57 protein-coding genes and 1 pseudogene (2 of these 58 running past the window's edge) are annotated in these 56482 nt (G+C 65.6%); 35 read left to right on the top strand and 23 right to left on the bottom strand.

What is annotated here, in order from left to right; genetic code table 11:
• A protein-coding gene (locus tag ACQP0C_RS23595; RefSeq protein WP_433723156.1) for an FAD-binding and (Fe-S)-binding domain-containing protein crosses the window boundary here: on the bottom strand, nt 1–2555 show its 5' portion. The gene continues 298 nt to the left of window position 1, outside the view; 2555 of the gene's 2853 nt are visible here — the first part of the coding sequence; it begins with the start codon at nt 2553–2555; its stop codon lies off the left edge, out of view.
• Between the two features lie 123 nt (nt 2556–2678).
• On the opposite strand from ACQP0C_RS23595, the gene ACQP0C_RS23590 reads away from it, so the two are divergent.
• Nucleotides 2679–4475 (top strand): thiamine pyrophosphate-requiring protein, encoded by a 1797-nt coding sequence (locus ACQP0C_RS23590; protein ID WP_433723154.1) that lies wholly within the window; start codon nt 2679–2681, stop codon nt 4473–4475.
• Between the two features lie 220 nt (nt 4476–4695).
• Here the strand turns inward: ACQP0C_RS23590 and ACQP0C_RS23585 are convergent, their stop codons facing one another.
• Together ACQP0C_RS23585 and ACQP0C_RS23580 are read right to left on the bottom strand one after the other, a co-directional pair.
• Entirely contained in the window at nt 4696–5265 is a 570-nt protein-coding gene (locus tag ACQP0C_RS23585) for a hemerythrin domain-containing protein (protein ID WP_433734633.1), read from the bottom strand.
• Between the two features lie 681 nt (nt 5266–5946).
• Nucleotides 5947–6414, bottom strand: a complete 468-nt coding sequence (locus tag ACQP0C_RS23580) for a MarR family winged helix-turn-helix transcriptional regulator (RefSeq protein WP_433723152.1) — start codon at nt 6412–6414, stop codon at nt 5947–5949.
• A gap of 96 nt (nt 6415–6510) precedes the next feature.
• Between ACQP0C_RS23580 and ACQP0C_RS23575 the strand changes: the two genes are divergently transcribed.
• The 4 genes from ACQP0C_RS23575 (at nt 6511) to ACQP0C_RS23560 (ending at nt 9705) form a co-directional block, all read left to right on the top strand.
• On the top strand, nt 6511–6999 hold the full coding sequence (locus tag ACQP0C_RS23575; protein ID WP_433723150.1) for an SPW repeat protein: 489 nt from the start codon (nt 6511–6513) through the stop codon (nt 6997–6999).
• Between the two features lie 39 nt (nt 7000–7038).
• Nucleotides 7039–7389, top strand: a complete 351-nt coding sequence (locus ACQP0C_RS23570) for a hypothetical protein (protein ID WP_433723148.1) — start codon at nt 7039–7041, stop codon at nt 7387–7389.
• A complete protein-coding gene (locus ACQP0C_RS23565) occupies nt 7386–8483 on the top strand; it encodes an enolase C-terminal domain-like protein (protein ID WP_433723146.1) in 1098 nt (365 codons plus the stop codon). Before ACQP0C_RS23570 ends, ACQP0C_RS23565 begins: the two co-directional genes overlap by 4 nt.
• Before the next feature lie 319 nt (nt 8484–8802).
• On the top strand, nt 8803–9705 hold the full coding sequence (locus tag ACQP0C_RS23560; protein ID WP_433723144.1) for an alpha/beta fold hydrolase: 903 nt from the start codon (nt 8803–8805) through the stop codon (nt 9703–9705).
• 158 nt (nt 9706–9863) lie between these two features.
• Here the strand turns inward: ACQP0C_RS23560 and ACQP0C_RS23555 are convergent, their stop codons facing one another.
• Both ACQP0C_RS23555 and ACQP0C_RS23550 read right to left on the bottom strand, forming a co-directional pair.
• Complete coding sequence (locus ACQP0C_RS23555; protein ID WP_433723142.1) at nt 9864–10262, bottom strand: STAS domain-containing protein; 399 nt, start codon at nt 10260–10262, stop codon at nt 9864–9866.
• A gap of 310 nt (nt 10263–10572) precedes the next feature.
• Complete coding sequence (locus tag ACQP0C_RS23550; RefSeq protein WP_433723140.1) at nt 10573–10863, bottom strand: hypothetical protein; 291 nt, start codon at nt 10861–10863, stop codon at nt 10573–10575.
• A 776-nt stretch (nt 10864–11639) separates the two neighbouring features.
• On the opposite strand from ACQP0C_RS23550, the gene ACQP0C_RS23545 reads away from it, so the two are divergent.
• From ACQP0C_RS23545 to ACQP0C_RS23530, 4 genes are all read left to right on the top strand, one after another.
• Nucleotides 11640–11969, top strand: coding sequence for a plasmid stabilization protein (locus ACQP0C_RS23545; protein ID WP_433723138.1), 330 nt, complete (start codon nt 11640–11642; stop codon nt 11967–11969).
• A 6-nt stretch (nt 11970–11975) separates the two neighbouring features.
• On the top strand, nt 11976–12437 hold the full coding sequence (locus ACQP0C_RS23540) for a CinA family protein (RefSeq protein ID WP_433723136.1): 462 nt from the start codon (nt 11976–11978) through the stop codon (nt 12435–12437).
• Nucleotides 12438–12532: 95 nt separating this feature from the next.
• Complete coding sequence (locus ACQP0C_RS23535) at nt 12533–13372, top strand: SDR family oxidoreductase (protein WP_433723134.1); 840 nt, start codon at nt 12533–12535, stop codon at nt 13370–13372.
• A gap of 189 nt (nt 13373–13561) precedes the next feature.
• The gene (locus ACQP0C_RS23530) at nt 13562–13687 is read left to right on the top strand and encodes a hypothetical protein (protein WP_433723132.1); all 126 of its coding nucleotides are present in this window, start codon (nt 13562–13564) and stop codon (nt 13685–13687) included.
• 101 nt (nt 13688–13788) lie between these two features.
• Here ACQP0C_RS23530 and ACQP0C_RS23525 read toward each other — a convergent pair whose 3' ends face one another.
• Together ACQP0C_RS23525 and ACQP0C_RS23520 are read right to left on the bottom strand one after the other, a co-directional pair.
• Nucleotides 13789–14028 (bottom strand): hypothetical protein, encoded by a 240-nt coding sequence (locus ACQP0C_RS23525; RefSeq protein ID WP_433723130.1) that lies wholly within the window; start codon nt 14026–14028, stop codon nt 13789–13791.
• Nucleotides 14029–14481: 453 nt separating this feature from the next.
• Nucleotides 14482–14883, bottom strand: a complete 402-nt coding sequence (locus ACQP0C_RS23520) for a low affinity iron permease family protein (protein ID WP_433734632.1) — start codon at nt 14881–14883, stop codon at nt 14482–14484.
• Between the two features lie 194 nt (nt 14884–15077).
• On the opposite strand from ACQP0C_RS23520, the gene ACQP0C_RS23515 reads away from it, so the two are divergent.
• Nucleotides 15078–15404, top strand: coding sequence for a hypothetical protein (locus ACQP0C_RS23515; RefSeq protein WP_433723129.1), 327 nt, complete (start codon nt 15078–15080; stop codon nt 15402–15404).
• A 190-nt stretch (nt 15405–15594) separates the two neighbouring features.
• On the opposite strand, the pseudogene gvpJ reads toward ACQP0C_RS23515, so the two are convergent.
• From gvpJ to ACQP0C_RS23500, 3 genes and pseudogenes are all read right to left on the bottom strand, one after another.
• Nucleotides 15595–15726 (bottom strand): annotated as a pseudogene (gene gvpJ, locus ACQP0C_RS23510) (gas vesicle protein GvpJ); the annotation flags it as partial.
• Nucleotides 15727–15788: 62 nt separating this feature from the next.
• Nucleotides 15789–16826, bottom strand: a complete 1038-nt coding sequence (locus ACQP0C_RS23505) for an SRPBCC family protein (RefSeq protein ID WP_433723127.1) — start codon at nt 16824–16826, stop codon at nt 15789–15791.
• 5 nt (nt 16827–16831) lie between these two features.
• Nucleotides 16832–17467 carry a hypothetical protein gene (locus ACQP0C_RS23500; RefSeq protein ID WP_433723125.1) on the bottom strand — a complete coding sequence of 212 codons (636 nt, stop codon included), beginning with the start codon at nt 17465–17467 and terminating at the stop codon, nt 16832–16834.
• Nucleotides 17468–18099: 632 nt separating this feature from the next.
• Between ACQP0C_RS23500 and ACQP0C_RS23495 the strand changes: the two genes are divergently transcribed.
• The 3 genes from ACQP0C_RS23495 to ACQP0C_RS23485 all read left to right on the top strand — a co-directional run bounded on the left by ACQP0C_RS23495 (nt 18100) and on the right by ACQP0C_RS23485 (nt 20022).
• Nucleotides 18100–18273, top strand: a complete 174-nt coding sequence (locus ACQP0C_RS23495) for a CsbD family protein (RefSeq protein WP_433723123.1) — start codon at nt 18100–18102, stop codon at nt 18271–18273.
• A 139-nt stretch (nt 18274–18412) separates the two neighbouring features.
• Entirely contained in the window at nt 18413–18568 is a 156-nt protein-coding gene (locus tag ACQP0C_RS23490) for a DUF6131 family protein (RefSeq protein WP_433723121.1), read from the top strand.
• Between the two features lie 491 nt (nt 18569–19059).
• Nucleotides 19060–20022, top strand: coding sequence for a ferritin-like domain-containing protein (locus ACQP0C_RS23485; RefSeq protein WP_433723119.1), 963 nt, complete (start codon nt 19060–19062; stop codon nt 20020–20022).
• A gap of 139 nt (nt 20023–20161) precedes the next feature.
• On the opposite strand, the gene ACQP0C_RS23480 is transcribed toward ACQP0C_RS23485, so the two are convergent.
• The gene (locus tag ACQP0C_RS23480) at nt 20162–20398 is read right to left on the bottom strand and encodes a hypothetical protein (RefSeq protein WP_433723117.1); all 237 of its coding nucleotides are present in this window, start codon (nt 20396–20398) and stop codon (nt 20162–20164) included.
• Between ACQP0C_RS23480 and ACQP0C_RS23475 the strand changes: the two genes are divergently transcribed.
• The 6 genes from ACQP0C_RS23475 (at nt 20397) to ACQP0C_RS23450 (ending at nt 27544) form a co-directional block, all read left to right on the top strand.
• Nucleotides 20397–21002, top strand: coding sequence for a hypothetical protein (locus ACQP0C_RS23475; protein WP_433723115.1), 606 nt, complete (start codon nt 20397–20399; stop codon nt 21000–21002). The two genes, ACQP0C_RS23480 and ACQP0C_RS23475, sit on opposite strands and share 2 nt — an antisense overlap.
• A gap of 269 nt (nt 21003–21271) precedes the next feature.
• Nucleotides 21272–21646 (top strand): hypothetical protein, encoded by a 375-nt coding sequence (locus ACQP0C_RS23470; protein ID WP_433723113.1) that lies wholly within the window; start codon nt 21272–21274, stop codon nt 21644–21646.
• A gap of 993 nt (nt 21647–22639) precedes the next feature.
• On the top strand, nt 22640–22912 hold the full coding sequence (gene tatA, locus ACQP0C_RS23465) for a Sec-independent protein translocase subunit TatA (RefSeq protein WP_433723111.1): 273 nt from the start codon (nt 22640–22642) through the stop codon (nt 22910–22912).
• A gap of 103 nt (nt 22913–23015) precedes the next feature.
• Entirely contained in the window at nt 23016–23969 is a 954-nt protein-coding gene (gene tatC / locus ACQP0C_RS23460) for a twin-arginine translocase subunit TatC (RefSeq protein ID WP_433723109.1), read from the top strand.
• Between the two features lie 2 nt (nt 23970–23971).
• Nucleotides 23972–26671 carry a DEAD/DEAH box helicase gene (locus tag ACQP0C_RS23455; protein ID WP_433723107.1) on the top strand — a complete coding sequence of 900 codons (2700 nt, stop codon included), beginning with the start codon at nt 23972–23974 and terminating at the stop codon, nt 26669–26671.
• Between the two features lie 150 nt (nt 26672–26821).
• A complete protein-coding gene (locus ACQP0C_RS23450; RefSeq protein WP_433723105.1) occupies nt 26822–27544 on the top strand; it encodes a DUF4333 domain-containing protein in 723 nt (240 codons plus the stop codon).
• Nucleotides 27545–27735: 191 nt separating this feature from the next.
• Here ACQP0C_RS23450 and ACQP0C_RS23445 read toward each other — a convergent pair whose 3' ends face one another.
• Entirely contained in the window at nt 27736–28704 is a 969-nt protein-coding gene (locus tag ACQP0C_RS23445; protein ID WP_433723103.1) for a 5'-3' exonuclease, read from the bottom strand.
• Nucleotides 28705–28793: 89 nt separating this feature from the next.
• Here ACQP0C_RS23445 and ACQP0C_RS23440 point away from each other — a divergent pair, with 89 nt between their 5' ends.
• On the top strand, nt 28794–29921 hold the full coding sequence (locus ACQP0C_RS23440; RefSeq protein WP_433723101.1) for a M24 family metallopeptidase: 1128 nt from the start codon (nt 28794–28796) through the stop codon (nt 29919–29921).
• Nucleotides 29922–29940: 19 nt separating this feature from the next.
• Here the strand turns inward: ACQP0C_RS23440 and ACQP0C_RS23435 are convergent, their stop codons facing one another.
• Nucleotides 29941–30351, bottom strand: coding sequence for a PPOX class F420-dependent oxidoreductase (locus ACQP0C_RS23435; RefSeq protein WP_433723099.1), 411 nt, complete (start codon nt 30349–30351; stop codon nt 29941–29943).
• A gap of 128 nt (nt 30352–30479) precedes the next feature.
• Here ACQP0C_RS23435 and ACQP0C_RS23430 point away from each other — a divergent pair, with 128 nt between their 5' ends.
• The 4 genes from ACQP0C_RS23430 (at nt 30480) to ACQP0C_RS23415 (ending at nt 33924) form a co-directional block, all read left to right on the top strand.
• Nucleotides 30480–31235: an SDR family NAD(P)-dependent oxidoreductase gene (locus tag ACQP0C_RS23430; protein ID WP_433723097.1), complete on the top strand. Its 756-nt coding sequence runs from the start codon at nt 30480–30482 to the stop codon at nt 31233–31235.
• On the top strand, nt 31214–32488 hold the full coding sequence (gene cbiE / locus ACQP0C_RS23425) for a precorrin-6y C5,15-methyltransferase (decarboxylating) subunit CbiE (protein WP_433734631.1): 1275 nt from the start codon (nt 31214–31216) through the stop codon (nt 32486–32488). The genes ACQP0C_RS23430 and cbiE overlap by 22 nt, the downstream gene beginning before the upstream one ends.
• 99 nt (nt 32489–32587) lie before the next feature.
• Nucleotides 32588–33178, top strand: a complete 591-nt coding sequence (locus tag ACQP0C_RS23420) for a hypothetical protein (protein ID WP_433723095.1) — start codon at nt 32588–32590, stop codon at nt 33176–33178.
• Entirely contained in the window at nt 33175–33924 is a 750-nt protein-coding gene (locus tag ACQP0C_RS23415) for a cobalt-precorrin-6A reductase (RefSeq protein ID WP_433734630.1), read from the top strand. The genes ACQP0C_RS23420 and ACQP0C_RS23415 overlap by 4 nt, the downstream gene beginning before the upstream one ends.
• A 160-nt stretch (nt 33925–34084) precedes the next feature.
• On the opposite strand, the gene ACQP0C_RS23410 is transcribed toward ACQP0C_RS23415, so the two are convergent.
• Nucleotides 34085–34615: a PadR family transcriptional regulator gene (locus tag ACQP0C_RS23410; RefSeq protein WP_433723093.1), complete on the bottom strand. Its 531-nt coding sequence runs from the start codon at nt 34613–34615 to the stop codon at nt 34085–34087.
• A 102-nt stretch (nt 34616–34717) separates the two neighbouring features.
• Here ACQP0C_RS23410 and ACQP0C_RS23405 point away from each other — a divergent pair, with 102 nt between their 5' ends.
• Nucleotides 34718–35359, top strand: coding sequence for a GntR family transcriptional regulator (locus ACQP0C_RS23405; RefSeq protein ID WP_433723091.1), 642 nt, complete (start codon nt 34718–34720; stop codon nt 35357–35359).
• Nucleotides 35360–36583, top strand: a complete 1224-nt coding sequence (locus ACQP0C_RS23400; RefSeq protein WP_433723089.1) for an MFS transporter — start codon at nt 35360–35362, stop codon at nt 36581–36583.
• Between the two features lie 213 nt (nt 36584–36796).
• On the opposite strand, the gene ACQP0C_RS23395 is transcribed toward ACQP0C_RS23400, so the two are convergent.
• The 4 genes from ACQP0C_RS23395 to ACQP0C_RS23380 form a co-directional block, all read right to left on the bottom strand.
• Nucleotides 36797–37351, bottom strand: coding sequence for a dihydrofolate reductase family protein (locus ACQP0C_RS23395; protein ID WP_433723087.1), 555 nt, complete (start codon nt 37349–37351; stop codon nt 36797–36799).
• Nucleotides 37352–37464: 113 nt separating this feature from the next.
• Complete coding sequence (gene cobJ / locus ACQP0C_RS23390) at nt 37465–39390, bottom strand: precorrin-3B C(17)-methyltransferase (RefSeq protein WP_433723085.1); 1926 nt, start codon at nt 39388–39390, stop codon at nt 37465–37467.
• Nucleotides 39387–40022, bottom strand: coding sequence for a precorrin-8X methylmutase (locus ACQP0C_RS23385; RefSeq protein ID WP_433723083.1), 636 nt, complete (start codon nt 40020–40022; stop codon nt 39387–39389). Before ACQP0C_RS23385 ends, cobJ begins: the two co-directional genes overlap by 4 nt.
• A gap of 108 nt (nt 40023–40130) precedes the next feature.
• Nucleotides 40131–40568 carry an Lrp/AsnC family transcriptional regulator gene (locus ACQP0C_RS23380; RefSeq protein ID WP_420773727.1) on the bottom strand — a complete coding sequence of 146 codons (438 nt, stop codon included), beginning with the start codon at nt 40566–40568 and terminating at the stop codon, nt 40131–40133.
• A gap of 137 nt (nt 40569–40705) precedes the next feature.
• On the opposite strand from ACQP0C_RS23380, the gene ddaH reads away from it, so the two are divergent.
• Nucleotides 40706–41578 (top strand): dimethylargininase, encoded by an 873-nt coding sequence (gene ddaH / locus ACQP0C_RS23375; RefSeq protein ID WP_433723081.1) that lies wholly within the window; start codon nt 40706–40708, stop codon nt 41576–41578.
• A gap of 140 nt (nt 41579–41718) precedes the next feature.
• Here the strand turns inward: ddaH and ACQP0C_RS23370 are convergent, their stop codons facing one another.
• The gene (locus ACQP0C_RS23370; RefSeq protein WP_433723079.1) at nt 41719–42270 is read right to left on the bottom strand and encodes a hypothetical protein; all 552 of its coding nucleotides are present in this window, start codon (nt 42268–42270) and stop codon (nt 41719–41721) included.
• Nucleotides 42271–42622: 352 nt separating this feature from the next.
• On the bottom strand, nt 42623–43894 hold the full coding sequence (cobG, locus tag ACQP0C_RS23365; protein WP_433723077.1) for a precorrin-3B synthase: 1272 nt from the start codon (nt 43892–43894) through the stop codon (nt 42623–42625).
• Nucleotides 43895–44026: 132 nt separating this feature from the next.
• Here cobG and ACQP0C_RS23360 point away from each other — a divergent pair, with 132 nt between their 5' ends.
• The 3 genes from ACQP0C_RS23360 (at nt 44027) to ACQP0C_RS23350 (ending at nt 49083) form a co-directional block, all read left to right on the top strand.
• Nucleotides 44027–44467: a nuclear transport factor 2 family protein gene (locus tag ACQP0C_RS23360; protein WP_433723075.1), complete on the top strand. Its 441-nt coding sequence runs from the start codon at nt 44027–44029 to the stop codon at nt 44465–44467.
• A 219-nt stretch (nt 44468–44686) separates the two neighbouring features.
• Entirely contained in the window at nt 44687–48385 is a 3699-nt protein-coding gene (gene cobN / locus ACQP0C_RS23355; protein WP_433723073.1) for a cobaltochelatase subunit CobN, read from the top strand.
• Between the two features lie 173 nt (nt 48386–48558).
• A complete protein-coding gene (locus tag ACQP0C_RS23350; RefSeq protein ID WP_433723071.1) occupies nt 48559–49083 on the top strand; it encodes a hypothetical protein in 525 nt (174 codons plus the stop codon).
• A gap of 112 nt (nt 49084–49195) precedes the next feature.
• On the opposite strand, the gene ACQP0C_RS23345 is transcribed toward ACQP0C_RS23350, so the two are convergent.
• On the bottom strand, nt 49196–49537 hold the full coding sequence (locus tag ACQP0C_RS23345) for a hypothetical protein (protein WP_433723069.1): 342 nt from the start codon (nt 49535–49537) through the stop codon (nt 49196–49198).
• 166 nt (nt 49538–49703) lie between these two features.
• Here ACQP0C_RS23345 and ACQP0C_RS23340 point away from each other — a divergent pair, with 166 nt between their 5' ends.
• Nucleotides 49704–50549, top strand: a complete 846-nt coding sequence (locus tag ACQP0C_RS23340) for a dienelactone hydrolase family protein (protein ID WP_433723067.1) — start codon at nt 49704–49706, stop codon at nt 50547–50549.
• 117 nt (nt 50550–50666) lie between these two features.
• On the opposite strand, the gene ACQP0C_RS23335 is transcribed toward ACQP0C_RS23340, so the two are convergent.
• Together ACQP0C_RS23335 and ACQP0C_RS23330 are read right to left on the bottom strand one after the other, a co-directional pair.
• Nucleotides 50667–52241 carry a DUF2235 domain-containing protein gene (locus tag ACQP0C_RS23335; RefSeq protein ID WP_433723066.1) on the bottom strand — a complete coding sequence of 525 codons (1575 nt, stop codon included), beginning with the start codon at nt 52239–52241 and terminating at the stop codon, nt 50667–50669.
• 64 nt (nt 52242–52305) lie between these two features.
• On the bottom strand, nt 52306–52575 hold the full coding sequence (locus ACQP0C_RS23330) for a DUF1876 domain-containing protein (protein ID WP_433723064.1): 270 nt from the start codon (nt 52573–52575) through the stop codon (nt 52306–52308).
• 299 nt (nt 52576–52874) lie between these two features.
• Between ACQP0C_RS23330 and ACQP0C_RS23325 the strand changes: the two genes are divergently transcribed.
• From ACQP0C_RS23325 to ACQP0C_RS23310, 4 genes are all read left to right on the top strand, one after another.
• A complete protein-coding gene (locus ACQP0C_RS23325) occupies nt 52875–55088 on the top strand; it encodes a serine/threonine-protein kinase (protein ID WP_433723062.1) in 2214 nt (737 codons plus the stop codon).
• Between the two features lie 16 nt (nt 55089–55104).
• Complete coding sequence (locus tag ACQP0C_RS23320) at nt 55105–55233, top strand: hypothetical protein (protein WP_433723060.1); 129 nt, start codon at nt 55105–55107, stop codon at nt 55231–55233.
• 130 nt (nt 55234–55363) lie between these two features.
• Nucleotides 55364–56041, top strand: a complete 678-nt coding sequence (locus tag ACQP0C_RS23315) for an SGNH/GDSL hydrolase family protein (RefSeq protein ID WP_433723058.1) — start codon at nt 55364–55366, stop codon at nt 56039–56041.
• Between the two features lie 85 nt (nt 56042–56126).
• Nucleotides 56127–56482, top strand: partial view of an MFS transporter gene (locus ACQP0C_RS23310; RefSeq protein ID WP_433723056.1) — the 5' end (the start) only. It continues 1114 nt past the right edge of the window; only the first 356 of its 1470 coding nucleotides appear in the window; it begins with the start codon at nt 56127–56129; the stop codon falls past the right edge of the window.

The raw sequence follows: 56482 nt of genomic DNA, 5'->3' as shown, positions 1-56482 counted from the left end.
GCGTGCTGATGGCAGTGCGGTTGGACCATGGCGTGCCCGTCGATGCGCGGCGGTTCCCAGTCGTCGGCCTGTTCGGTGAGGAATTCGCCGAGGGTGCGGACCTGATTCGCCAGGCGGTGGGCGTCTTCGTCGCCAGGTAGCAGTTCGGGCAGGTCGGAGCGGAAGACGGCGGTACAACTGGGTTCGAGCACGACGATGGGGGTGCTCGCGCGCAATTGCGGTTCGAGCTGACGCAGGGTGCGGCGCAGCACTCGCTTCGCGGTGGCCAGTTGGCCGGTGGAGATCCAGGTCAGTCCGCAACAGACTGTGCGCCTCGGTATTTCGATCTCGAATCCGGCCGCTTCCAGTACGGTTACCGCGGCATCGGCTATTTCCGGTGCGAGGTTGTTGGTGAAGGTGTCGGGCCACAGCAGCACCCGGCCGCGATGTCCGCGCGCGTCCGGTATGCGGCGGGCGAACCTTTCGGTGAAGCGCTCGCGGGCGAATCGAGGCAGGTCGCGCCGCGGGTCGACGCCGCCGAGACGTTTGAGCAGCCGACCCGTGCCCCGGCCCTGGGCCAGTGCATTGGCCGGTGCGGACACAGCGGTGGCGAGCCGGGCCCACACCGGGATCCAGCCCATCGAATAGTGCGCCATCGGCCGGACCCGGTGTTCATAGTGGTGGGACAGGAATTCGGCCTTGTAGGTGGCCATATCGACATCGACCGGACAGTCGCTGCGACAGCCTTTGCAGGCCAGGCACAGATCTAGGGCATCGCGCACCTCGGTCGAGCGCCAGCCATCGGTGATCACCTCGCCCTGGAGCATTTCGAACAGGAGTCGGGCGCGGCCACGGGTGGAGTGCTCCTCCTCCCCGGTAGCCCGGTAGCTCGGGCACATCACACCGCCCTCGTGACCGCGGCACTTGCCGACGCCGACACAGCGGGCGGCGGCCACGCTGAACCGATGGTCGTCACCGGGGAAAGCGAAGTGGGTGACCGGTTCCCACGGCCGATAGTCCGCACCTTGGCGCAGATCCTGATCCAGCGGTCGCGGGTGGACGACCTTGCCGGGATTCATCCGATTGCGCGGATCGAAGAGATGTTTGACCGCGCCGAATGCCTCGACGACCCGCTCGCCGAACATGATCGGCAGCAGTTCGCCGCGCGACTGACCATCGCCGTGCTCACCGGACAGCGATCCGCCGTATCGCGTTACCAGCTGCGCGCTCTGCTCGGCGAAGCTGCGGTACATCGAAATGCCATCCGCGCTACGGAGATCGAACGGTATGCGGGTGTGTACGCAGCCGTGGCCGAAATGACCGTACAGCGCGGACGACTGATAGCCGAAATCGTCGAGCAGACTTTCGAAATCGCGCAGGTAGTCGCCGAGCCGGTCGGGCGGCACCGCGGCATCCTCCCAACCCTCATGGGTTTCTGGACTATCGGGTGGAAACGCGGTGGCGCCCAGACCCGCTTCCCTGGCCGTCCAGATCTCCGCCTCCCGGGCGGGATCATCGATCATCGTCGAGGTCGCACCGGTTTCCCTGGTGAGTTCCTCGACCATCACCTGCGCCCGACGGTCGGCGTCATCCTGATCGGTGCCCTCGAATTGCGCCATCAGCCAACCGTTTCCGTCCGGTAGCTGTGCGATGGCACCTCCCGCCAGATGTTCCAGATGCTCCAGCTGGACCAGCCGGTGGTCCACACCCTCCAGCGCTATCGGGTTGTGCCGCAACACAATAGGAACCGCATCGGCGGCATCGTAGATATCAGGGTAGCCGAGTACCGTCAGCGCCACCGCTCGGGGGCGTTGCACCAGCTCGATTTCGGCCCGCAGCACGGTCACCAGCGTGCTTTCGCTGCCGACGAGTAGTTTTGCGAGATCGAATCCGTGCTCGGGTAGCAGGGAATCGAGGTTGTAGCCCGATACCCGGCGCGGAATATCGGGATAGTGCGCGCGGATATCGGTCGCGTACTGATTGCGGATCCGCTGCAGGCCATCCATCAGATCCGTGAACCCATTCGGGGAATCCGCTCCGACCCAACCCCGCAACCCGCCGTAGGTCAGGATTTCCAGCCGTCGCACCGAATCGACCATCTTCCCGTACGCCTGCGCCGTTGAGCCGCAGGAGTTGTTGCCGATCATCCCGCCGATCGTGCAGCTGACGTGTGTCGCGGGTTTGGGGCCGACCATCAGGTCGTACCGCGCCAGTTGCGCATTCAGCGGATCCAGTGCGATACCCGGCTCCACGATCGCGGTGCGGGCCGCCGCATCGACCGAGATCAGCCGATCGCAGTACTTGGTCCAATCCAGCACCACGGCCGCATTGCAGCATTGACCGGCCAGGCTGGTGCCGCCGCCGCGCGAGAGCACCGGCATATCGTGCTCGCGGCACACGGCGATGGCGGCGGCCGCATCCTCGGGTGTGCGCGGCAGCACCACACCGAGCGGCACCGCGCGGTAGTTCGAGGCGTCGGTGGAGTATGCGGCCCGGGATCCGGGATCGAAACGCACTTCCCCGGCGACCTGCCGGGTGAGTTCGGCCGCGAGTCGTGTCAGCGGGAGATCAATCATTCGGCACCCCTCCTGTCTCGGCACAGTGCGGCTACCCACTCCGTTGCGCGCCACACCCCCTGATTGCCTGCCCAATCGCTGGGTATCACCGGTCTGACCAACCCGGATATCAAGGAGATCCTCATGAAACAACAGGTTGGTGACTACGTCCTACAGCGACTACGCGAGTGGGGCGTCAACCAAGTCTTCGGATACCCCGGCGACGGCATCAACGGTCTGGTGGCCGCCTTCGGTCGTGCCGATAACAAACCGCAATTCGTGCAGGCCAGGCACGAAGAAATGGCGGCCTTCCAAGCCACGGGATTCGCCAAATTCAGCGGGAAGGTCGGCGTCTGCACCGCTACCTCGGGACCTGGTGCGATCCATCTGCTCAACGGTCTCTACGACGCCAAACTCGACCATGTCCCGGTCGTCGCCATCGTCGGTCAGACCGCGCGCAGCGCGATGGGCGGCAGCTATCAGCAGGAAGTCGATCTGCAGAGCCTGTTCAAGGATGTCGCCAGTGACTATCTGGTCGAGGTCAATGTGTCGAGCCAGTTGCCCAATGCGCTGGACCGGGCGTTCCGCACCGCGATGACCCGGCGCGCCCCCACCGCCGTGATCATTCCCGCTGATCTGCAGGAAGAGCCCTACGAGCCACCCGAACACGAGTTCAAGCAGGTGCCGTCCAGCCCGCCGCATTCGGTGACCGCGACGGTGATCGCGCCCTACGGCGAGATCGAACGCGCCGCCGAGATCATCGACGCCGGATCGAAGGTCGCGATCCTCGTCGGACAGGGCGCGCGCTCGGCCGCGCGCGAGGTGGTGGAACTCGCCGAAATCACCGGCGCGGGCGTGGCGAAGGCGCTGCTCGGCAAGGATGTGCTGCCCGACGATCTGCCCTTCGTCACGGGGTCGATCGGGTTGCTCGGCAGCAGGCCGAGCTATGACATGATGCGCGACTGCGACACGTTGGTCATCGTCGGGTCGAACTTCCCGTACACCCAGTTCATGCCCGGGTTCGGCCAAGCGCGCGCCGTGCAGATCGATATCGACGGCACCATGATCGGAATGCGCTATCCGACCGAGGTGAATCTGGTCGGTGATGCGAAAGCCACACTGGCCGAGCTCATTCCGCTCCTGCGCCGCAAGCAGGATCGGTCGTGGCGGGAGCGGATCGAGCGCAATGTGGTCCGCTGGTGGGAGACGGTGGAGCGGCAAGCGATGTTGCAGGCCAAGCCGGTCAACCCGATGCGCGTGGTTTGGGAGCTGTCGAAACAGCTGCCGGATAATGCGATCGTCACCGCGGACTCCGGCTCATCGACCAACTGGTATGCCCGCTGCCTGCGATTCCGCATAGGTACGCGCGGCTCGCTGTCGGGCACCCTGGCGACCATGGGACCTGGTGTGCCCTATGCCATCGGCGCCAAATTCGCGCATCCGGAGCGACCGGCGATCGCGCTGGTCGGCGATGGTGCGATGCAGATGAACGGACTCGCCGAACTACTCACCATCGCGCGCTATTACCGGCAGTGGAGCGATCCCCGGCTGGTCGTCTGCGTCTTCCACAACAACGATCTCAACCAGGTCACCTGGGAGTTGCGCGCCATGGGCGGCGCACCGAAATTCGAAGAGTCGCAGATACTTCCGGAGACCTCCTACGCGGATCTCGCGCGCTGCATGGGTCTGCCGTCGGTCGCGATCGACGATCCGGACCACCTCGCCGACGCATGGCACCAGGCACTGAACGCGGATCGTCCGGTACTGCTCGATGTGCGCTGCGATCCCGAGGTACCACCGATTCCGCCGCATGCCACCTTCGAACAGATGAAAGACACCGCGGAGGCGATCATGCGCGGCGATCCGGACGGCTGGCATCTGATGCTGCAGGGCGCCAAGACCAAGGCGCAGGAATTCGTGCCGCATCGGGGGTCGCCATGACCACCGCACCGACCGATGCGCCCCGCCGTGGGAGATCACGAGGTACTCGCAGCCGGCCTGCCATGCGGGGGTGAAGCGCGACCAACTGACCGCGGACGCCGTGCACGGCTACCAACCCGTACTCGTGGCGCTCTCCCGCTTCGCGACCCGGCCCGACCCCGCCGAAGCCCTCGAGACCTGAGCGCGAACCGCGCCAGGCCCGGAAGCGCGGGGTCGGTGATCATTTCGTGCGGGGTTTGCTGATGGCGTCTTTGGCACGGTCCATCATGGCCGCGAATGGCCCGACCAGCAGATTCGCGCTTGCGGACTCGATGCCGGGGTGCGGATGCGTCGGTGCCATGGCTTCGGCGAATTTCACCGCACTGCGCAGGCGCGCCAGCTCTTCGGGCTCCAGCTCGGAGCGCAACCGGTTGAACTCCTCGTGCTCCTCATGCTCGGCGTGTGCGAGCACCCCGTTGCGCAGGGCCGCGAGCTTGGCGTCGAACTCGGGAGAATCGATGTCAACCGCTTCGATATCGGCGAGCTGGCGCTTGGCTTTGTTCTCTTCCTCGAGACGCGCCTCGATGATGTCGGCGCCGTCATGGACTTCTCGCCGGAAGCGCGGGTGGATGATTTCTTCCTCGGCGGTTTCGTGGACCGCCAGCAAGCGACGCAGTTCGTAGAACTTCTGCTCCCGCTGTTCCGGCGTTGGCGCCTGCTCGACCTCGGCGAACAGTTCGCGGATGCGCATGTGCTGCTCGATCAGGAATGTGACGACATCATCGGTGGTGTTGATCGACGTTGCTTCCACGATCGTCTCCTTGGCAAGTAGTACGGTCAGTGCGAATTGCACTGCTGCGGCCTTACCCCGGGAAGGGGACAGCAAACACATCGCGAGGTCGACCAACCGGTCTCCCGTGCCCACGGCCCTTTCCGGATTCGCGGCTCTCACCTGCGCGTATCTGACTAGAAGCTCGCAACCCTGACCAGGCTTGATCGACTGGTGAGGGGGAGCTATCTGGTGCCCACGCATTGGAGCGTCGCGGCGCAGGCCATCCGCGACGTCGGCACGTATCTGCACTTCCAACTGGCGCCTCAGCTTCCCGGACAGCCGTTCGACGCCGCTCAGAAACTCACCTATTTCGGTGTCATCTTCGTGCTGGCCCCGTTGCAGATCGCCTCCGGAGCGGCGATGTCATCGGCGGTGCTGGCCCGATTCCCAAGGTATGGAAGGCTGTTCGGCGGCAAGCAGGGTGCGCGCAGCGTCCACTTCTCGGACTGTGCGAGATGCTCGCCTTTGTCATCGTCAGCAGTCGGCACTCATCGACCTAGCGGCAAGACGGTGGCGCTGTTCGACTACTGGCACCAAGTAACGGACCCGTACGGCCGAGGCGTTCTACCGCGTGATAGATGCCGCATATGACAGGCATTCCCAGCAATATTCATCCGTCCGAATTCGATACCCGGACCGGTGTCGACAGCTCGCCCGAGACTATGACCCAACCGGACAGGCCTCATCCGAAGGTGGCATCGCGGTGGGGTCGACCAGCGCGTCGACGAGCGGGGCCAGTCGTCGAAGTTCTTCCAGATGGGTCTCGCTGAGCTGTGCGAGGACTTCCCGACCCGTCTCGGTCAGCGCGAGGCGGACAACGCGGCGGTCCTTGCCCTGCTCCCGATTGCGAGCGACGAGGCCGAGTTGCTCGGTGCGATCGATCAGTTGCACCACGCTGTGGTGTCGGGTGCACAGATACTCAGCGATTTCTCCGATGCTGGGACCAGCCGGATGGGAATGGCCTCGAATCGCCAGCAGCAGTTGATGCTGAGTGGCGGTGAGTCCCACATCGGCTGCCCGCCGCTCGCTCCATCGCAGGAACCGGCGGAGTCCGGCTCGGAAGGCCAGCAGCCTCGAATACTCCTCGTCGCTGAGGTGATCAGCCGCCGACATCGACTGATGTATCATGTCATGATATTATCACAGGATGAGACATGGGCCGGACGGTCAGGGCATGTGAGTCTTCTCCGTTCGACAGTCTTTATTCACGACTGTTTCTGAAGGGTGGTGCAGGACATGACCAGTGAGGCCATGAGCATGAGCCGGCATCCCGACATCATGGAGTTGCGGGCCAAGCATGAGAAATACGAGCTCGCCTCGGAAGCGCCGGCCGCCCAAGCGGTCGCCGGCCTGATGTTCCTGACCGGGCTCTATATCGCGATCTCGCCCTGGGTTGTCGGATTCAACGGGTTCGCGACCTTGACAGGGAACAACCTCATCGTCGGGATCGCCCTGGCGATGCTGGCCGTCGGATTCGCTTCGGTGTACGGCCGGACACACGGCATTGTCTGGACTGCTCCGCTGATCGGTGTATGGACGATCATCGCTCCCTGGGTCGTGAGCGGCAATGTCGACACCGCATCGACGATCTGGAGCAACGTGGTCGCCGGCGCGCTCGCAGTGCTTCTCGGTTTGGGCTCGATGTCCCTCGGGATGAGCCGAACCGGCCGACTGCCAGGCCGGATGCCTTCCGTCGGTGCGGGGCAAGGCTAGGACCGCCGGGGTGCGCCCGAGACTCCCACAGGTGAGGTGATGACAGCATTCGGCTCATGGGGTCAGGGCAGTCTGGGTGTCGCCCAAGTGGGGACGTTGCGCGTGCTGATCGAGCATCGGATTCTGCCCGATCTCGCCGTCGGCGCGGTTGATGCTGCCCACTCCGCAACCTGGTCCAGTCCCGTCAGCATTGAGCTGGCGAGGCTGTGGCTGTCGGTGGGACGCCATGACCGCTACCCGTTTAGCCCGGCGAATGCGCTGCGCGGCCTGGCACACTGGCACCCGCTGCCCCGGCTGCGCCACGCACTCGCCATGACGAGCTTCGCCATCGTGCGCTACGACCACGAATCGCTCGGCGCGACCGGCGCCATCACAGGTGGCCTAGCATGATCGCCGCAGATGTGCGGATCGAGGACCTGGTTACGGTTGCCGCCTACCAGTTCCCGACACCCGAGCCCGAGGCGGACGGCACTCTGACCTGGGACGCCACGACAGCGGTCGCGGTCGTGCTGACCGCGGGCGGCCAGCACGGGCTCGGCTGGACCTACAGCAGCCCCGCTGCCGCCGCCGTCATCACCCACGATCTAGCGCCCGTTCTGCGGGGACGCTCACCATTGGACATTCTCGCCTGCCGCACGGCCCTGCAGCGCGCTTGCCGCAATATCGGCACCACAGCGGTCGTCGCTCATGCGTTGAGCGCGATCGACATCGCGCTATGGGATCTCGAGGCCAGGCTGTTGCAAGTGCCGCTGTCGCAGCTCTTCGGTTCCGCGCGACCGGCCACCCCGGTGTACGGCTCGGGCGGCTTCACCAATCTCACCGACGGCGAACTCGCCGAGCAGATCGCGGATTGGCTCGCGGCGGGATGTTCGGTCGTGAAGATCAAGATCGGTCAGGACCGGGGCGGCGCGACCGACCGCGATCTCGCCCGTGTCGCGAAGGCCACCGAACTGCTCGGCGGGACCGCCCGCCTGATGGTCGACGCCAATGGTGGGTACACGGTCGGACAGGCCCGCCGTGTCGGCGCCGAGCTCGACCGGAGCGGTGTGATCTGGTTCGAGGAACCGGTCACCAGCGACGATCCAGCCGGGCTGCGGCGAGTGCGTGATGCGGTGCGCTGCGATGTGGCCGCTGGTGAATACATCTACAACCGTTACGACGCCGCGCAGCTCCTCGGCACCGTGGATTGCCTGCAACTCGATGTGACTCGATGCGGCGGCTACAGCGGATTCTTCGAATGCGCCGCCCTCGCCGCCGCCCACGGCTTGGATGTCTCGGCACACTGCGCACCGTCGCTGCACGCACCGATCACCGCGGCGGTGCCCAATCTGCGACACCTCGAATGGTTCGTCGACCACGCCCGCCTGGAACCAATCCTGGTCGAGGGCGCCCCTGTAGTCGCCGACGGTGTCCTGCCGCCCGAAAATAGGCCCGGACACGGCATGTCTCTCGCCGAAACGGCTGACCCCTACAAGATTTCATGACGACAACAGCGCGGTACCGCCTGCCGTCGGCAGTCTCGAGCCCATCGCATCGGTTATCCGCCTTGGCGACGTGGTAGCACGAAGGCTCCCGCCGTGCTCGCTCTGAGTTTGGCGACCTTGCCGGTCTTCGTCTGCGTGTGCCATTGATGTTGCACGCGACCACCCTCACATGCTGGAGACCCGGGAACATTTGTACAAGCCACCGGTCCCCACCGGCTGCGACAGTCAGAGGGTGATTTCACCTGAACTCGACAGTGATTCGTACCGGACCCGGCTTGTCCACCGGCGCTCGGGAAAACGCCGCGGGTACCCCATCGCTGTGGCCATCGTCGGCGCGATTGTCGTGCTGTTGCTGGGAAACTCGGTGGTGACCGCACACCAGAGCGTCGCGGCCACCGGCGAATCGACAATGACCGTTGATGGTCAGGACATCCATGTCGACCAGGCCGGTCCCGACGGCGCCCCCGCCCTGGTACTGATCCACGGGCTGGCCGCGTCCACCCACTGGTGGGACCAGCTGGTACCGCTGCTGACCGACTCCTACCACGTCATCCGGCTAGACCTGCTCGGGCACGGCAGCTCGGCCAAACCCGACGGCGACGGCTATTCGATCCCGCAGCAGGGCAACCGGGTTGCCGCAGTACTGCAACAGCTCGGTATCCGGCACGCCATCGTGATCGCCCACTCCACCGGAGGCTTTGTCGCCACCTCCCTCGCCGAACAACGCCCCGACCTGGTGACCGCGCTGGCGCTCATCGGCACCGGCCCCAGCCTCGCCGACGACACCTCCGACAGTCCCGTCAGCCGGCTGCTCACGACTCCGGTCGTCGGGGAAGCGCTGTGGCAGCTACGCACCGACGGCCTGCTGCGTCAGGCCTCGAGCAGCGCCTTCGCCACCGACGATTTCCCGGTCCCGCAACAGTTCGTCGACGACCTGCGCGGCATGACATACCACTCCATCACCGCGACCATGGCGGCCGCGATCGACTATCTGAACCAGCGCACCCTCCCGGACCGGTTGACCGCCCTCGGCAAACCCCTGCTGGTCATCTTCGGTGAACAAGACCGCCGGTGGCGCTACTCCACCTCCACCGCCGAATACCGCACCGTTGCCGGCGCGACGGTGGTAACCATGCCGGGGGTAGGCCACTCACCCCTGGTCGAGGACCCCACCCGAACCGCCGAAATCCTGTTGTCGTTCACCGGCATCCACCTCTCCTGAGCCGGACCCAGGGCTACCGGGGACCTCACCCATCTACCAACGCAGACAACAGCTTTCAGAAACAAGACAGGGGCGGCACCGCACAGCGGTGCCACCCTCATGCCGTATCTGCACATGCATATTCCTGACCTTGGCGTGTCCGCGCAAGGGACGTGTTCTCATCCGTGACCGTGGTGCTTCGCCACTTCACGCAGCGCGTCGTCGAGGTTGGCGAAGGTGTCGAAGCACTTGGACATGCCGCTGGCCGCGATCACATGGTCCACGCACTCGGTGCCGGTGACGAGGTACATCTCATGGGTGTGCTGCGACCAAGCCCGTGCGTCGTCGAGCACCTCCATGCCTGCCACACCGAGAAAACAGAGTTCGGACAGGTCGATGACGATTGTCGGTGCCGCAGTGTGCAGCGTCGCGAGCAGTTGCCGCTCGAACTCCCCCACGGTGCACAAGTCGACCTCACCAGTCACCCTGCATAGCGTGACACCAACACACGGCCGCGTTCGGACGACACGGACGTACGCAGACCGTGGTCGTCGACCTGTGTCGGTCAACGAAGACATGCCACTGCGTGCGAATTCTGGAATCGCGGATCCAACGAAGCCCGCATCTGTCGGGTTGCTGCTCGCCACCGGAGCCAGGTATTTGGAAGGCATGTGAATCCCGCATTCTTCTCGCACCCGCGCGATAGATATGGGCCGAAGATTCCTGCCGTCCAGTTGTCGATGGCCACACCTGGGTGTCTCCGAGGTCCCGAGCTGTGTACTCAACCCCGGCTGATCAGATCCTCACCTCGAGCTTACCGTGCCTGCGGTTTCGCGATCTGACGGAAATCGTTCACCCCGCGCCGCCCCCTATGTCATCGGAGTTGGTTCATTGGGTGGTGTTCTGATCCTGTTCGGCGAGGACGAAGCCGCCTTGGCCGTGCGGGTCTTGCCCGGTGTCGAGGATCTTGTCGTCCAGGAAAGCGGCGGCCTGCTCATCGAGGAAGACCCGTGCTCCTTGGGCGGTCACGACCTGGTCTTGCTCTTCTGGCCCTGCGGTGACTGCCATCTGCAGTGCGCCGTCGGCCGCGGAGATTCGCAGCCCGGCCTCCATGGGCGCGTCCTCGGTGCAGGTAATAGTTCGAACAGCTTCGATCGCAGTGGGGGTAAGCAGCAACATCCGTCTGGTTCCTTCCGCTGTCGTGAAGCACCTTCTTGGATGGGTTAGGTCGTCATCGAGACGCCCGTTCCAGCGTCCTCATGGTTCGAGTTAGGGATATCAGGGGTATTCGTGGATCGCGCGTCCCCTGTAATACTCGCAGATCACGTGATGCCCCACTGACAGATTTCAACCTGCAACCTCCTGGCTGGAGTTGCTGGTCTGCGAGCGGTATCGGCGCGGGTATCGCGACCGTTCCCGCGCGAGCCGGGGCCCATCTGCAACGTATCGAGTTCGGTGATCAATGCGGCCGCCAGGGCACGCACATGCCGTGGCGCTGCGGCGAGGACTCCTTCGACCACGACGGGCGCAGGCGTGTGCGCGCGGTGCGGGCATGTTGGCGCCTTGAGCTGCTTGCGGTTCCGCTCTGCCCTTGCGAATGATCAGTTGGTGTGTAGGAGTCGGATGCTGTCGAATTGTCAGCGTTCGGCCTCACCACCGATACCAGCGACCGCAGTCCCGGCGGTATCTGCGGTTCGGGAAACAAATCCAAGGGCCCCAGAAACCCTTCGGTGCTGGTATCGGTTATGCGTGCAATGCCAGCACGCGTCACTACGCACCCGACCACGGCCACGGGAAGAACAGCCATGGTGATCATCGCGGTGTGTTGCATATTCGAGTAGACCCCTCCGGATCTGGGATGTACACCCCGTTTATCGAGGTCACAGCTCGAGCGCGTGGCGTGCCGATGTTTCGGCGGCCGGGGTGGGGTATTCGCGGCACAGGAGGTGGTGGACATGCCGAAGGCATGGTCGGACAAGCGGGAGCGACAGTTCGAGCACATCAAGGATTCGCAGAAAGAGCAGGGTGCGTCCAGCCGACGGGCGGAGGAGATCGCGGCGCGCACAGTGAACAAGAACCGTGCCCAATCCGGGGAAGCCGAGACCGCCAGTCGGTCCTCGGTGCGGGACATGTCACCGCAGCGCCGGGGTGGTCTGCGGTCGGGAACCGATCGACCGAAGGGACTGACCCGTGATCAGCTGTACAACGAGGCGAAAAAGCGCAACATCGAGGGCCGCTCGAAGATGCCCAAGGGTCAACTGGCGCGAGCGCTCGGCCGCGTCTGATCGGATATGGGCACCGCCGCTGAGCTCGCTGAGCAGGTCAAGCGGCGCGGGTTGACGCTGGCCGTCGCCGAGTCGCTGACCGCGGGCAACATCGCGGCTTCCCTTGGTGCGGAGGCCGATTCGGCGGTGTGGTTTCGCGGTGGGATCGTCGCGTACTCGACCGGGGTCAAACGCCGGGTGCTCGGGGTTGCCGATGTCCCGGTGGTGTCCGAAGCCGCGGCCGTGGCGATGGCCGAGGGGGTGCGGTCGATGATGGACGCGGATCTCGCGGTCAGCGTCACCGGTGTCGGTGGACCGGGCTGCCAGCAGGGCGAACCGCCCGGTTCGGTGTGGTTCGCCATCGCCTCACGCCACACAGTACGAGCCCGCCATCGTCAGTTCGACGGAGATCCTGGACAGGTGGTCGACGGATCGGTGCGGCAAGCCATCGAGTTGTTGCTGGCAGCAATCCGAGCACTGCCCGGCTGAACCGTGTCGTGGTGAACGCCGGTGCCCGTGTCGCTGGTTCGGTCGGCGGCGCACGGGTATCCGCCGGACGAAAGCGTCTGAGAGGAGGATCGATCATGGGATTTCCCGAACAGCAGCAGACACCGCCTGGGCGTCAGGACCAGATGTCGCCGGTGCCCGATTGTGGTGAGCACAGCTACCGCGGGTCCGGTCGGCTGGCCGGTAAGGCGGCGGTGATCACCGGCGGTGATAGCGGCATCGGGCGAGCTGTGGCGATCGCCTATGCCCGCGAGGGCGCAGATGTGCTGATTTCCTATCTGGACGAGCACGACGATGCCAAACAGGTCGCCGAGTTGGTCGAGCAGGCCGGTCGCCGGTGTGTGCTCGTCAGCGGCGATCTTTCCGAGCCGACGCATTGCCGATCCGTCATCGATCGGGCCGTGGCCGAGTTCGGCAAGATCGACGTGCTCGTCAGCAATGCGGCCTACCAGATGACCCATGACACGCTCGCCGAAATCAGTGACGAGGAATGGGATTACACGTTCCGGCTCAATGTCGGGGCATACTTCCATCTCGTGCGCGCGGCGTTGCCGCATATGCCGCCGGGATCATCGATCATCGGCAGTTCGTCGGTCAATTCCGATATGCCCAACCCGACGCTGGCGCCGTACGCGGCGACCAAGGCGGCTATCGCGAACTTGTCCGCCAGCTTGGCGCAATTGTTGGGCGAGAAGGGGATTCGGGTCAACAGTGTCGCGCCCGGCCCCATCTGGACTCCATTGATCCCGTCGACGATGCCCGTCGAGAAGGTCGCTCACTTCGGTGCGAACACCCCGCTGGGCCGTGCCGGACAACCGGCCGAGCTCGCCGGCGCCTATGTGCTGCTGGCCTCCGATGAAGGCAGCTACATCTCCGGCGCACGCTTGGCCGTCACCGGAGGCAGACCGATTCTGTGAACAGGCCGCTCGATGCACCGATGGCGCGGTCGCGGCCGCACCGTCCTGGGTGATCATGGCCCACCTGGCCATCCGCAGCCGTATGCAGATCTCCCGCACGTTGTCGCGACTTCTGGCCGGGATACGCGACCAAGCCCTGCGCGCTGAGCCTGAGCCGCAGTTCGCCTGATCATGGTCCGATGCTCCGTGGTGCCACGACTCGATGCTTGCTCCGACTACCTCGAGGCTCTGGCCGCCAAGGCGGACCCCGAACGTTTCGACACCGAATCCGCCACGGCCACCAAAGGAACCGATATCGCCGCGCGCAGACGGTGAAACTCCCGGGCGGCGGTGCGGTGACTCACCCGAGGCCCTGCCCACAGACTCATCACCGGTCTCGTCGAGCAGGGGCTTGGCAACCCTCTCCGGGGTGACGATCACGGCTGGCGGCAGCTCACCCTTGGGAACCATTCCTCGGCGTCTTTTCCCTCGGTCCAGACCTTCACCGGTGTGGTGATCTGGGCTGCGCGCTCGTACTCGCAGGTGCAGACCTCGTGCAGGCCATCGGCGGAGATCTGCTTCAGCGTCCCCGCAACATCTTCGCCGGGACGCCCGCATGTCGGGCACGGCCGGTAGTGGGTGTAGTAAAGACGCTGCCCGATTCTGTTGTCCGCCAACGTCGTTGCTCCACTCTGGGCTCAGCATGGGTGATATCGGTGTAATGCCCGGCTTGTTCAGCAGGTCGTCCGGCAGTGGCGTGCCATTGGCCGCCTGCGATGTGATCGAGATCGTCGATGTCGCCGCCAGCTCCGCCTCACTCGCACCCTGCCATCGCTGTTTTGGATCGACGATACGTGGGTCAACTAGGGAGAAGGAGCAGGGCTGATAACGGACAGCTAGCCCACAGCCCTCGACCCGCGACAATCCCCGGCAGCGTGGGTGAGCGATCTGCTGCCGCTGGTCGCCGATGGTGCCCCATTCCGCGTGGAAAGTTTTGCGGCACATCGGCTTCCGCTCGCCGCCGTGCCCGATGCGTAGCGGAGGTTTCAGTGCGAGCTAGGTGGGGCGGTGGAGATGGTGCTCGTTCCCATTGCCGAACTGGTCTGCAGGTTCGGGTCACTCTGCAACCGCTATCGGGAGCCCTCGCGTTTCTCGAGTCCGACCGCGTCTGCGAGTTCGGTGCGGTGACGGTCGAGTTCGGGATATTCCCGGCTGAGTTCGCCCATAAAATCTGCCAGCGCGTCCGCCATTGCGTTCAGTTTCTGCTGAATCGCCGCATCGCTGCGGCTCTGGGTATTTTGCAGCAGCGCGACCAGCAGGAAGGTGATAATCGTGGTCGCGGTGTTGATCACGAGCTGCCAGGTGTCCACGCTCGGCAGGACGAGGATTGAGGGTACCCAGGTCATCACCAGGACCACGCAGAAGACGAAGAACCCTGCCCGCGATGCCCACTTGCTCGTGACCGTGGCGAAACGATCGAAGATCGACAGCCGTTCATTGCCGGACGAGGCCTGGGGCGGGTTATCCACAATGATTCCTTTCGTCCTCGGATGGACAGTGCCGTGATACCACAGGGGCGCGCCGATAAACCGCCGGTTTCACCGCACCGATATCGGTTGTGTGGCAAGGGTTGCAGCCCAGTCGGTTCGAAATCTCATTCGCGGGGTAATACCCGAACGTTGGGAAGCGAGGTTGCCCGTACCACACGCGCGAAGGGAGGTTTCTGATGACGGCCGAAGGGAATTCGATGAGCCAGTCATCTCAGCCGCCAGGGGATTCTCGGCAAGCGCAGCAATGGCGGGTATCCCGCAAGCACGCCGGCGAAGGTATCGAGAACGGCTACAACGCCGTAGGCGTGATGCTCCTCGGCCTGGGCATCGTCGCCTTGGCGCTGGCGTTGATCGCCGGCGGTTACGGCTACGCTGGATTAGCTGCGGTGGCGGGCGTGGTCTGTGCGGTGCTGTTTCTAGGCGGCGGGGCGGTGATCGTTGCCGAATGGCGGCGCCGACGTTCTCGCGACGGGCTGATCCCCGAAGTGCGGCAAGGCCATTGACGATTGGAGGCGGATGCGGCCGTCCTGACATCCGCCTTCCACGAGCATGATGACGCCCAAGACGATCATGAGAACTTCTTCGTATGGGCGGCTATGACACCGACGCTCTTCCCGGCGTACCTGTCGTGAAACTTGGGCAGCGCGCGGCTGGGCATATTCCGATTCGCTCCGACGCTGCTGGGTGTGCGTGTGACACTCGGGCGAAAGCGTCGATGACCAGGCCTTTATCGAGAATGGTATCTACGACATCAGCCAGGCTGGACGAGTTCGGCCGAACCAGCGTGCTGGTTCCGCCACCGCCTCCTGCGGGTTCGATTGTCATCTGCTTGCTCCTTGGCTCACGCGCGACCGGCGGGTCACCGGGGTCGCGCGGCGCGCAGCCGGTCAGCGGCGAGGCGGCTCTCGTTCTTCCTCCTCGTCCATGTCGCGCTGATCCGCGTCCTGCTCCTCGACCTCGTCTTCCTCCGCCTCGTCGGTTTCTTCATCGTCGCGATCGGCGTCGGCTTGTTCCTCGCGCCGTGCGGTCTCGTCGTCTTCCACGACCTCGCCGTCGCGGATCTCGCCGTGCCAGCCCACGATGTCGTCGCTGTGCAGCACCGCCTCCGTCATGACATGCCGCTGGAAATGTTTGAGTTCCAGCCGGCACCGGCGACCTGCCGCGCGCCACAGATTGGCGGTCTTCTCGAACACTCCTTGCGGGTGGTACGCGAGCACCATGAGGATGCGGGTGAGGTCTGGTGTGATCTCGTGGAAGGTCACGGCACCGTCGATGTAGCCCTTGGCACCTTTGGAGCGCCACACGATCCTCTCGAATGGCACCTGCTCGATGATCGTGGACTCCCAGGTCCGTCTCGACCAGAACACTTTGCCGGTCCAGGTGAGCTTCTCGTCGGAGACCTGCTCGACCTGCTCGAGCTTCTTCGTGAATTTCGGAAAGTCCGCGAACTGGGTCCACTGGTCGTACGCCAGATCGATCGGCACTCCCACGTCGATCTGCTCGACGATATTGGTCAGCTTCAGCTTCTTTGTGCCACCCTTGCCCTTCCCGCCGGTCAGTGACTCCTTGACCGTTTCGAACGTTTCCTGGACCGAGTCCCCGAGCTTGCTCATACCGCCGCTCAAGGCCGCCCGGAACGGCGAAGCGCCGCCAGCCAGCTTCTCCACGCCGGTCACCGCCGCCAGCAAATTCCCGCCGCTGCCGTCGGCGTAGTCGTTCAGCCGGTCAGCGGTTCTCGATACCCGGCGCGACAGCCCGGCTACCGCGCGTTCGGTCAAGGTCCCGGCGAGGTTCTGCACGGATTGCTGCAGTAAGCCCGTCGGGGTAGGTGTTTTGGCTGTTTTCCGTGCAGCCGCCCCGGCGCGGCTCGCGGTTTCGGTGACCCGGCCGATGGTGTGGGCGGCGACTCCGTTGGTCTTCGACATCGACCTCACCTCCTCGTGCGGCGCACGGGCGCGTCGTCGGCCTCGGCGCGGGCACGGCGTCGGACGGTCGAGGCCGACTTACGATCCGAGGACCCGGACTTACGCTCCGAGGTCCGGGTGCTCGTCGTCCGCGCGCGTGCGGCTCTCGGGCGGCCTACCCGCGCACGCGCGACGGGCCGCCTCCCGCGCTCGTCGTCCTCGTCGCGGTCTGTTCCGGAATCGACTTCGTCGGCGAGATCCTCGTCCTCGTCGGCGGACGCTTCCCCGGTGTCCTGGCGAGTTTCGTACTCGTCTTCGTCTTCGTACGAATCCGTTTCACGCTCGTCTCGGTCCCTGTCGGCGACCAGCGTCGAGCCCTGCTGCAGCCGGGTGTTGAGCGCATCGAGACGGTTGCTCGTGGCGGTCACCGCGGCCGACCGGACCGCACCCAGCAAGTCCCCGCGCACGGTGTCGGTGAGCTGTGTCAGCTCCGGCGACGATTTAAGCAACGAGGTCCCGCGCTCCAGCAGTTCGGCGGGCATTCCCGTGTTCCGCCGCGCCATCGCCGCCCCCGCCAGCGACAACGCGAAGCGCATCTTGCGCGTGCGTCCCAGCACGTAGCCGATGCCCACCCCTATTGCAATTCTTGCGCCACCTTTCATGGCTTACTCCTTGCTTGCCTCGACTACCGCTGCACCAATACGGCTCCGGGTCGGTCGAGCGACGACACTCCGATGAGTGGGATAGGCCACATTGCAAAATAGCCTGACCTTAGCGTAAGCCCCGCTAACGCCCTTGCCGGCCAGCGTTGCGATGGTTTTCAAGGACCGCGCTCGACTGGCGACTGTCACGGCTTTGCCCGCAGCAAATGCAGCATCGACTGTGTGTCGATCTGCTTCGGGTCGACGCCATGGCTCTCCCGGCGGGCATCGGGTCGAAGAGTGAATCGAGCAGATGGAAGGGCGGGCCGAGGAGAACTGCCGCCAGGAGCCGATCGGCAAAGGCAGAAGCTGAGGTCAAGGCGGCGCAGGCCGAGCAGCTTGCCGGCGCAGGTGCATCGCAGCGAGGCGGCGGATTCGCGAACCGAGCTGGACATAGAGCGGGAGCACGCGGGTTGATCCGGACTCGAAGCTAGGTGAGGAGCCGCAGGGGCTGATCCCGGATAGCTAGCCTAACTAGCCCTCGACCCGTGACAATCCCCAGCAGCGTTGTTTGGCTGTCCGAATGCGGGTTATTCGCCAGAAGACCGGCTGGAGCAGTAGGCCGGGCACCTTCGAACGATGGGGCCGTAGTCATGGGCACTGTGGACAAGGCAAGGAATAAGGCCGACGAACTCTCCGGAAAGGCCAAGGAGAAGGTCGGCAAGGCGACCGACGACAAGGACAAGCAGCGCGAGGGCAAGGCCGATCAGGTCAAGTCGAACCTCAAGGATGCAGGCGAGAAGGTCAAAGACGCGTTTCGCGACTGACATGACGCTTGCAGGGAGCGGCTCACGACGAGGTTCCCGGTGTGCCGCGAATATCCCAACTCAGCCGCCGAAAAATCGGTACGCCGGGCTCGAGCCGTTCGGGCCCTTCGAATACAGCAGCGAAACCAGGTAGCCGGCCATGATCATTCTCGGAATCATCCTTCTCATCGTTGGGTTCATATTCAGCATCCCGATCCTCTGGACCATCGGGATCGTGGTCCTCGTCATCGGGCTCGTGTTAATGCTGTTGGGGTCGACCGGCCGCGCCATCGGCGGCCGACGCCATTACTACTGACCTCTGGATCGCATTTGCCTCCACACATCTCGACCAACTGGATTGCGGTAGCGCCCGCCTCAACTGCCTTCGCAGTCGCATCAGCTCGGCCCGCTCGGCCGCATCCAACGATTTGTTGCCGTGAACCTCGGCGGCGACAATCCGTCGCCGCTCGTCTTTCACCCATGTACCCAGCAGACTCTCGTGAATACACAGTTCCCGCGACACTTCGGCGACCGTGACGAGCGGAACCGATGACACGATGCGCAGCCCCGCCCGTGTATACCCCGGCGGTGAACGACCGACGCTTAGAGGAGGCATGAGGACCTCCAGCAACCATCGGTCCCGCTATTTCGGATGTCCACTACTTCAGGGGTTCCTCTGTGTTTGTCAAGCTGCTGCAGTCGACTTCGAACATCGACAGTCAGCGGGTTACCGGACGGTATAGTCAGCAAGTGCTGCACCGTGCGCCGACCTGATGCCGTCAACAACGCCGAAGGGACGAGATACGCATGAGCACACCCAACGCGAATACTTTGTTGGCGCAGCTGCGCGCCGTTCTCGCTTTGACCAACGCCGAAGTCCAGGTCGCGGAGACCCGGATCGTGCAGGCGCGCACCGAGGCGGTGCGCCGCGAGTTGTCCCAGAACGCCGACAACGCCCGCGACCGTGCTCGTGCCATCAAGGCAGCTATCCGTGAACTGGGCGGTGTCCCGGAGCTGATCGGCCCGTTCGTGGGACGGGGAGCCGCTGCGGTCAAGGCTGTGGTCGAACAGGCCCAGCCGTTCGACGAAGCCCTGCTCGGTGACCTGGCACTGGAACACCAGCTCCTCGACCGCGCCCGCTACATCAAGGTCCTCGCCACCACCGCTGGGCACTCCGATGTCGTGGCGTTGGCGCAAAAGTTGATCACCGCGCACACCGCGACCGTGGACTGGCTGACCACCGTCCTGGCCGAGGATGCCCTCGGCGGGCCGGTCGCACTGCGCCGCACCCGGCTACAGGCGGGCACGGGGACCGTGGTGAAGCTGGTCAACCTTCCTGTCACCTGGTCCGCGCGGGGCCTCGATCGGGTGCTCGACACCATCCGTGCCACCCCGCCCGCGCTCGGCGATCTGCTCGGCCAGGGCACGCGCGCCGGTGATGTCGCCGTCAAAACCCTCACCGCCTCCCGCGACGCGGCCCTGGCCACCGCCGAGCAGGTCGCTCGCCGCGAGGGCGCTGATGGCGCCGCTGATGCCCTGCGCTCGCTGCGCACCGCCACCGGCGTTCTCGAGCCCGACGAATTGCCCGTCGCCGACTACGACGAATTGAACGTCGCCCAAGCCGTCGCCGCGGTCAAGGAACTCACCGAACCCGCCGATATCCGGGCGATCCTCGCGTATGAGGAGGCCAACAAGGACCGCCAGGGTGTCGTCTCTGCTGCCCAGTCCCGGCTCGCGGCCATCGCCCACGACATCACCGGCCTCAGCTGAGGCCGGTGCTGCCCGCCCCAACGCGCAACTCCCGCTTCGCCTGCGAGCAGAGCAGGCCGATCTCGATGTTCAAGATTCTGGAACCGGCTAATAGCCCGATCCGCGCACCACGATCCACCGTGACGAAACATGCCAGGAACTATCCCCGCAAAGCCATGCTCTCTCCGGGTAGGACGCCGACGACGAGATCCGCACCGCCCACCACCACCGAAACCTGACCGTCGGAAACCGTTGCGATGCGGGTCGAATCGGGATTATCGCGGACCTCGCCGAGCCCGAGATGAACCGCGAGCGCGAGCGACACGAACGCCCGGCGAGCTGCCTGCTCGGTGGGCGTGTCATCGGGGGTCTGTGCGTCCGGACTGAAAGTATGCATGTCCATGTCCCCGGCGAAGAAGACTGCACGTTGGCGCGTCTGGAAATCCTCGCGCGAGGCTCGCCCAAGCCCGCCGACCGAGTTCGGCGCGGCGCTGCAAGCCGAGATCTGGCATCGCCGCTACCCACCGGTCAGCGTCGCCCAGGCATTGGGCACCGCCTGCGGTCACCCAGTCTCCGGAGCGGATATGCGGGTGTTCGCCGGGCTGGAAATTCTGCTGCGCGCCCGCGGCTGGCGCTTCATCGGGGAATGCTCCGGCCCGCAACAACTCACCTTCAGCTACCCGCCCTCCGAGGCTGGAGTCGACTACAGACGGCTAGGTCTGGAACCGGTCACCACGGTCGTGGTCGTCGTGGACCGCTCCGGACCGACCGACACCGCCTCCGGTTGCCAGGTCGAAATCCTGCTCGTCGGCGCACCGCACGGGCACGCCCACCTCACCAACCTGGCCGTGCTCACCACCCACCTCGCCGTCATCGAATCCCATCGATCCACCGACCCGACCCCGCTGCCGTTCCTCCCGATCGGGCGCGCCCACCCCGGCCAACGCGTGGACCGGACCGCACCGGCGCTGCACAGCGATATCCACAGCGCAGACACATGACCGCAACGGACGAGGGCGCCACCGATGATGAGGACCAGGAACTGGCTGGCGAGCCGACCTCGTGCCGGTTCGATCTTGCGCCGCCACCACCGCCGTACGCACGGCCTGAGCACCAATCTCGGGGCGCGTGCCACGCACGGCGCGCGCCGGGGCAGCTGAAACCAGTAGCCGACACCACGGACTTCCTGGTGTCTTGGGTTGGCGCACTGTAGATTTCGGTTGATAAGCGGGAACGGCGAGGGCTCGTCCTGACGGTTTGGGGGTTTGGTATGTCTGCCAATTTCGATGTCGGTGAGTCTGACTTCGAGGACGAGCGGATCATGGCCGAATATCGCGGTACCGCCGAACATGTCGACGACGATGGGGATCTGGCGGAGGCGGGCATGATCTCCGAGGTAGACCTACGACTGTTGGGCTACCGCAAGCAGGATTTGGAGTCGCTTTTCGGTCCTCGCACCGAGATCACGGTAAGTGGTCGCCAGGTATGGAACCTCGACCACGTCCGCGCGATCGAAGCCCAACAGCTGGTACCGTTTCGCGGACGCATCATGCGAGAGCTGCGATACTGCCTCGATATCGAGACCGCCCTCGAGGCACTCGAGCACATGTTCGACAAACTGGGCCAGCCCGCGATCGAACGGTAGAGACATCGAGGCACGCTGCTGCCGTCGAGGCGGGTGTAGTTCCAGTTCATCTTGGTCAGAGCGAGAATCTCGGCTGCATTCTTGTAGTACAGCGCCGTGTGCAGGTTCCACGCATGTGTTGCCTCGTCTTGGTTCGCACCAATCCTGCCGGTCTGCGGGACCTTGAAGGCGGGATCCCAAGTGTTGCGGCGCACAATTTGGATGGGTTGCTTGTAGCAAAGGGACCGAGCCTTCAGCAGCGCGTGAAAGTCAGCGACTAACCCCGAATTCCGCCCGTCCATGCGCGACCCGTCGATCTCAACGTCATCAGGGCTCCTCGGAGCCTTCGACAATGCCGCATCGTTCAGGTTGTCGGGTCGGCACACGATCACCACGTCGCAAGAAGGCTCGTCGTGAAGGGACTGTAGCTCGGCGTCGTAGATCTCAACCGCGTTCGCCACGGCCCGTTTCGGATGCAATCCGTCGAGTCCGTCGGTCGGATCGCCGGGGATCCGGTTCTGGTGGGCAGTTCCGGTCCGCCTTTCCGGGTCGCGTTCAGCCGCTTCGGCGATGCTGGCGGTTCTCACGGATGAACTCCGCCAGCAGCGGCGAAGACGTCGAACACCAGACGCCACCAACCGCGATTCGCGCTGGCTGTTTCCCGGTCGACGGGCCGAACCGCCGATGCGCCCCGACACCCCGGGCGGCCTACTGAAAGCGCTTGGTGTCCTCAACACCGCGGCACCGCCCTACACACACGTCGGCCGAATTCTTGACGACTAACTGTCAGCACCATGACCAGCGGCGCCCCGTTTAGAGAGCACACTGGTAACTCGTCGGGTACGCCCAGAGCTGAGCGGACGATTCCACCGCCGGCCCGTAACGGCACGATCGAGGCCTGTACGACCGGCAAAAGGCGCGGGGAGGCGGGGGAGTAAACGCACACCAACGCCGGAGTTCTCCCATGTCATAGTCCGGTAGCATCAGAGCTACCACATTCTTTGGAGGTTAATTATGGGCAGTCTGAGCATCTGGCACTGGCTGATCATCGCCGCGGTCTTCGTGATGTTCTTCGGCGCGAAGCGTATGCCCGATGCCGCCCGTAGCCTGGGCCGCTCGCTGCGCATCTTCAAGAGCGAAGTCAGCCAGATGCAGAACGAGAGCAGCGCACAGGCAAGTGCAGCACCGGCCCAGCAACCGGCCGCGGAGCTTCCGCAGGCTCCGGCCGTCCAGCCGACGGTGACCCAGCCGCAAGCAGAGCCCCAGGCGCAGCCGAAGTCGCTCTGAGCCCAGCGTTGCCGCCGGGGTGAGTGCGAACTCGCTCCGGGTGTAGTGCTGTTGCCCGCCGACCGCTGCGGGCACCTTCGACCCCAGGGGCCAACACACCACCATGCGAATCCCGTTCGATCCCCGGCGCAGTAAGCGCAGGACGAATCCCGACGGCACCATGTCGTTGGTCGAGCATCTGCAGGAGCTGCGCCGTCGGCTGCTGATCTCGATCGCCGCGGTCGTCGTCACCACGCTGTTCGGCTTCTTCTGGTACGCCCACACGATCTTCGGCATCGAAAGCCTCGGATCGGTGCTGACCGGACCGTACTGTTCGCTGCCCGCCTCCTCGCGCGCCGTGCTGACCGCCGACGGTGCCTGCCGTCTGCTGGCGACCGCGCCGTTCGAACAGTTCATGCTGCGGTTGAAGGTCGGCATGACCGCCGGTGTCGTGCTCGCCGCCCCGGTATGGCTGTATCAGATCTGGGCGTTCATCACGCCGGGCCTGTACTCGAAGGAACGCAAGTACGCCGTCGGGTTCGTCACCTCGGGCAGTGCGCTGTTCGTGACCGGTGCCGTCCTGGCCTATTGGGTTGTCGCGCATGCGTTGAGCTTCCTGCTCAATATCGGCAACAACGCGCAGATCACGGCGCTGAGCGGTACGCAGTACTTCAGCTTCATCATCAATCTGCTGGTGATCTTCGGCGTCAGCTTCGAAATCCCGCTGCTGGTAGTCGGATTGAACCTGGTCGGGGTGCTCAAGTACGACAAGCTCGCCAAGTGGCGGCGCGGAATCGTGTTCGGGCTCTTCGTCTTTGCCGCGATCGTGACCCCGCAGGATCCGTTCTCGATGCTCGCACTGGCCTTCGCGCTGACGGTGCTGTTCGAGGTCGCCATCCAGTTCTCCCGGATCAACGACCGGCGCCGCGCGCGCCGGGAGGCCGAAGCCCTTGCGGCGCTCTCGGATGAGGAGGCCTCCTCGATCGCCGGACCCGAGCCGATCAACCCGGCCGAGTCGATCATGGATCCGCGCGAGAAATCGGCGCGTCCCGTGTCGGACTACTCCGATACCCTCTGACGGTGACATATCACCTGTCGCAGGCGGGCGAGCTGGCCAAGTTCTCTGCCGAGCTGACTTTCGGGTTGGACCCCTTCCAGCGCAATGCCTGTGTGGCCCTCGAGGGCGGGCACAGTGTGCTGGTCTGTGCCCCGACCGGCGCGGGTAAGACCGTCGTCGGCGAATTCGCGGTGCACCTCGCGCTGGCCGCGGGCGGAAAGTGTTTCTACACCACGCCGATCAAGGCGCTGTCGAATCAGAAGTTCGCCGATCTGACCGAGCGGCACGGACGCGACCAGGTCGGATTGCTCACCGGTGATCAGTCCATCAACCCGGACGCGCCGGTGGTCGTGATGACCACCGAGGTGCTGCGCAATATGCTCTACGCCTCCTCGGACGCGCTGCGCGGACTGTCGTATGTGGTGATGGACGAGGTGCACTACCTCGCCGACCGGTTCCGCGGCGCGGTGTGGGAGGAGGTCATCCTGCATCTGCCGCCGGATGTGCGGCTGGTCAGCCTGTCGGCAACGGTCAGCAATGCCGAGGAGTTCGGCGCGTGGATGGAGACCGTGCGCGGCGATACCGCGGTGGTGGTCGATGAGACCCGCCCGGTGCCGCTGTGGCAGCACGTGATGGTCGGGCGGCGGATGTTCGACCTGTTCGACACCAACTCCAGCGAGCAGAAGGTGCTCGTGGACGAGGACCTCGTCCGTTATATCCGCCATCGTGAGGCCGCCGACCGGATGAACGGCTGGGGCGGACCGCGCGGCGGTCGCGGCGGGAACCGCAGTTTCCGGCCGCTGCCGCGGCCGGAGGTGCTGGCCAAACTCGATGAGGAAGGGCTGCTGCCCGCCATCACCTTCATCTTCAGCCGGGCGGGATGCGACGGTGCGCTCGCGCAGTGCCTGCGTTCGCGCCTGGATCTCTCCCGGGCGGAGGAGGCCGAAGAGATCGACGCGATCATCGACAAGCACACCGGGGATCTGCCCAAGGGTGATCTCGAGGTGCTCGGCTACTGGGAGTGGCGCGAAGCGCTGCACCGCGGGCTGGCCGCGCATCACGCGGGCATGCTGCCCGCGTTCCGGCATACCGTCGAGGAACTGTTCGTGCGTGGTCTGGTGCGGGCCGTATTCGCTACCGAGACACTGGCATTGGGTATCAATATGCCCGCGCGGACGGTGGTGCTCGAACGGCTCGTGAAGTTCAACGGCGAATCACACGCCGAGCTGACACCGGGGGAGTACACCCAGCTCACGGGCCGTGCCGGGCGTCGTGGCATCGATGTCGAGGGCCATGCGGTGGTGCTGTGGCAGCCCGAGGTCGACACCAGTGCGGTCGCGGGTCTGGCCTCGACGCGGACCTATCCGCTGCGCAGTTCGTTCCGGCCCGGCTACAACATGTCGATCAACCTGATCGACCGGATGGGCGCCGACGAGTCGCGTGCGCTGCTCGAACGGTCCTTCGCGCAGTTCCAGGCGGACCGGTCGGTGGTGGGGCTGGTGCGTGGGATCGAACGCAATGAGGGGCAGTTGCGCAAGTTGCGCGATCAGCTCGGCGGCGCGGACGGCGGCTTCCTGGAATACATTTCCCTGCGCGAGCGGATCAAGCAGCGGGAACGTCAGATCGAACAGCAGGGGCGTGCGGATCGACGCGGTGCCGCGGTCGATGCGCTGGTGTCGTTGCGGCGCGGGGATGTGGTGGCGATTCCGTCCGGGCGGCGAGCCGGGCTCGCGGTGATCCTGGAACCCGATGCCACGCCGGGAGATCCGCGTCCGCTGGTGCTCACCGAGGACAAATGGGCCGGGCGGGTGTCGGTCGCCGATTTCCCGGTGCCCGCGAAGACATTGGGGCATATGCGGTTGCCGCGCAAGATCGATCACCGGACTGCGCGCACGCGGCGGGATCTGGCATCGGCATTGCGCAGCACCGGGATCTCGGCGCCGGGGCGGCAGCGGCGCGGCGATCGGTCGAAGGCGGGCGATGACCGCGAATTGTCGACACTGCGGCGCAGTCTGCGTTCGCATCCGGCGCACACCCGACCCGATCGCGAGCAGATGAGCCGGGTCGGCGAGCGCTACAACCGGCTGCTGCGTGAAACCGAGACGATGCGCCAGAAGGTTGCCGCGACCACCAATTCGCTGGCGCGCACCTTCGATCGGATTCTCGGCTTGCTGGAGGAGCGTGGCTTCGTGCGCGAGGGCGAGGTGACCTCGGACGGTCGTCGGTTGGCGCGGATCTATGCCGAAAGCGATCTGCTGGTTGCCGAATGCCTGCGGAAGGGCCTGTGGCGTGGGCTCGGACCAGCCGAGTTGGCCGCGGTGGTCTCCATATTGGTGTACGAATCCCGTCAGGAGGGCGGATATCTCGGCGCCAGCGGGCCGACCGAGCCGATCCGGCGTGCGGTCGGTGTGACCGTCGGTGTGTGGAGCGAGCTGCGCTCCGATGAGGCGCGGCACAAGCTGCCGCCGACACGCGAACCGGATCTCGGTTTTGTGACCGGTGTTTACAAATGGGCGCGCGGTGATGGGTTGGCCGAATCGTTGCTGGCCAGCGGGGATCAGAACGCGCCGTTGTCGGCGGGCGATTTCGTGCGGTGGTGCCGACAGGTGATCGATCTGCTCGATCAGATCCACGGGACCGCCGACGACGTGGAGATCGCGGCGACCGCGGCCAAGGCGGTCCGGGCGATCCGACGGGGTGTCGTAGCCGTGGACGCCGCGTAGCCGATTCGATTGTGATTTGATTTCTTTCGCGTACCGACCGTGGCGGAGGAGTCGGACAGGATCGCGCCTCGTACCGGATTGGTCCTGTTGTGCGACGAGTCTCACGCGGGGGGCTACCGTGTGTATAACGATGCGAGTGGAGGCAACCAGATGAGCGGCCCGTACGGACCGAACGACGCCCCTGGTCCCGGGGAGGGACGCAACGATCCCACCCAGCAGTGGGGCGGACAGCAGGCACCCGGTGCAGCCGGACCTACCCAGCAGTGGGGTGCTACTCCCGCGGCGCAGCCGACCCAGCAGTGGGGGGATCCGAACGCGCAGCAGCAGCCTTGGGGTCAGCCGAATCCGCAGAGTCAGCCGAGTCAGCCGCAGTGGGGTCAGCCGAATCCGCAGAGCCAGCCGAGTCAGCCGCAGTGGGGCCAGCCCCAGCCCAGTCAGCCGAGTCAGCCGCAGTGGGGTCAGCAGCCGGTGCAGGACTGGTCGGCGCAGCAGGGCCAGCAGCCCTGGCAGCAGGGCCAGCAGCAGCCCTGGCAGCAGCAGGCTCCGCAGCCCAGCGGTGGCGGTAAGAGCAAGGGCCTGTTCATCGGCCTGGGTGTGCTCGCGGTCGCCGTGATCGGTGCCATCGTGGTGCTGGTGCTCGTGCTGACCAGCAAGGACGAGCTCGATCAGGCCGCCGTCCAGGATGGCGTCAAGAAGGTGCTGTCGGATTCCTACGGGATCCAGGACGTGGCCGACGTCTCCTGCCCGTCCGGCCAGCAGGTCAAGGTCGATGCGACCTTCACCTGTGATCTGAAGGTCAGCGGCGAGCAGAAGAAGGTCACCGTCAAGATCACCAAGGACGACGGCACCTACGAGGTCGGCCGCCCGAGCTGACGGTTCGAGCCTGCGACCGACAGGATGGCGAGCGGGTGCCGGTGGGGCGGCCCCGCTGCTCAACGCCAGCAGCGAGCTTGCTGGTGCACATGCTGTGAGTACCTCGCACAAGCCGCAACCTCTGCGAGGCCGTTACCCGGTATGCGAGGCCCTAGTACTTATGCGTGACCATTGGTGCGGTGGCCATGCGCTTACGCCGAGTGCGCGGCAGTCAGTGCCGTGATCAGGCGGGTGATGGGGCTTTCCGCGTTGTAGGCGGTGGCCAGTTCGCGCAGGCGGTCCGGGTCGGCGGGGGTCGTGGGGAGAGTGTCGGGGCGGGAAAGTTCCACATCGGCGTCGCGGACCACACGGGTGACCGGTGCGGCGGCCTTCAGATAGGCCTCGGCCGCTCGTAATTTGGCGCGCACGCCCTGGGCCAGGTCGGCGGCCGGATCCGCGACGGCGGCGGTGAGCGTGTCGAGCGAGCCGAATCGGGAGATCAGGGTCGCGGCGGACTTCTCGCCGATACCGGCCACGCCCGGCAGACCGTCGGAGGAGTCGCCGCGCAAGGTCGCCATATCCGCGTAGGCCGGGCCCGCATTCTCCAGTGGCACACCGTATTTCGCGGATACCTCGGCGGGGCCGAAGAGTTCGGCCTTGGCCAGGCCGCGTCCGGCATAGAGCACCCGGACCGGGGGTGCCGGTTCATCGCGGACGAGCTGGAGCAGGTCGCGGTCGCCGCTGACGACCACCACCGGATCGGTGCGCTCGCGGGTGGCCAGGGTGCCGAGCACATCGTCGGCCTCGAGTCCGGCCGCGCCGCCGGTGGCGATCCCCGCCGCGGCGAGGACATCGAGGATCATCTCCACCTGTGGGGTCAATGTGTCGGGCACGTCCTCGGCGCCGGGTGCGGCATCGGTCGACGTATCGAGGCGGTGGGTCTTGTAGGTCGGCACCAGTGCCACCCGGAAGGCGGGTCGCCATTCCAGATCCAGGCATACGACCACCCGGTGCGGCCTGTGCTTGGTGATCAGCGAGGCCACCATGTCGGTGAAGCCGCGCAGTGCGTTCACCGAACGGCCGTCGGGTGCGGTGATCTTCTCCGGAATCGCGTGGAAAGCGCGGAACCACAGGCTCGCGCCATCGAGCAGCAGCAGGGGCCTACCGGACGTAGCGTTCACGCCGCTGAGGCTACCTGCCCGATCCGACAACCTTGATGCGATCGGCGTTCGCGTCCGGGGTGATCGAGGTGGCGGGTAACGTCGGCGGTATGAGCTCGCACACGGAGTCCCGATTCGCGGCGGATGTCTACGGTGATCGACTCGAGCGGGCGGTGCAGTTGATGCGCGCCGCCCATCTGGATGCCTTGTTGATCACGCCGGGGCCGGATCTGCGTTATCTGATCGGTTCGGCGGCGGAATCCTTCGAGCGGCTGACCTGTCTGGTGATACCGGCCGACGGCGCCACTGCGGCGGTGGTGATCCCGAAGCTCGAGTTGGCCTCGCTGGAGGGGTCGGCCGCGGGTGATCTCGGTCTGCAGGTGCTGGATTGGGTCGACGGCGTCGATCCGTACCAGCTGGTGAAGTCGGCGCTGCATGTCGGTTCCCGGGTCGCGGTCACCGATGTCATGCCTGCGCTGCATCTGCTGCCATTGGCCGAATCCGTCAGCGGCCTGCCGGTTTCCGCCACTCCGGTGCTGCGGGAATTGCGAATGATCAAGGATCAGGCCGAGATCGAGGCATTGCGGCGCGCCGGTGCGGCCATCGACCGGGTGCACGCGCGGATGGGCGAATTCCTGCGGGTCGGGCGGACCGAGGCCGAGGTCGGCGCCGATATCTCGGCCGCGATCGTCGAGGAGGGGCATACCGAGGCGGCCTTCGTCATCGTCGGCAGTGGACCGCACGGCGCGGATCCGCACCACGGCGTCTCCGACCGTCGCATCGAATCCGGCGATGTGGTCGTGATCGATATCGGTGGCCCCGTCGAACCCGGCTACTACTCGGATTCGACCCGCACCTACGTCCTCGGCGAGCCGAAGTCCGCCGTGGCCGCGCAATTCGCCGAACTGGAACGCGCCCAAGCCGCGGCGGTCGCCGCCGTCCGTCCCGGCGTCACCGCCGAGTCGGTGGACGCCGCCGCGCGAAACCTGTTGACCGAGGCCGGTTTCGGACCCGCCTTCGTTCATCGCACCGGCCACGGCATCGGTCTCTCGGTCCACGAGGAGCCCTACATCGTGGCAGGCAACACCCTGCCCCTGCAGCCCGGCATGGCCTTCAGCATCGAACCCGGCATCTACTTCCGCGGCGACTGGGGTGCGCGCATCGAGGACATCGTGGTGGTCACCGAAGACGGCTGCGAGTCGATGAACCAGCGGCCGCATGGGTTGACGGTGCTCTGAGAGTTCTGTCGGAGTCGGTTCAGGCCGGCGCGTGCGCGAGAGTGCTGCTGGACAATACGCGCTGGACCTGAATGGCGATGACCACGCGGGTCGGGTTCTCGCGGGGCACCCGATACCGGCCCGCATACCGGTCGACAGCTTCGGCGACATTGTCCGGATCGTCGAGCACGGTGGCCGGGCCTTCGAGAGTGAGCCAACGGATCCCATCCACCTGGCTCACCGCCGCATACCCGGAGCGCCGCACATTGCGCACCTTCACCGACCCGTCATTGGTGATCACCCGCGCGATCCCCGCCTCCGCATCCCAGGTGAACCCCACCGCCACCACATGCGGCGTCCCATCGGCGCGCAGCGTGGTCAAGGTCGCAAGATGCCGCTCGGCAACGAACTCGAGCGCGGCAGGAGACAACTGTGCGGTGCTGATCGGCATCCCCCGACAGTAGCGGTGCCCTGGTCGCCTGCCCACAGCCAATGCCGCGACACCGCAAGCCGTCGGTCACAAGGTGTTGCTGTGGAGGGGTGGGCGGGGGGTCGCGGATGGGGTGAAAGACTGGGGGTATGGGATTGCGTGGGATTGCCGACGGGGCGGTGGTGGTGCTCGGGGGGCGCAGCGAGATCGGGCTCGAGGTGGCGCGGCGGCTGGCGCCTGGGCGGGTGGTGGTGCTGGCGGCGCGGCGCAGTGGGGAGTTGGTCGAGGAGAAAGCGGCGATTGCGGCGGCGGGGGCGACGGCGGTGCATGCTGTCGAGTTCGATGCCGACGATACGGCGAGTCATCCGGCGCTGTTGGAGAAGATCGCGGCCGAGCACGGCGGGATCGGGGTGGCGGTGGTGGCGTTCGGGGTGCTCGGCGATCAGGCGCGTGCGGAACGTGATCCGGCGCATGCGATCGCGGTGGTGCACACCGACTACGTCGCGCAGATCAGTGTGCTCACCATTCTCGCGAATCTGCTTCGCGCGCAGGGCAGTGGCCAGCTCGTCGTCTTCAGTTCGTTCGCGGGCGCGCGGGTGCGGCGCGCCAACTATGTCTACGGTTCGGCGAAGGCGGGGCTCGACGGTTTCGCCAGCGGTCTCGCGGATGCGTTGCACGGCAGCGGTGTTCACCTGCTGCTGCTCCGCTGCGGTTTCGTCATCGGCCGGATGACCGAGGGCATGGAACCGGCCCCGATGTCGAGCACTCCCGACCAAGTGGCGGACGCGGTTGTGCGCGGCCTGCGCCGCCGCGCGGATCGCATGTGGGTCCCCGGCATCCTGCGCCCGGTGATCTTCGCGATCCGCCTACTGCCCCAACCCATCTGGCGCCGGATGCCCCGGTGAACGGCACACGGATCATCGCGGACCGGAATGCACCGCCGATCTCGGTTGTCGGGATCGGTGCGGACGGGTGGTCCGGGCTCGGATCGGTTGCGCGGGAGACGATCTCGGGAGCCGAGGTGGTATTCGGATCGGCGCGTCAGTTGGAGTTGCTACCGGACACCATTACCGCGCACGCGCAGGAGTGGCCCTCGCCTTTGCTGCCCGCTCTGCCCACATTGTTCGATGGCTACTCCGGGCGGAAGCTATGCGTGCTGGCCAGCGGGGATCCGATGTTCTATGGCATCGGGGTGACATTGGCGCGGCTGTTCGGGGCCGAGCGGCTGCGGGTGTTTCCGCAGGCGTCATCGGCATCGCTGGCCTGTGCGCGGCTGGGGTGGGCGCTGGCGGAGGTGCCGGTGGTCAGTGCGGTGGGGCGGCCGGTGGAGACGGTCTTGCCCGAGCTGGCGCATCGACGGCGCGTCCTGGTGTTGAGTGCGGACGAGCATACGCCGGGACGGATCGCGGAACTGTTGCGGGGCAATGGTTTCGGCGAATCGATGTTGACCGTGCTCGAACAGTTGGGTGGTCCGCGCGAACGGGTGGTGCGCGACCGCGCGGCGACCTGGGAGCTTGCGGCGGGTGATCCGCTCAATGTCATCGCGATCGACTGTGTCGCCGATCCGAAACACCCGCGGGCCACGCGCGTGCCCGGCCTGCCGGACGAGCTGTACGGCGGTGACGGTCAGCTCACCAAGTCCGAGGTCAGAGCATTGACGCTGGCCGCGCTGGCACCCGCACCCGGAGAATTGCTGTGGGATGTCGGCGGGGGCTCCGGCAGTATCGCGATCGAATGGTGCCGCACCCATCCGAGCTGCCGGGCGGTGAGCTTCGAGCGACTCGAACACAGGCGGCGGCAGATCGCCGACAACGCCGCCGCCCTGGGTGTTCCGCACGTCGGTGTGCGCGCAGAGGTGCTCACCGAGGTAGGAAAATCTACCGAATCTGCACCTCCTGATGCCATTTTTGTCGGCGGCGGCCTCACTCAAGCTGGCGTACTCGAGACATGCTGGTCCCATCTACGCCAAGGCGGCCGCTTGGTGGCGAATGCGGTGACCGCGGAATCCGAAGCGCTGCTGCTGAACTGGTCCGCGGCGCACGGCGGTGAACTGCGGAAGTTTCAGATCTATCGGGCCGAACCCCTCGGCAGGTTCACCACCTGGCGACCGCAGCTGCCCGTCACGCAGTGGGCCGTCGTGAAAGGCGACTCGTTCTGAAAACCTCACTTTATAGGTGAAACGGACTCGATCCAGCGGTAGGGTCGGTGCCCGAGATCCGGACGTTATCGCCGGATCCGTGTCCTATTGGGGAGATTTATGAAGTACAAGAAGTTTGCCGCCACCGCGATGATGGCCGTTGCCGCCACCGGTATTGCGGCGGGTACGTCCGGCGCCGCTCCGGCGGCACCCGCTCCGGCCGTGCAGAATCAGGCCGCGCCCGCCGTACAGGGCGAGGACCATGGTGTGAACTACGCGGTGCAGTTGGTCGACAAGTCGATCGTCGCGGCCGTGACCGGCGGGGCCTTCAGCCTCGACGCCGACCAGAAGTACGTCACGGTGAAGAACACCGAGGGCGCGGTCGTCACCTCGATCCCGTTGCAGGCGAAGGTCGGTGACCAGCTGATCCCGATCGCCGCCACCATCGACCCGTCGGCTCAGAAGTTGACGCTGACCCCCGAGGTCAAGCCGACCGCTGCCGCGGCAACGGCCTCCGCCGAGGCCATCTCCTCGCAGGAGTGGTTCTTCAGCGAACTGCAGCGCGCCTCCCTCGGTGCGGTCATCGGCGGCATCATCGGGTTCTTCTTCTTCGGCATCGGTCTGCCGGTGGGCGCGCTCATCGGCCTGCTCATCGCGGGCGGCCCGAACCTGATCAACGCGGGCATCGCCTACTTCAGCGGGCAACCCTGAAAACTCTGATTCTGGGCGGTACCCGAGAAGCCCGGGAACTCGCCCACATCGCTTCCGGCGAGCGAGGATTCGAGATCGTTTCCTCGCTCGCCGGTCGTGTTCGTGACCCGCTGCTGCCGGAGGGGCCGGTGCGGATCGGCGGCTTCGGCGGGGTCGACGGTTTACGGAAGTGGTTGGTGGCCAACGAGATATCGGTTGTCATCGATGCCACGCATCCGTTTGCGGGCACGATCAGCGCGAATGCGGCCAGTGCCGCAACGGATCTCGGCCTGCCGCTACTGCATGTGCGGCGGCCCGGTTGGCGCGAACAGCCCGGCGATCGGTGGCATCGGGTGCCCGACCTCGATGCGGCCGCGCACGCGGTCTCCGAACTGGGGCACCGCGTCTTCCTGACGATCGGCCGCCAAGGCGTCGCCGCCTTCGCGGGGCTGACGGACCAGTGGTTCCTGATCCGCGCCATCGACCCGCCCGCTGGTGCGCTGCCGCCGCACCACGAATTACTCCTGGCGCGTGGGCCTTTCTCGCCCGCGGATGAGTTGCGCCTGCTCATTCAGTATCGGATCGATGTGCTGGTCACCAAGGATAGCGGCGGCGATCAGACCGCCGCCAAACTCGCTGCCGCTCGATCGGCGGACATTCCGGTCGTCGTCGTGGACCGGCCCGAGCTGCCACCTGCGGCGATTGTCGCCGAGACGGTCTCGGACGCCTGGAAATGGTTGCGGGATATTGCAGCCCCTCGTTCGTAATCGACTCGATCTGCTGATCGGAAGCCGGGGTCGCGAAACTCGCCCCGTTCTCGACGCGGTTGCGGTGGTCACCAGGGCCGCGCCGTCGTGGTCGTCGCGACATGTCCAGGCCGGAGACAGGTTCCGGAGTGCAGTCCCGCAGAAGCTTGCGGGGCATTGCTCACCGCCCGAGGAGTTCGGGCAGCTTGTCGAACCAGGCCAGCACCGTGCGCTCATAGCCGATGCCGAATTCGAGGGTGGCACGTTGGTAGGGGGACATGCCGGTGTGATCGTCGGTCAGGTAGCGGTCCAGGCGCTGCTGGTGAATCTCCTTGTTGGCGGCGATGATTCGATCGAGGTGATCGGGATCGACGTGCTTGCCGAACGACAGGGTCAGTAGCAGCGGCACTCGAATGGTCTCCGCGCCCGGATCGCGAGCCACCCACTCGAGGAACGCTTCGCGCCCCGCGTCGGTGATCTGGTACGGCGTGCGATCGCGCGCTCCGGTCTCACCCTTTTCGACGAGTCCGGCCGCGTCCATGGCAGCCAACTCTCGGTATACCTGGCTTTGTGTGATGGTCCAGAAGTCGCCGATGCGGTCCTGGGCCTGAGTCACCAGATCCCAGCCCGACATCGGACCGTCGTGCAGAAATCCGAGCAGCGACGCCGCCGTGGAGTTCAGCGATTTGCGTTGTGTCGAGGTGTTCACCAACAGTCTGCTCCTTTCCCTCAACGTTCCATAGTGGAATGTTATACGACGCATGCCGCCGGGTCCCGCATTGGGCCCCGATGCCGTGTCGCTAGAATACAACTTGTGTCTAAGACGTATTCATCCGCCGAACTCGCCTACCGTGAGGTGAAGGAACGCATCCTGACCGGCGCGTTGCCCGGTGGTGAGCTGATCAGCGAGGGGGAGATCGCCACCGACCTCGGCATGTCCCGTACCCCGGTGCGGGAGGCATTTCTGCGACTCGAGGTCGAGGGATGGATGAAGCTCTACCCCAAACGCGGTGCGCTGGTGGTGCCGATTCCGCCCGCCGAGGCCGAACACGTCGTACATGCCCGCTATGTAGTCGAGACCGCGGCGGTGCGCGCGGTGGTCACGGCCGATCGCGCGGCACTGATCGCCGAACTGCACGCGTCGCTGGATCGTCAGCGTGAGCTGGCCGCCGCCGCGGATTTCGAGCGTTTCGCCATCGCGGACACCGACTTTCACCGCACCTATGTGGTCGCCGCGGGCAATCCACTGCTCACCGGGTTCTACGACTCGCTGCGCGAACGGCAGCGCCGCATGAACAGTGCTGCGCTGCACCGTGGTTCGACCGATACCGCCCGCATCATCGAGCAGCACACGCGCCTGGCCGAGCTGATCGAAACCGGCGATGTGGCCGGATTCGCCACCGCGCTGGTCGACCATATGTCCGGCGTGCACCAACTGGAAATGCGGGGCCTGTAAATGGCGACGCTGCTCGCCGTCGACGCCCGGTCGGAGCGGGGGCAGGGTAGGAGACAGTGGTGGGGTGTCGCGGCCGCGATGTTCGCGATCGCCTGGGGCGGTAACGAATTCACGCCGCTGCTGGTGATGTACAAGGGCAATGGACTGCCGGTCACCACGGTGGACCTACTGCTGTTCGACTATGTGCTCGGTATCGTGCCCGCCCTGCTGATCGGCGGCCCCCTTTCCGATCGCTACGGCCGCCGCATGCTGCTGCGTCCGGCACCGCTGATCGCGGCGGCCGGTTCGCTACTGCTGGCTTCTGGAGCCGAGTCGGTGCCGCTGCTATCAGCCGGACGGGTGCTCTGCGGGGTCGCGCTCGGATCGGCGATGGCGGTGGGAAGTAGCTGGCTCAAAGAACTTTCGCAGCCGCCGTTCGGGCCGCAGCTGCCAGCGGGGACCGGGGCTCGACGTTCGGCGATGAGCCTGACGGGTGGGTTCGCCATCGGTGCCGGTGTGGCGGGCGTGCTCGCGCAGTGGGCGCCGCTGCCGAATACGCTGGCATATCTGATCAATGCCGTGCTGTGCCTGATCGCGGCGGTCTGGGTGGCTCGGGGGCCGGAAACGTTGTCGCCGCAGCGCAATTCGGGTCGGTTGATCAATGATCTGAAGGTTCCGGCGGCCGCGCATCGCCGGTTCCGATGTGTTGGGTTGCCGGTCGCGCTGTGGCTGTTCACCTCTGCCGCAACGGCTTATGCGGTCATGCCCACGCTGATGGCGGCGAAGGTGCACGATGCACCGATCGCGTTCTCGGCATTGATCACAGTGGTCACCCTCGGCTGCGGTTTCGCCATCCAATCGGTGGCCCGCCGGGTTGATCGTCGCGGCACCGCTCGTGCCGCGGTGGTGGCGCTCGTACTGGTGGTCTGCGGAATGGTAACGGCCGCATGGGCTTGCGGCACATTGGCCATGCCGCTCACGATCGTCACCGCCGTCGTGCTCGGCGCTGGCTATGGGATCGGGCTGGTGGCCGGACTGCAGGAGATCGAACGCATCACCCGGCCCGACGACCTGGCCGGGCTGACCGCGGTTTTCTACTCCGTCAGCTATCTCGGCTTCGGTGTCCCCGCGCTTTTGGCGTTCCTGCACGAGTCTTTCGGCTTGGGATACCCGACGATGTTCGCAGTCGCGGCCCTGGGTGCCGCCGCATGCTCAGCGCTCGTGGCCCGCAACTATCGCTCCTGATAGGAGCTTCGGTTGCCGTAGTGATCGACATCTTGCGCTCGAAGGGTTGGTGCCATCGGGCCGTTCGGCGCGGTTGAGCAGTTCAGCGACGTCGTGGACCAGTAGCGGGTCACGCGGTAGGACGCGGGGAGTCAGCGGTGACAGGATCGCCGCAAACGTGGAAGATGCCGATCAATTCGTCGATCGGCATCTTCGGCAAGTCCGCGAGCGCGATCAGGCGCTCTTCGGCCGGTAGTGCAGTTCGGTGACCCCGCACTCGAATCCGGTGGCGCAGACGAGGTCGAGTTGGGTGGTGCCGCGGAAGACCGGCAGGCCGGCGCCGATCGCGGTCGGGTTGACGAACAGGTGCAGGTCGTCGATCAGGCCCTCGGCGATCAGGTTCGCGACGAGTGTGCCGCCGCCGTAGACGATGATGTCCCCACCCGGCTGCGCCTTGAGCCCCTTGATGGTCTCGGCGAGGTCGCCGCCCGCGACGACGGTGTTCTCCCACGGCGATTCGGTCAGGCTATTGGAGATCACGACCTTGGGTGTGTTGTTCATCTTGTCGATGGCCTCTTGGGGCTCGTGTTCGGGCTTGGACGCCCAGTGCGGGACGAAGCCCTCGGCGAGCTTGCGGCCGAGCACGATGGTGTCGAATTCGGCGGTGATGGCGGTGACTCGGGCGGCGAGGTCATCGGACCACTGGAAGGTCATCCAGTCCATCTCGCCGTTCGGGCCGGACATGTAGCCGTCGATGGTGGTCTGAACCTGGAGCTTGAGCTTGCGCATGGGAGGTACTGCCTTCCGGTTGTCACGGGTCCGTCCGGCCCGCTGTTGTTGTGTGGCTTCAGCTTGGCCGAACCCGTTTTCGGAATGTTTACGGTTTCCCTGCGGGACCGGAATCAGCGCTGATAGCGGCGGGAGGTGTAGACCCGGGTGCCCTGCTCGGACTCGATGACGGCAGTGGTGGACGCCCCGATGATCAACAGGGTGCGCATATCGACCTCGGCCGGATCCAGCTCGGCAAGAGTAAGGACGCGGACGGATTCGGTGGGCCCGCCGACATCGCGGCCGAGCACCACCGGGGTGTCGGGCTTGCGGTGCTCGAGCAGTACGTCACGCATCGCGGCGACCTGCCAGGTGCGCTGGCTGGAGGCCGGATTGTAGATCGCGATCGCCATATCCGCCTCGGCCACCGCCGCAAGCCGTCGCGCGACGACCTCCCACGGCTTGAGCCGATCCGACAGCGAGATCATCGCGTAGTCGTGACCGAGCGGCGCGCCGACTCGGCTGGCGACGGCATTGGCCGCAGTGAGCCCCGGCAGCACCCGCACCGGCACCTCGCGCCACTGCGGATCGGCGGATTCCTCCAGCACCGCCGCCGCCATCGCGAACACCCCGGGATCACCCGAGGACACGACGACCACCTTGGCCCCCTGCTTCGCGAGATCCAATGCCATGGCGGCACGTTCGGATTCCACCCGATTATCACTGGCATGCCTGCGCTGCCCGGGACGCGATGGCACCCGATTGACGTAGGTCGTGTAGCCGACCAGATCGGTCGCCTCGGCAAGTGCGCGTTCGACCTCGGGCGTGGTCCACTCGGGCGAGCCCGGACCGAGCCCGACGACCACGACTTCGCCAGGCTCCGAGCCGCGTTCGGTGGAGATCACCTCGCCCGGCCCCGCGCCGGATCCCGAATCGGTGACATCCTCCCGACTGAAAACGCGTGCAGTCGAATAGACATCCGAGACTCGGGAACGATCGTGCGAGACCGGGCGCGCTGTGTTCGTGACGGCGCCTGTGCCTTCGATCGCCGTCGACGCAGCCGCTGTCGGCATCGCAGGTGTTTCGGCAGCCCGGGACTGGTCGAGCGGGACCGGGCGGGCTGTGTTCGTGGCAGTGCCCGCGCCCGCGAACGGCGTCGATGCATCCGTAGTGGGCGTCTGGGGTGCTTCGGCGCCAAGGTGCTGGTCGGGCATGGCTGCAGGCGCTGCTTCGGTGATGGTCAGTGCGGCCGCGCGGGTTGCGTTCTGCCCGGAGACCTCCGCGGCTTCGGCCGTGTGCCGCTGATCGCGCCCCGAATTCGCAAGGCGCAGTGGGGTTGTCGGCTGAGGGCCGGGGACGAGGGTGATCGAGAAGTACGGCACATCCGCATCATCGACATCGGCGGCGGCGAGCACCCGTTCGCGAGTACTGCTCGCGCGCTCGATGTAGTAGGCCTCGGCGAGGCGACCGGAATCCGAGAGCGCTTGGCGCACAGCGGGGTAGGTGCGGCCCAGCTTCATGATGGCGGCGGCGTCGGTGTCGCGAAGGCGGCGGGTGAGTTCGTCGGTGGGCATGGTGCCCGGCAGGACGGTCAGTACCTGTTCGCCCTCGACCAGCGGTGTGCCGAGAGCGGCCGAGGCCGCGCTCACCGAGGTGATGCCGGGGATGATCTCGGCCTCGAACCGGTCGGCCAAACGGCGGTGCATATGCATATAGGAGCTGTAGAAGAGGGGATCGCCCGCGGCGAGCAGTGCGACCGACCGGCCCGCCGCCAGATGAACGGCGAGGCGTTCGGCGGCTTGTTCATAGAACTCGTCGATGGCCCCCTGATAGCCGCCGGGGTGATCGGTCGTCTCGGTGGTCACCGGGTAGACGAGGTGTTCCTCGAGTTGGTCCGCGCGCATATAGGGCGCGGCGATGGCGCGCGAGATGCTGCGACCGTGGCGGGCGCTGTGGAAGGCAATGACATCAGCCTGCGCGATCACCCGCGCCGCCTTCACCGTCACCAGCTCGGGATCGCCCGGGCCGAGCCCGACGCCCCACAACTTCGCGCTGCTCATTCCTGTTCGCTCGCAATCGCATTCAGTGCCGACGCGGTAATGGCACTGCCACCGCGGCGCCCGCGCACGGTCAGATACTCGACCCCGCCGAATTCGATCAGCGCATCCTTCGATTCGGCGGCCCCGATGAACCCGACCGGAATTCCGAGGATCGCGGCAGGCCGCGGTGCCCCCGCATCGATCATGTCGAGCAGATGGAACAGCGCGGTCGGCGCATTCCCGATCGCGACGACCGCGCCATCGAGACGGTCGCGCCACAGCTCGAGCGCCGCTGCCGAGCGCGTATTTCCCATTGCCGCAGCCAGTTCCGGCACCCGCGGATCGGCCAGTGTGCAGATCACGTCGTTGTCGGCGGGCAGCCGCTTGCGCGTCACGCCCGACGCGACCATCTGCGCGTCACAGAGAATAGGAGCCCCGGCCCGCAGCGCGGCTCGCGCAGCCGCCACCACATCGGTCGAAAACGCCACGTCCGCGGCCAGATCCACCTGTCCGCAACCGTGGATCATCCGCACCACCACCTGTGCCACATCCGGGGGGAACCCGCTCAGGTCCGCCTCCGCTCGGATGGTCGCGAACGAGCGCCGGTAGATCTCGGCACCGTCGGTGAGGTAGCTGGCACGAACGTCGGACATGCCGATCACATTAAGAGGTGTGCACAGGGCCCTGTCGGTGCGGGGCCGCAAGCGCGTGCCGGCGCTGGTCGATGCCGAGTGGCCGACCGGATGCTCGGCGCGGTGAGTTCAGGTTCGGGGGCGCTCGAGAATCCGCGACATGACAATGGAACTGCGCGTTCGGCCCACCCGGGTGTTCTCACGGATCCGCTCGACCGTCGATTCGATTTCGGCCATATCGGTCGCCATGACGTGCACGAGTGCGTCGGCCTCGCCCGCGATGGTCCACACGCCTACTACCTGGGGGATGGGTTCTAGGCTGCGGCGGAGTTCGGCGGGGGTGATGTTGTCGCGGTAGTAGACCTCGACGTAGGCCTCGGTGGTCCAGCCGAGGGCGGCGGGGTTGACGAGTGCGGTGAAGCCGGTGATCTGGCGGCTCGCGACCATCTTGTCGACGCGGCGCTTCACCGCGGGCGCGGAGAGGCCGACCTTCGCGCCGATCTCCTGGAACGAGGCCCGCGCGGACTTGAGCAGATGGGCGAGGATTCGCCGATCGATGTCGTCCACGCCACACTCGCTCTCTCATCACGCAATGATTCGTTGAATTCGCTCGATCATGCGCAATGAATCGTTGTTTCTGACGCAATAGTAGGCGAATTACCTTCGTGGCAGTGGAACGATCCGCGATACCTCCGGGAGACACGTTGACCTCTGTAACCACGCTCCGCATCGAGCCCGCACGGCAGCCGACCCAACGACAGTTCGTGATGTGCCGACCGGATCATTTCGACGTCTTCTACTCGATCAATCCGTGGATGAATCCGCAGGAACCCGTCGATCGCGCACTCGCGCTATCGCAATGGGAGGTGCTGCTTGCCACCTTCGAGCAGTACGGTCACCGCATCGAGGTGGTGCCGGGTGAGCCGGGGCTGCCCGATATGGTCTTCGCCGCGAACAGTGGTCTGATCGTGGGGGATCGGGCGATGTCGGCGCGATTCACCCATCCCGAGCGGGCTGCCGAAGGTCCGGCATATCACCGCTGGTTCGCCCAGCGGGGCCTGACGGAACTGATCGGCGCGCGGGAAATCAATGAGGGTGAGGGCGACTTCCTGCTCGTAGGTGAGCGCATGCTGGCCGCGACCGGATTCCGGAGTTCGATTGCGGCGCACCGCGAGGTCGAGCGCTACTTCGATCTTCCAGTTGTTTCCCTCCAACTCGTCGATCCGCGCTTCTACCACCTCGATACGGCGCTGATGGTGCTCGACGACACCAATGTCGCCTACTTCCCGTCCGCGTTCAGCGCCGAAAGCCAGGCCATCCTCGCTGGTCTGTATCCCGACGCCATCCGCGCGACCGATGCCGACGCGGTGGTCCTGGGCTTGAACGGCGTCTGCGACGGTCTGAACGTATTCATCAGCAGCCGCGCCGACAATCTAGCGTCGGAGTTGCGCGGACAGGGCTACAACCCGGTGGGTGTGGACCTGTCGGAGCTGCTCAAGGCTGGTGGTGGTGTGAAGTGCTGCACCTTGGAGATCCATGATGATCCGCGCCGTGCACCGACCGCGGTCGCATCCTGAAAGTGTTCAGCGCAAAGGGCTTTCGTGCAATTGTGCATGAAAGCTCACAGGTTCGAGGACCCGCGCTCGAGCGCATCGAATGGTGGCGGCTCGGCTGACCGAGCGGTCCGAGGTCCAGCCGCCGATGCCCGGTAGCGGTGTCAGAACGGGAGTTTGGTGCGCCAAGCGCTGACCCCCGGATCGGCCAAGGGGTGGGCCTCGGTGACGAACTTGAACAGGAGAAGCGCGCCGGTGATCTGCAGGATAGCGAGGGGGATTTCGCCGAGGCAGGCGATGGCGATGGCAAACCAGATGTCGCGGGGGTTCGCGGTCGTAATGTCGAACCAGGCATCGACGAGCAGTAGCAGGCCGGTGCCGAATGCGGGCAGTAGCAGCAGTTGCCTGCGCTGCCAGCCGAGGTAGGCGGTCATCGCCATCATGATGACCAGCAGACTGTCGAATCCGACCCAGGTGAGCGGCCAGTTGTGGGCCTGATAGTCGGGCGGCAGCGATACCGCGAGGTACACGATCCACGGGATCAACGCGATCGATCCGCCCACCATCAAGGTCAACCGCACTCCCCGATGGATCCGCACGATCTCCGGCCGCGGCAACACCCGTTCCGGCGGCAATTGCAGCCGCCGGATCAATGCTCGCCGCTCGTCCGCGGACATCGCGTCGATCTCCTCGTCACTGAGCCGCCAAATCGTCATCGGAATACTCCCTCCGTGCGTCAGCCGCTGAGCTCACCGTGCCACGGGCAGAGCTCGAGATCCAGCGCCCCGGGTGACGTCGGTGCTGGACAGGATGGGTGCGGGAAGCGGTGGATACCCGGCATGTCGGGTATGGCGGGTGGTCATGGGCGATGCGATCCCTTCGTCATCGGAGCATGGTGCGGTAGCCGCCGAGTTCGCGAGAGCCACGGGTAGGGCCGCGGGAGTTAGTGATCCGGTGACGCCGGGTGCCGGACCTGATGGCGGTGGGAAACGGTGAACGCTGGCCGGGGGGAGATGCCGCATGCGATGGGCGACGCGGTGCTCCTGGCCCGTCGCTCGGGGGCGGAAGTCAGTCGATGCGGTAGCCGTTTTCGGTGGCCACGATGTCGGTGACCGGTCCGCGGGGGCGGCCGCAACGGCGTTCGCACCCGGACCAGTGCTGCCGGCCCGCCACGATGACATCTTCGGCACTACGGATTTCGATGGTCCGAGCAGGATCCATCGCCGCGCCGGAGTCCGCGAGGTCGATGGTCGTCGAGTCGAGCGGTTGGTCGGGGTCGCCGATCTCGGCATCCCCGGCAGGCGGGTTCGGCGCTGGCGGAGACTGCGCGCGCCCCGATTCGACGGCGGCTGTCGCGTCGGCGCGGACGTCGGTATTGGACTTCGCGCAGCCGGGTCGGCCCGCGCAAGCGCTGACCTGGAGCCACGGCGAGTTGGCGTCGAAGATGAGGCCCATGGGGGCCAGTACGCGGACGACCTGTTCGGCGGGCCATTCATCGAGATCGGTGATCACCAGGCTGCGCCACGGGGTGATGAAGAGGGGATGTTCGATGGCCGCGATGAATTCGGCGGTCCGGGCGGGCAGGGCACCGAGGCGGACGGCGGCGCCGAGGCTGACCAGTCCGTTGTCCTGGTCGAGCCAGCCGATCGGAATATCCTGGGCGGCACCGAATTCCAGGCGGTCGGGGCCGGGGGACAGGCCGAGTAGGTCGATCACTCGCCGCGCACCGTCATCCACCTCCTGCAACCGCCACTGGCCGGAGCCGAGGTCGAGAAAGCCGTGTGCGGCGGCCAGCATCACCTGCACCGCATCGGCCGGGGAGATGCGAATGCCGGTATCCCGACCGGCCAGCACCAGCGCGAATTCGTCTGCGCCAGTGGCGTGTACGCCGATATCTCCACCCAGTCCGCTGATATCGCCGCGGCCGTCGTCGAGGGTGAACAGCACCCGGCCGGGCAGTTCGGCAAGCCGCTCGGCGGCCTGCAAACCCGCGTCGAGCACCGGAACGAGCCCGTGCACATCCGACAGTCCACCGATCCGGCCCGATAGCGGCGAGGCCACGATATTGCGCACCCGCTCATGCGTCCGACTCGGCAACAGCCCGGCACCCGCCAACCGCTCGCTCAGTGCCGCCGCGTCGTGCATCTGCCGCAGCTGCACATTGCCCCGCGAGGTCAGCTCGATATTTCCGTCGCCGAGTTCAGCGGCCGCCTGGGCCAACACCTGCAATTGTCCCGGCTCCAGCCGCCCACCGGGCAGCCGAATCCGAGCCAGCGGCCCATCGGCCGCCTGATGCAGCCGCAGCACGCCGGGGCAGGAATCGGGATTCGAACGCGTCATGACCCATCCAGCCTAAGTGACCAGGCGCGACAGCGAACTCGTCGGGCGGTGGATGCGAAGCGGCGGATGCGCGGGGGACTCGTGTCGATGCGTGCGCTGCGCCGATCTCGGTCGGCGCTCTAGGGTGAGCGCATGAGTGAAATCTCCACTGTTGCCGACCGACTCGCGATTATCGACGTTGTCACCAGGATGTTCGTCTATACCGACCAGAAGCGGTGGGATGACCTGCTGTCGGAGGTGTTCACCGGCAAGGTCGATTTCGATGGCGGCTTCGGTGGCCCGGTGGCGGTGCGTCCCGCGGCCGATATCGTCGGCGATTGGCGCACGGGTCTCAACGACCTCGACGGTGTCCATCACCAAGCGGGCAATTATCTGGTCGATCTCCAGGACGACCACGCCGAAATCCACGCCGACGCCATCGCCGTCCACGTGAACAACGATGCGGCCAATGGTAAAACCCGCACGTTTGTCGGCAGCTACACCATCGGCGCGGCGCGCACCGACGCGGGCTGGCGCGTCGACAAATTCCATTACCACCTGAAGGTCATCGACGGAAACGCTGATCTGACCTGAGCGTGACCGGCCGGACCGTCATCGGTCCGTAGGCGCGGTGCGGGCATCGTCAGGGTGCGTCGCCCGCACCGCGATTCGGCACCAGATAGCATCTGGGTGCTCGGCGGGCGATGAGGAAACCGGTGGAACTCCGGTGCGGTCGCGCCACTGTCAACAGCCAGACCCTCTCCGGCGAGCACCGTACCCGATGGGCGCGTCACCCGAGGAAGGCTGCCACCTGTGATTTTGCTGCTGTCGACGTCCGACACCGACCTGTTGAGCGCACGTGCGAGCGGTGCGCGGTATCGGTGGGGGAATCCGGCCCGGCTGCTGGTCGAGGACCTGCCCGCGCTACTCGACGGCGCCGATCTGGTGATCGTGCGCATCCTCGGCGGCAAGCGGGCCTGGGAGGACGGACTCGAAGCGGTGCGCGCCAGCGGGGTGCCCATGGTGGCGCTCGGTGGTGAGATCGCCCCCGATGCCGAGTTGATGGAATGTTCGACGGTGCCCGGCGGGGTGGCCGCGGACGCGCACAACTACCTCGCCGCCGGCGGCGCGGAAAACCTGCGGCAACTGCACAACTTCCTCTCGGATACGGTGCTGCTGACCGGCCACGGCTTCGAGCCGCCGGTGCAGCTGCCGAGCTGGGGCGAGTTGCAGCGCACTGCGCGCATCCCCGCGGCAATTTCCCGGCCGTCCGGTCACCCTGGCGCGCACCGCGATCCGAGCGCGACAGCAGATGCATCGCGGACCGGCTCGGTCGCCGAGCAACCGTCGACGGTGGCCGTGATCTATTACCGCGCCCAGCATCTCGCGGGAAACACCGCCTATATCGACGCGCTGTGCACCGCGATCGAGGACGCGGGGGCGAAGGCGCTGCCGCTGTACTGCGCGTCCCTGCGCACGGCCGAGCCGGAGCTGCTCGAAACCCTGCGCACGGCAGACGCTCTGGTCGTGACGGTGCTCGCCGCAGGTGGGACCAAGCCCGCGAGCGCGTCGGCCGGTGGGGATGACGAAGCCTGGGATGTCGCGGCCCTGGCCGAACTGGATGTGCCGATCCTGCAGGGCCTGTGCCTCACCAGCGGCCGCGCCCAATGGGAGGCCAATGACGACGGCCTTTCGCCCTTGGATGTCGCGACCCAGGTGGCCGTCCCGGAATTCGACGGTCGCATCATTACGGTTCCGTTCTCCTTCAAGGAATTCGACGCCGACGGCCTGTCCACCTATGTGCCCGATCCCGAGCGCGCGGCGCGGGTCGCCGGTATCGCGGTCCGGCATGCGCGACTGCGCCACATTCCGGCCGGACAGCGCCGCATCGCCATCATGATGTCGGCCTACCCGACCAAACATGCCCGCATCGGCAACGCGGTCGGCCTGGACACCCCCGCGAGCGCGATCCGACTGCTCACCGAGATGCGTTCGGCCGGTTACGATCTCGGTGCCGACGGTGAGGTGCCCGGGCTAGTGGAGCGTGACGGCGACGCGCTGATCCACGCGCTGATCGCCGCGGGCGGTCAGGATCCCGACTGGCTCACCGCCGAACAGCTCGAGGGCAATCCGATCCGCATCGGCGCCGACCGGTACAGCCGCTGGTTCGACACCCTGCCCGAGGATCTGCGCACCGCCGTCGTCGAGGCGTGGGGTCCGCCGCCCGGCGAACTCTATGTCGATCGCTCCGCCGATCCCGAGGGTGAAATCGTCATCGCCGCACTGCGTTTCGGCAATATCGTGCTGATGGTGCAGCCACCGCGCGGTTTCGGCGAGAACCCGGTCGCCATCTATCACGACCCGGATCTGCCACCGAGCCACCACTATCTCGCCGCCTACCGGTGGATCGCGGCGCCGGACGGTTTCGCCGCCGACGCGATGGTGCATCTGGGCAAGCACGGCAACTTGGAGTGGCTGCCCGGCAAAACGCTCGGCATGTCCGCCGCCTGCGGCACTGATGCCGCCCTCGGTGACCTGCCGCTCATCTACCCGTTCCTGGTCAACGATCCGGGTGAGGGCACCCAGGCCAAGCGTCGCGCCCACGCCACTCTCGTCGATCACCTCATCCCGCCCATGGCGCGCGCCGAAAGCTATGGCGATATCTCGCGTTTGGAGCAGCTGCTCGACGAACACGCCAATATCTCCACCCTCGACCCGGCCAAGCTGCCCGCCATCCGTCAGCAGATCTGGACCCTCATGCGCGCGGCGAAAATGGACCATGACCTCGGCCTGGATGAACGCCCCGACGAGGACGTCTTCGATGACATGCTGCTGCATGTCGACGGCTGGCTCTGCGAGATCAAGGATGTGCAGATCCGCGACGGGCTGCATGTGCTCGGGCAGGCACCGGCGGGGGAGACCGAACTCGATCTGGTACTCGCCATGCTGCGCGCCCGCCAGCTGTGGGGCGGTGAACGGAATGTGCCGGGTTTGCGCGAAGCTCTCGGGCTGAACGAATCCGGTGCCGAGGCGCGCGAACGGGTCGACGCGGTGGAGCACCAGGCGCGTGAGCTGCTCGCCGGACTGCAGGCTGCCGACTGGTCCGCGGACGCGGTCGACGGCCTGGTCGACGCATTCGCCGACGCGCTGAGCCCGGCCGATACCAGGCCTTCCGCAATTCGAACCGTCCTGCGATTCGCGGCTACCGAGGTAGTGCCGCGCCTGCGACAGACTGGTGTGGAGATCGATCGAATCCTGCACGCGCTCAATGGCGGATTCATTCCGGCGGGCCCGAGTGGTTCCCCGCTGCGCGGTCTGATCAATGTGCTGCCGACCGGTCGGAACTTCTACTCGGTGGATCCCAAGGCGGTTCCGTCGCGGCTGGCCTGGGAGACCGGACAGGCGATGGCGGATTCGCTGCTCGATCGGTATCGGGCCGATCATGGCGAGTACCCGCGCTCGGTCGGGTTGTCGGTGTGGGGCACCTCCGCCATGCGCACCTCCGGCGATGATATTGCGGAAGTGCTTGCGCTGCTGGGCGTCCGCCCGGTCTGGGACGAGGCCAGCCGCCGCGTCACCACACTCGAGGTGGTTTCGCTCGAGGAACTGGGCCGCCCGCGCATCGACGTCACCGTGCGCATCAGCGGCTTCTTCCGTGACGCCTTCCCACACGTCCTCGCACTGCTCGACGACGCGGTCCGGCTGGTCGCCGAACTCGACGAGCCCGCGGAGTCGAATTACGTTCGCGCCCACGCTCAGAACGACCTCGCCGAACACGGCGATAAGCGCCGCGCCACCACCCGCATCTTCGGTTCCAAGCCCGGCACCTACGGCGCTGGCCTACTGCAATTGATCGACTCGAAGAGTTGGCGCACCGACGACGACCTCGCACAGGTCTACACCGCGTGGGGCGGCTACGCCTACGGTCGCGACCTCGACGGCGCTCCGGCCGCCGACGATATGCGCACCGCCTACCGCCGGATCACGGTGGCCGCCAAGAACACCGATACCCGCGAACACGATATCGCCGACTCCGACGACTATTTCCAGTACCACGGCGGCATGGTCGCCACCGTCCGCGCGCTGACCGGCAAGAATCCGGAGGCCTACATCGGCGACAGCACCCGTCCGGACGCCGTGCGCACCCGCACGCTCTCGGAGGAGACCTCGCGTGTCTTCCGCGCCCGGGTGGTGAACCCGCGCTGGCTCGAGGCGATGCGCAGGCACGGCTATAAGGGCGCCTTCGAAATGGCGGCCACCGTCGACTACCTGTTCGGCTACGACGCCACCACCAATGTCGTGGCCGACTGGATGTACGAAAAGCTGGCCGAGAGTTACGTTTTCGATGACGTGAACCGCAAGTTCATGGAGCAGTCCAACCCGTGGGCGCTGCACGGCATTGCCGAGCGTCTGCTGGAGGCGGCGCAACGGGAGTTGTGGGAGCGTCCGGAGCCGGCGACGCTGGACCGATTGCGCCAGATCTACCTGGAGACCGAGGGTGAACTGGAATAGCGGAAAAAGCAATCCCCCAGTTCCTCTGTGTTTTCGAATCATTTGATCTTGCAACGTTATTCGATTTCCTGAATCCGGCGACGCCGAGCGCTTCGGAAGCGCATCATGATTGATGTCCCATGTCCGTTTCTCGGGGAACATCAATCGAATCGGCTGGATGATTGGAAATGCTGATGAAGATCAAAAAATTGGTGACGACAACGGTTTTGACCGTAGCCGCGACGGGCATCACCGCGGCCACCGCCTACGGCTCGCCCGAAGTGCCATCCGAAACCGTGCTCAACGGGGTGGATCACGGCATCGAATACACGGCGGCGGTGGCGACGGATCGCTCCGATGCCACCATCACGCTGGCCTCCGGCAGGTTCGTGCTGACGCCGGATGCGGGCATTGCCGTCCTGGCGCCCGATGGTTCGGTGGTCGCCACCGTACCGACCACGCTCCAGACGGCGGCGGGCCAGCAGGTGCAGGTCACGCCCGAAGTCGATGCCGCGGCAACGACATTGACGCTGACGCCGGTCAACGCACCGGCATCGGCCCCGCTGCAGTTCATCGGTGACGCGGGCACCACGGTCGCGGGTGTGCTGATCGGCTGCGCGGTCGGCGCGCTGATCGGGATCCTGTTCTTCTTCGTCGGATTCGTTCCCGGTTGCATCATCGGGGGAATCATCGGCGGTATCGCCGGCGCCAACCAATGACAGGGAAATCGAACTGATCGGATAACTCTCGAAACAGGTACCCCCGGCCGGGCTTTCGATGAAATAGCCCGACCGGGGATGCCGCTTACCGAAATTCAGGACATATCGCACTTCAATTCTCGCCCGCCGCTTTCCGGAAGCGTTCGGCAGTTGCCAGCAGATGTGCGGCGAGTTCTGGCGCGTCCAGCACTTCGAAATCGACATCGAGCAGACCGAGATACAGCGTCAACATATGCGGTGTGTCCGAACCGACCTGGAGCACACAGTGATTCGGTCCGTCGGGTTCGACGGTGACCGCGGCGGGCAGCCGCGAACGCACATCGGTTGCCGGGGCCGCGACGCGCACCCTGGCCCGATAGCGCCACGTCGCCGCACCGACGTCGCGCGCACCCGTTCGGCCACTTCGGTTTCCAGAACGATGCGCGGAGTGAATCGCGCGTGGTTGGGCGTCCACGGTGTCATGCGGTCGACCTGGAAGGTGCGCCGTCGTGGTTGGCTGTGGGGTCGGCGCTGTGGTCGGCTTTGGTTTCGACGACGGGGAGTCATCTGATCGCGAGCATCCGATCATGCCAACGAGCACCGATTCACCCGGCTTGACAATTGCCCGCGCCGGATGGTGAATGGCAGTGCGCCGGTTCGAGGAAGGGTCCATTGTGCAGCCTGGGGATGACAGTGTGTTGGATGGCTTTGCCCGGCGGGCGGTTTCGCTGGAGGGTGCGGAGAAGACCGTCTACGTGGCCGGGTCCGGTCCGGCGGTGATCCTGATGCCGGAGATGCCCGGCATCAGCCCCGACGTGGTGCGGCTCGCCCGGTGGGTGCGCGATGCCGGATTCACGGTGTACATGCCGTCGCTGTTCGGGGTCGACGGCGCATACCCCACCGTCGAACTCGGGGACCGGATCGTGAAACGGGCGTGCATCAGCAAGGAGTTCCGCGCCTTCGGCGGCGGGGAGACCAGCCCGATCGCGGTGTGGCTGCGAGCATTGGCGCGGGTCGCGCACGAAGAGTGCGGCGGTCCGGGTGTCGGCGCGATCGGTATGTGTTTCACGGGCAATTTCGCACTCACGATGACCCTCGAGCCCTCCGTGATCGCCCCGGTCGTCAACCACCCCTCTCTACCCCTGGACAACCCGGCCGCCCTGGAGTTGTCCCCGGACGACGCCTCCGCACTCGAGCAACGCTTCGAACGCGACGACCTCGAAGTCCTCGCCTACCGCTTCGAGGGCGACAAGTGGTGCACGGCCCAACGTTTCGCCGCCTACCGCCAACTCCTCGGCGACCGCTTCGACGGCCGCGTAATCCCGGGCGAGTACGCCAACCCGGAACCGCCCCCGTTCTTCCGCGACACGGTCGAGACCCCGCACAGTGTGGTGACCGCCCACTTCGTGGACGAGGAAGGGCACCCGACGGTGCGGGCTCGGGACGAGATCCTGGCGTACCTGCGCAGGAGGCTGCTCACCTCCTGACTCGGCTGTGCACGCGTTGCGCGATGAGCACAACCGGCGTCCGTCGAGGCCGTACCTGCCGAGGTCCTGCAAATGACAAAGATCCCGGCACCCCGATCGTCTGTCCGAGGTAACTCCCTACTTGTTCCTGGTCACCTCGAGTTGCACACTGCCCCGGTTATTGCCGTAGAAGCTCCACGCGTCGTTGGCGAAGGCGTAGAGGTACCCGGGGCGGAATATCCGATGGTTTGTGCCAGCGCCGATAGTGATGCACTCATGCAGCGCTTGCGCGCCCTCGCACGGGATCGCGTCGTTGGCGACGACGCCGATCAGCGACATCCATGGCATGCTTTCCTCCCGGCGGGTCAGCAGGAAGTTGGCCCTTGGGTTTCGGGTCAGGCGCCGGAAGATCCGCTCGCCCTGACCGATCAGTGTGCTTGCCACGCGGAAAATCTCGCCGGGGCGGAAACTGCGCCAGCCGGTGGTGCCCGCAGGCCCGCAGGGGATGTCGAGATCCGTCCACTGACCCATCGCGGCAAAGGTGTAATCGCCGGGTTCGAGGTAGAGGCCTGTCCAATTCCACGGATCCCGAGCGGACACGCTGACCGTGCCGGACTCACCCGGAGCGAGCGTCCGGGTGCGCCGGTATGGTCCGCTGGCGATGGGTGGTGTCTGGTGACGTTCATAGACCGACCGGTGCAGCAACGGGTTGTTCCCGTCTTCGTCGATCATGGGCGTGGCGCGGGGCCGCGGCTCGAAGAACGACTCCAATAGCGAGCGCAGCAGCGGCTCGTACAACGGCTCGAGTAAGCCGTAGACGCCTTGGTTGTCGTCGTGCAGCGTACCGAGCGCGTCGGGCCGGATCTGGTCCTCCACCTCCTTGCGGAATCCCAGTCCGATCGCGGCGCGTGATTCATCGATCATCCATTTCAGCGCGCCGTCGCTCAGGCCCGTCTCCAGGTGGCCGCCGCCCACGTCCATATGGCTGCCCGGGAACCACACCTGCTTGACGTCCTGGTCCGGCTCCGGATCGGACCAAAGCGTTGGCGTGAATGGTCCCCGCTGCTCGTCGAGTGCCACCGCGTGGCGACCGTGCCGCACGGCCGGGTTGAGCTTCACGTCGTGGAACGCATGTCGACCGGCGGGGTCCAGCAGTTTGAGCCAGCCCAGGCTGTCCGGGATACCCAGCGCGCCGACGGTGTCCCACACTCCGACGAAATCCACCGGAATCGGCTCGGCCCGTCCCGTGTCGTAGCTGAACCGAAGCCCCTCGCTCCACCCGGGATCGGCGTCGCGTCCCAGGCGATACCGCCGCTGATACGCGTGCCGGACCTGACTGCGAATCTCGTCTTCGTCCAAGTACGTGGCGTCGATCAACCCGCACGCCGCGATCATCCCGGCGACGCTGCGGGCCGTGAAGGCACCGCGACTGAAACCGACCAGCGCGATTCTGTCCCCAGGCTGGTAAGTGGTGGTCAGCCACTGATAGGCGTCCATCACGTTGCTGGACAAGCCAACTCCGGCGACGCCTCCCGAAAGCCAACCGGCCAGACCGGCACTGTCGGTCCCGACCCCGGCCTGATACCGCGTCAGCTGGTTCTCCCCGTCCTTGGTGGTATCGGCGAGGGCGTTGTAAAAGCGGCGCACATTCGTTACCGCCAGCTGGCCCGGCGTGCTCCATGTCCCGTCACAGCACATGATGAGTCGACGCATCGTTGCACCTCCCGCTATCTGTGGACAATTTCCGTGGCGTGGTGAGAAACGCTGTAGATCAGAGTCAGCCCTGCAAGCCCTGAACCGGCTTATGTGTGTGGGCTTCGATATCTGTTATGGCCGCGTGCAGCAGTTGGTGAGCCAGATCTTGCAGCGCACGTGCACAAGCGAGTTCATCGCCGATGGCAGGAATATTCTTGTCGGCAGGGTTGGCGTGCGCGGACCCGGCCGCGATCAATGGCTCATCTCCGCGGCCGATCAGCTGCGCTTTTACCTTGGTGAGGCGGTCGAGTTCTTCGATATCGATGGAGATGTTCCAGATTTTCGACGGCATTCGCACTGCCCTCCAGATTCAGTGGGGACTGTGTCGCTTCACCTCTAATAGTCGCATCACCATAGTTCGCGCACACGATGTTCGGTTCGGTGGTGTGTCGATCATGATGGCCGAGCTCGTCGACCGCCTGCGTGCACCTGCACGGCCGATCCCCGCTGTTGCTGCCCATTCGCTCGTATCGGGGCGATACCCTTGAGCTGGAGGTTTGGCGGAAAGGAAACAATGTGGGGCAACTACGACATAGGCCGCATCGCGCGTAGCCGCCGGATGATCACCCGGCGCTGATCTCCGAGCGACCGATGTACGAGCCGATCGATCTGGTCGATCCAGCTGAACGAACCCGCACAGCGCTTGCTGCTGTGGTGGCACGGTTTTCAGCGGCTTGGGCGTCCGGGTCCCCACCGGACCTGTCGGAATACCTGCCACATGAACTGGCTGAGCGGCGCGCGATACTGATCGAACTGATCAAAATCGATCTCGAATACCGCTGGCTTCACTATCACTTTCCCAAGCGACTGATCGAATACCGCGCCGAATTCGCAGAGTTGCAAGATGGTCCGCTGCCGGCCGAGCTGGTCTACGAGGAATTCCACGCCCTGCGCCGCGGTGCCCCCTCGGCCGAGGCGGCGACCATGCTCGCCGAGGGCACCGCCACCGCCGGCCCAGAGTTCGCACAGGTCACGAGCGACTATCGCAGCACGATGATCGCTCGTCCGAGTGCCCAAATCGTGCTCGACGCCATCAATGTCGGCGACCATATCGACGATTTCGACCTCCTGATGCGGATCGGGTCCGGTGCGTTCGCCCAGGTATATCTCGCTCGGCAACAATCAATGCAGCGACTGGTCGCGGTCAAGATTTCCCATAACCACGGCAACGAGCCGCAGACCCTCGCCCAGCTGGACCACGAATACATCGTGCGCATCTTCGACCAGCGACTCATCGCAGATGGCGAGCTGAAGCTGCTCTACATGCAGTACCTACCAGGGGGAACGCTGCTCGACGTGCTGCGCTTCCAGCGCGCGACGCCTACGGAACACCGCAGCGGGCAACTGCTGCTCGATGCCATCGACCAGGTACTCGCCGAGAAGGGCGAGGTTCGGCCCACCGAATCCGCTGTTCGGACCCGAACCGCGGCACTGACGTGGCCGGAGACGGTCGCCTGGCTGGGCCGCCGACTCGCCGACGCACTTCAGCATGCGGCCGACCGAGGCGTACTGCACCGAGATATCAAACCCGCGAATGTGCTGCTCAGCGCCGAGGGAATCCCGAAGTTGGCCGACTTCAATGTCAGCTCCAGCAAGCACCTCAAGGGGACGAGTCCCCTGGCGTACTTCGGCGGATCACTGGCGTATATGTCACCCGAACAGCTCGAGGCCTGCCATCCGGACTTACCGACGACCGCCGCCGATCTCGACACTCGAAGCGATATCTACGCGCTGGGTGTCATGCTGTGGGAGTTGCTCACGGGCCGTCGCCCATTCGCGGACGAACCGTCCGCCGGTGAGTCGGAGACATCGCTGGCCCGCATGCTCGAGCTGCGGCGCAGACCCGTCGAGTCGGCGTTCCTCTCGGAGCTTCCGCCGGATTGCCCCATGGCGCTGCGCCGAATGCTGCTGAAGTGTCTGTCGCCCGACCGCCGAGACCGCTACTCGTGCGGTTCGGAATTGGCTCAGCAGCTCGACCTGTGCCTCGAGGAGCGGGCCCGCGACCTTGTCTATCCGCCGCCGAACAGTTGGCGGGCACGACTTTCGCGATGGCCCACCCCCATCCTCTGGCTATCTTCACTGGTCGGCGTCAGCCTGGCTACGGTCTATATGGCTGTGCACGTCCAGGAGCTGATCAGAGAGCGCCTGTCCGATGTCACCAACGCGCAGCTCAATATGGGCGTCATCGTTTTCATCCTCTGTGCCTCGCCACCGGCCATCTTCATCTACGCGTATATGTCGCGTGATCTGCTAGCGGTTCCACGCGGTTTGCGCAATGGCCGACGCTACGAGGAGGAAATGCTCGCGCGGGCGCGGTCGCGAACACTATTTTGGGGCGACCTGTGTGCGATGAACACCCTGCTGTTCGCGGTGTGCGCAACCGTGACAGGGGTGTTGTTGCTTGTTTGGCTTACCGACCTTCCGGCGCGGCTGATGGTCCATGCGGCGACAACCGTCCTGGTGGCGGGCACCATCTCCGTTGCTTACACATTCTTCCTGTCCACGTTCTATGTCGTCCGCTGCGTCTATCCCATCTATCTGCGCCATGGCCGCACAACAGTGCACGACTCCGCCCATCTTCGTGCGCTGCGCCGAAGGACCACGGCCTATCTCGCGGTGACGGCGTCGGTGCCGCTGGTCGGGGTGCTGGCCGGATTCACCGCCCTCGATCCCGAAGAACTTCCGCTCGTGCGCGATTCGGTTCTGGGGTTGTGCGCGGCCTCCGGGCTCGCCTTCGTCGCCGTCTACTGGTTGTTCCGCAAGCTGGACGCAGATCTGCGTGCGCTCGAGCGGGTGGTCCAGTAGGGGCTGATTCTTGCTGATGACTGAATGCGCGGGCGGAATCTATCGGGCCGCGATCGGTGAATTGTCCCGGTGGGCACACGACCGGCGCGAGGCAGAACTGCTGGCCTTCTTGCCGCGGCTGCAATCTTTGCCCGAACTCGAGTGAGCGAGCTGTAGCAGCTCTCCACGGTCCGTGCGGTCGAGAACTTACTCATCATCGCAAGGGAAGTCCGACGTGGCGCTGATGCGAAAGATAGGTCTTGAGAAAGCATACGTACGACCGTATGCTCTTCGTCATGAAGCAACCCAACTTCACCGAGTCGACCGACCCCTACTGCCTGGAGCAAGCGGAAGCCGTGGCATTGCTGACTGGGGCCCCGTGGGGCAGGTATGCCGTTATCGGCGACAGCCTTTCGGCAGGGACCGGCGACCCCACCCCGGGCTACCAGGATCAGGGCTGGTCGGACCGGGTTGCTGGGGTCTTGCGGTCTGTCCGGCCGGATCTGGATTACCTCAATGTCTCCGAGGTCGGGGCAACAACCGCCCAGACGCTCGAGAACCAGGCGGCCCGCATGGTCGAGTTCTCCCCGGACCTGCTCCACGTGCCATGCGGGGCCAACGACATCGTGCGGCGCAGGCCGGACTTCGGTGAGATAGAGCGAACGCTTCGGCGGATGTACGACCTGGCGAAGGGGACCGGCGCCGTACTGACCACTTTCACGCTCGGCAAGGCGTATGTCGTCCCGGTCTTCCCTGACTGGCCGGAGCGGATTGCCGCGGTCAACGAGATCGTGCGCGGGCTGGCTGCCGAATACGACGCCATCGTGGTGGACATGTGGGACCACCCCGTCAACGACCGCGGCAACCTGCTCAGCGGGGATCGGATCCACTTCTCGACCTCGGGTCAGGCCGTTATGGCGGCCGAGGTGGTCAAGAAGCTGGCTACTTCCCTAGGGCGCACCACATCGAGGTAATCCTCGCTCCTGGCCTGATCGCCGGCTAGTGAAACGCGCTAGCCGAGCTTCCCGGGTTCATGCATTGCCGAACCCCGACAAATAAATGAGGTCTCATATCGTGGCAAGTAGTCAGCAATCAGCTAGCCGGCCGGTGGTGGAATCGGAAGCCGACGCTATTCCGTGGATGACGATATCGATCGGTTTGACCGCCCTGTTCATGGCGGTCCTCGACTCGTTCATCGTCGTAGTCGCCGACCCCTCGATCGTGGCGGACCTGCATGCCTCCGCCAGCGATGTCCAGTGGGTTCTGGCGGGTTACCAGCTGAGTTACGCAGTCTTCATCATTACCGCTACTCGCCTGGCCGACCTGTACGGCCGCAAGCGAATCTTCCTTCTCGGGGTAGCCGTGTTCACTCTGTCGTCAGTCGCTTGCGCGCTATCGCCGAACGCGGACAGCCT

This window comes from Nocardia sp. CA-129566 (assembly GCF_050956075.1).
Classification (GTDB): domain Bacteria; phylum Actinomycetota; class Actinomycetes; order Mycobacteriales; family Mycobacteriaceae; genus Nocardia.
This window is presented reverse-complemented; position numbering and strand designations above follow the sequence as displayed.

Coding starts and splice junctions, on each gene's coding strand:
- ACQP0C_RS23590 (WP_433723154.1), top strand. CDS start 2,679: ATGAAACAACAGGTTGGTGACTACGTCCTACAGCGACTACGCGAGTGG.
- ACQP0C_RS23580 (WP_433723152.1), bottom strand. CDS start 6,414: ATGATACATCAGTCGATGTCGGCGGCTGATCACCTCAGCGACGAGGAG.
- ACQP0C_RS23570 (WP_433723148.1), top strand. CDS start 7,039: ATGACAGCATTCGGCTCATGGGGTCAGGGCAGTCTGGGTGTCGCCCAA.
- ACQP0C_RS23565 (WP_433723146.1), top strand. CDS start 7,386: ATGATCGCCGCAGATGTGCGGATCGAGGACCTGGTTACGGTTGCCGCC.
- ACQP0C_RS23555 (WP_433723142.1), bottom strand. CDS start 10,262: ATGTCTTCGTTGACCGACACAGGTCGACGACCACGGTCTGCGTACGTC.
- ACQP0C_RS23550 (WP_433723140.1), bottom strand. CDS start 10,863: ATGTTGCTGCTTACCCCCACTGCGATCGAAGCTGTTCGAACTATTACC.
- ACQP0C_RS23545 (WP_433723138.1), top strand. CDS start 11,640: ATGCCGAAGGCATGGTCGGACAAGCGGGAGCGACAGTTCGAGCACATC.
- ACQP0C_RS23540 (WP_433723136.1), top strand. CDS start 11,976: ATGGGCACCGCCGCTGAGCTCGCTGAGCAGGTCAAGCGGCGCGGGTTG.
- ACQP0C_RS23535 (WP_433723134.1), top strand. CDS start 12,533: ATGGGATTTCCCGAACAGCAGCAGACACCGCCTGGGCGTCAGGACCAG.
- ACQP0C_RS23515 (WP_433723129.1), top strand. CDS start 15,078: ATGACGGCCGAAGGGAATTCGATGAGCCAGTCATCTCAGCCGCCAGGG.
- ACQP0C_RS23505 (WP_433723127.1), bottom strand. CDS start 16,826: ATGTCGAAGACCAACGGAGTCGCCGCCCACACCATCGGCCGGGTCACC.
- ACQP0C_RS23500 (WP_433723125.1), bottom strand. CDS start 17,467: ATGAAAGGTGGCGCAAGAATTGCAATAGGGGTGGGCATCGGCTACGTG.
- ACQP0C_RS23495 (WP_433723123.1), top strand. CDS start 18,100: ATGGGCACTGTGGACAAGGCAAGGAATAAGGCCGACGAACTCTCCGGA.
- ACQP0C_RS23490 (WP_433723121.1), top strand. CDS start 18,413: ATGATCATTCTCGGAATCATCCTTCTCATCGTTGGGTTCATATTCAGC.
- ACQP0C_RS23485 (WP_433723119.1), top strand. CDS start 19,060: ATGAGCACACCCAACGCGAATACTTTGTTGGCGCAGCTGCGCGCCGTT.
- ACQP0C_RS23475 (WP_433723115.1), top strand. CDS start 20,397: ATGTCCATGTCCCCGGCGAAGAAGACTGCACGTTGGCGCGTCTGGAAA.
- ACQP0C_RS23480 (WP_433723117.1), bottom strand. CDS start 20,398: ATGCATACTTTCAGTCCGGACGCACAGACCCCCGATGACACGCCCACC.
- ACQP0C_RS23470 (WP_433723113.1), top strand. CDS start 21,272: ATGTCTGCCAATTTCGATGTCGGTGAGTCTGACTTCGAGGACGAGCGG.
- tatA (WP_433723111.1), top strand. CDS start 22,640: ATGGGCAGTCTGAGCATCTGGCACTGGCTGATCATCGCCGCGGTCTTC.
- tatC (WP_433723109.1), top strand. CDS start 23,016: ATGCGAATCCCGTTCGATCCCCGGCGCAGTAAGCGCAGGACGAATCCC.
- ACQP0C_RS23450 (WP_433723105.1), top strand. CDS start 26,822: ATGAGCGGCCCGTACGGACCGAACGACGCCCCTGGTCCCGGGGAGGGA.
- ACQP0C_RS23440 (WP_433723101.1), top strand. CDS start 28,794: ATGAGCTCGCACACGGAGTCCCGATTCGCGGCGGATGTCTACGGTGAT.
- ACQP0C_RS23435 (WP_433723099.1), bottom strand. CDS start 30,351: ATGCCGATCAGCACCGCACAGTTGTCTCCTGCCGCGCTCGAGTTCGTT.
- ACQP0C_RS23430 (WP_433723097.1), top strand. CDS start 30,480: ATGGGATTGCGTGGGATTGCCGACGGGGCGGTGGTGGTGCTCGGGGGG.
- ACQP0C_RS23420 (WP_433723095.1), top strand. CDS start 32,588: ATGAAGTACAAGAAGTTTGCCGCCACCGCGATGATGGCCGTTGCCGCC.
- ACQP0C_RS23400 (WP_433723089.1), top strand. CDS start 35,360: ATGGCGACGCTGCTCGCCGTCGACGCCCGGTCGGAGCGGGGGCAGGGT.
- ACQP0C_RS23395 (WP_433723087.1), bottom strand. CDS start 37,351: ATGCGCAAGCTCAAGCTCCAGGTTCAGACCACCATCGACGGCTACATG.
- cobJ (WP_433723085.1), bottom strand. CDS start 39,390: ATGAGCAGCGCGAAGTTGTGGGGCGTCGGGCTCGGCCCGGGCGATCCC.
- ACQP0C_RS23385 (WP_433723083.1), bottom strand. CDS start 40,022: ATGTCCGACGTTCGTGCCAGCTACCTCACCGACGGTGCCGAGATCTAC.
- ACQP0C_RS23370 (WP_433723079.1), bottom strand. CDS start 42,270: ATGACGATTTGGCGGCTCAGTGACGAGGAGATCGACGCGATGTCCGCG.
- cobG (WP_433723077.1), bottom strand. CDS start 43,894: ATGACGCGTTCGAATCCCGATTCCTGCCCCGGCGTGCTGCGGCTGCAT.
- ACQP0C_RS23360 (WP_433723075.1), top strand. CDS start 44,027: ATGAGTGAAATCTCCACTGTTGCCGACCGACTCGCGATTATCGACGTT.
- ACQP0C_RS23350 (WP_433723071.1), top strand. CDS start 48,559: ATGAAGATCAAAAAATTGGTGACGACAACGGTTTTGACCGTAGCCGCG.
- ACQP0C_RS23340 (WP_433723067.1), top strand. CDS start 49,704: ATGGCAGTGCGCCGGTTCGAGGAAGGGTCCATTGTGCAGCCTGGGGAT.
- ACQP0C_RS23335 (WP_433723066.1), bottom strand. CDS start 52,241: ATGCGTCGACTCATCATGTGCTGTGACGGGACATGGAGCACGCCGGGC.
- ACQP0C_RS23330 (WP_433723064.1), bottom strand. CDS start 52,575: ATGCCGTCGAAAATCTGGAACATCTCCATCGATATCGAAGAACTCGAC.
- ACQP0C_RS23325 (WP_433723062.1), top strand. CDS start 52,875: ATGTACGAGCCGATCGATCTGGTCGATCCAGCTGAACGAACCCGCACA.
- ACQP0C_RS23320 (WP_433723060.1), top strand. CDS start 55,105: ATGACTGAATGCGCGGGCGGAATCTATCGGGCCGCGATCGGTGAATTG.
- ACQP0C_RS23315 (WP_433723058.1), top strand. CDS start 55,364: ATGAAGCAACCCAACTTCACCGAGTCGACCGACCCCTACTGCCTGGAG.